This is a genomic window from Buttiauxella cochleicola, from assembly GCF_021283185.1.
Taxonomy (GTDB): domain Bacteria; phylum Pseudomonadota; class Gammaproteobacteria; order Enterobacterales; family Enterobacteriaceae; genus Buttiauxella; species Buttiauxella massiliensis.
Window position 1 is genome coordinate 229,035 of record NZ_JAJSOS010000005.1, and the last position, 57,671, is coordinate 286,705.

Consider the following 57,671-nt stretch of genomic DNA (forward strand, 5'->3'; position numbering starts at 1 on the left):
ATTTTTCAAGCAAGACAGGTACGGTTTGAGCGGACAAAAAATTAAAGTCTGGAAGTTCCGTACTATGCGCGTGATGGAAAATTCTGATACGGTGGTACAAGCAACAAAAGATGATCCACGAGTCACTCGGTTTGGTGCATTTTTACGTCGCACCTCGCTCGATGAACTGCCGCAGTTTTTTAATGTATTGCAGGGCAGTATGTCAATTGTTGGCCCCAGACCGCATGCAGTCACACATAATGAGCAATATCGCAAGCAAGTCGAAAACTACATGATTCGCCATAAAGTTAAGCCTGGGATCACAGGATTAGCACAAATTAACGGTTATCGCGGCGAAATTGATGCACTTTATAAAATGGAAAAGCGTGTTGAGTACGATATCGAATACATCCAGAACTGGTCGCTATGGCTAGATATTAAAATTATTATAAAAACTATTTTCAAAGGATTTGTCGGTAAAAATGCATATTAAATATTTTATTATTGCCGCAATGGTTTTATCGCCGCCGGCCATGGCAGACCTAACACCGAAATCACATATCGGCATTGCGGGTATAGATTTTCAGAGCAACGTTGGTGTGAATTATGGTTATGAAGATAATGTGACTTATCAGCCACATAAAAGTGATGCTATTGGTTCAAACTTTATCAGTGCTACACCTGAGTTAAGTTTAACTGGCCAACGGTATCAGGATAAATATTTATTAATGTACTCAGGTGATTATCGCAATTATAACAATGATTCAACTGATAATTACAACGACCATTTCTTTCGTTTCAATGGCGCGTGGCGCTATGGGTTAATGCATGGCCTCATGTTAAATATTGAAGATGCTCTTGGACATGAAGACCGTGGTCGTGGCATAACGGAAGGTTTTATACCCAAGCAATTTCAAGAATTTGGCGTTAATTCTCCATTAAGCACTAACTTATTAAACAGTGAACTACGTTATAGTTACGGTGCTCCTGAAGGGCGTGGCAAAGCAGAAGTTGCGTTGATTTATAAAAAACTTCGTTTCGGTAATACGCAGGATGTGCAGAATACTGATAATGATTTTTACAACTATATTCAGCAGCAGGAATGGCATCAAAACAGCCTCGTTGCTGAAATTTTCGACCAGTACACACCGCAAACGCGTTTCCGTTATAGCTTTATTACCAACCAGATCCATTATGATCATGCTTCTGAAAAAGACAGTGACGAATATTATTTGCTTTATGGAATAAAATCACAGGTTACCGGTAAAACTAACATCGATATGAACCTGGCATGGTTGTATAAAACATTTGAGAACAATCCCAACTCGCAGGATTTTAATGGGCTAAACTGGGATATTAAGGGTGAGTGGAAACCGCTTAAACAATCTATTTTTACAGCACATACCTCACAACGCATTAAAGACCCTTCAGAAGTGGGGGGATATATTTTGGTTTCACAGTACGGCATTTCGTATCAACACTTTTGGTTCGATGACCGTTTCTCCACTTTGTTAGATTACTCATACACCACGGAAGACTATAAGAAGCAAGATAAGGACAGAAATGACAAAGATGGTGTGTTCACCTTCACCATGAGCTATGACTTTAGGCCCTCTATTAATTTTGAGTTGAAATATCAGATAGATACATTGCACTCCAATAAAGAGACCGATTCGTTTTATATCGGACCTGACGACGACAGAGAAGTCTTGAGAACGTTAGGTTATGACAATTCGCTGATTATGTTTACAGCTAAGGTGCAGATTTAAAATGAAAATAATGAAACTGTGGGTATTTTTATTTTTCAGTGTGCTTCTGGCAGGATGTTCTGCATCTAAGCCGCCACTAATGGATAATCCTGATTCTGAATCAAAAGGCTATCTGCTTGATGCAGGTGATGCCGTTAGTATTAATGTGTACGGCGAACCTGATCTAACAATGAAATTTATACTCGATAAAAGCGGAACTATTACTTTCCCTTATATTGGGCAACTCACCCTAAAAGGCAAAACTCCAGAACAGGTAAGTGCAGAGTTAACTAATCGTCTGCGAGGAGATTACCTGCAAAATCCAATGGTGACGGTGAATATTGCTGAGTTCCGTAAATACTATGTTTCAGGGGAGGTAAAAAATCCGAATGGATTTTCCTATGAACCTGGACTCACAGTTGAAAAATCGATTGCGCAGGCCGGTGGCTTTACAGATAGAGCCGATCGCAAAGATATCAATATTCGCTTAGCAGGCACAAACCAATTGCTTGAGAACGTGGACGTAAGACATTCCGTTCACCCTGGTGATATCGTGATTATTGGCATGGGCTTCTTCTGACTATGAAACTATCAATAGTTGAAAATGGCAAGAAACGAGAAAGCTCTATCGATTTCTCCCGGTTTGCTAAGGAAATTAAAAGAAACAGTTGGAAAATCCTCCTCGGCGGTGTGATTGCAGGGGCGATTGCCTGGCCACTTATCAACATGATGACATCGAAATATGTCTCAACGGCAACAGTGCTGGTCAAGGCACAGCCTGATAATGTCTCACCGTTCCCGCAAGTCGATGGCTATGACTCGACACGTAACGGCTACTACGAAACACAGTACGCGTTGATGCAGTCACGTATTGTGCTTACACAGGCCGTTCGAAATCTGAAACTGGATGAAAATCCAGATTTCAATGGTGTTAAATCAGACAGCAAAGATGCTAACACCCCGGAAAATCAGCAGCAACGTATTGATAATGCTCTTAAAACCATGCTGAAGAATCTTTCTATTACCAGTATTCGCACGACGCATCTGGCATCTATTTCCTATGAGTCACCTTCCCCAGAAATGGCAGCAGAGGTGGCTAACGGTGTTGCGCAGGCGTTTATTAACTACACGGCTGAGCAAAAGCGTATCAATACGCAGAAAGCTCGAGAAAGCAATCTGCAGAAAATGGACGAGTTGCAGAAACAAATTGCCGTACAAAAGCAGGCAATTGATGAGTACCTTAATAAAGAAGGGTTGTTGACCTTCCGTGGTGTAGATGGTTTTGAAACAGAGCAGTTAGGTATTGTGACTAACCGTCTGGCTGATGCGACCCAGCGCCGGGTTGCTGCTGAATCGCTGTATAACGAAGTTCGTAAAGGGGCAGGGAAATCCCTCGAAGATGTCATTTCTCTTCCGGTAATTTCGGATCACGCACAAATTCAGGACTTACGTATTGCCTTGATCCAGGCGAAACGTTCGCTTTATGAATTACGTAAGTCCTATGGGCCTAAGCATGCCAAAATCCAGGAAGCTCAGGCTCAGGTTCAGGCGATCCAGGATCAAACCTATAGTGTGCTGGGTGAGCTTGAAACGGGATTGCGTCAGCAATATCAAGCAGCGCTGGCAGATGAAAATAGCTACCAGAAACAGTTAGATCAGCAAAAAGAGATATTCCAGAAACTGGCCACCAAGCGCGATGGTTATAACAGTTTGAAACTGGCGCTGGATAAAACAGAAGAGTCATATAAAACGCTGTACCAACGCACTCAAGAGCAGTCACTTTCGAGTAATTATACTGAGGCGGACGCTGTATTGTATGACCCGGCAGTACCGGCTGAACGCCCATCGAAGCCTAATAAATCGCTGCTGTTTATTATGGTGGTCTTGTTAGCGCTGGCATTTTGCATCATGTACTTCATTGTGAAAGCCGCCATGGACAGCACGATTAACAACTTGAGCCAGGTGAAGAAGCGTTTGAACCTCGAACCACTCGGTGAGATTCGCCGCTATAAGGGGCTCGGGAATCGTGCGCAAATCCGCGATATTATCTCCAATAATCCGCTCAACGCCGACATCATTCACAGTATCCGCACCCATATTATGCTGGATAATCGGCAGCTTCAGACGATTGCTGTGACATCAGCGGACCATGGTGATGGGCGTACACTGCTGGCAAATCTGTTGGCTAACTCATTTAGCTTCGATCAAAAAACTCTGCTTATCGACCTGGATTTTTACAATAAAGAGGGTTTGTCGAGCGAGCTTGCTAAGCCTTCCGCGCAAGGTGTTGCCGAGTTGCTTCGTGGTGAAGTCACCTCCGAAAATTTGATTGTTAAAGTGAATGAAAATCTTGATTTCCTGGCGCGTGGTAATGCGACGGTTTCATCATTGCTAATGCTGTCATCAGAAAATCTTGAGCACTTAATGCGTGAGCTCCGCAGCAAATATCAGCGCATTATTATCGATGCCTCAGCGGTGAATCAGAGCCAGGATAGCCAGTTAATTAGTCGGGTTACAGATGGCCTGATATTCGTACTAAAAGCAGGTTCGGCCCCGGCCGAGCACATTATCCAGGCCCTGGATAAACTCGAGACCAATCAGTCTGTTGTTATCGGCGTAGTCATCAATCAAGTTTTTGATAAAAATCTGGAAACCAAAGAGGGATTACGTTCACTCAACCTGCAAACTAACGAACTGATGAATGGCACAGGCCGGGTATGAGTTTACTGAAGAGCGCGTCTACAATTGCTGGTTCATCAGTCATTTCGCAATTGATTGGTGCGCTCTCTATTTGGTTGATTTCTCACAAATATGATCTGGCCGAGGTAGGGCTTTACGCACTTAATTACAGTATTGCGCTGATTGGTGCCCAGGTATGCACATTTGCTTCGCAACTTTTGATTCCGAAGCAACAAGATGATGAACTGGCCCAAAACGTCGTATTTTGTTTACTGCAAAGTCTGATTACTGCTCTGCCGTATGCTTTGCTAACTGCGTGGTTATTTGACCAGAATATCTTCTTCCTTTATTTGCTCACGCTTTCTAATACGTGGGTGTTGATATCGGAGAACTTATCGTTACGTACGGCTAATTTCGGCTTTTTAGTCTTTCAGAGAATATCTGTTTCCGTGGTGGTGGTGCTTTCTGTCATGCTCACCACACATGTCCAGGCGTTCTATTGGGCATGGGCAGGTTTGATGATGCTGCTGACGATTGGCTGCATTCTTTGCGCGTTTGATATGCGCTCGTTGACATTGCAGCATTTAAGTCCGAGAAATAATCTGGCGTTCTTTAATAAACACGTTCATCACATTACTAAAGTAGGTAGTGCTGAAGTACTGGCAATGGCAAACGGCAACTTACCTATTATGCTAATTAACTTTTGGTTCTCAGCATTGACTGCAGGCTATTTTTCTATTGTCAGCCGCTTCTGTCTTGCTCCGGTGGTGATCGTTGGAAATGCCGTTCGCAACGCTATTTTTTCAAAATGGTCTATCGATTTTAGACATAACACCTTCAATTATGACGAGTACAAAAAAGTACGCTTGCTGTTGCTGGTACTGGGGGTGATTTGTACCTTGGGTGTATTTATCTTCTATCCAATAGTTATGCACCTTGGTTTTAGTGAAGATTGGATTAACTCAATTCCTACCTCGCGATATATGTTGCCTTATTTGTTCCCGGCTTTGGCTATCTGCCCACTGACAGTGATTGAGCTTATTTTTGGCTCTCACCGTTACTTTTTGCGCATTCAGTTTGAACAATTGGCTATCGTGTTGATTTCGTTTGTTGTTGTACCCTATTTTTATAATGACTATGCCACATCAATCATTCTGTTCTCAGTACTAACATTCATCCGCTATGCGTTTATTTATCTGAAGGTCAATAAACGCGCCAACCTTTTAAAAGATAGACCGGTTGTATTATGAATATTAATACAGGGCACTATTTACAGACCTACTCTTTAATTACCCTGGTGTTTTGTGGGGTGGTTCAATATTTCACCGGTGTATTGTCGGTGCTGTGGATCCCCTTTTTTCTGACATTGCTGATGTTTAGCCTATTGGTCATGCAAACTCGCTACGAAGCACTACAGCTGGATAAGCAAGAAATAATCGTGCTCACGCTTTATCTCATCTTCCTGGTCATGGCGGGCGTCTCGACAATTTTACAGGAAGGGATAACGGATGCGATTGTCGGATTTAAAAATGAAATTGCACTATCTCTAATTATGCTCTGTCTGTTACTGGGATTCTGCCGTGAATCGCAGGTCTACCGTGTAACCAAAACTTTATACTGGGTATTTTACGCACAATTCCCGTTGGTCCTTTACCAATTGTTGTTTGTGGTTCCCCAGCGTGTGGCCGCGTATGGTGAGGAAGATAAATGGGATTCAGTGGTTGGAACCTTCGGCGGTGACCCGATGGGCGGCGGTAATACTGCGGCAATGGGGCTGTTTTGCCTGCTGATTATGCTGTTGAAAATCTCTGAATTTAAGCATGGGCTAACGACATTTAAATCAATGGCACTGCATATCATATTGGGTTTTGGCTTATGTATTGTTGGCGAGGTAAAGTTTGTTATCTTGTTATCGCCAATACTCATGTGCTGGGTTTGGCTAATGCCAAGCTACGTTAAAGGGATGAGTAAAGTAAATCTTAAAGCATTGCTGCTTATTTTTGCAGGCATGGCTCTATTGATTGTATTTGCGATAATTATCCTGGCTTCTGGTTATTCATCTGCATTTGGTAGTGACCCAACCGAGAGTTCATTAAGTGTCTTCCTGTCTTCGTTAGACTACATTTTTGATCCCAATTATATTCTGCCATCAGGGGAGGTTGGTCGCTTTACCACACTGACTTTCTGGCTTAAAAATAACGATCTTTGGGGGCTTTCTGGCACGTTATTTGGCTATGGTCTGAATGCGACAAACAGCGGCAGTATAGTCTCGCAGGGATTTTTAAACCTTACCTATAATTTGATTCTGGATTCGACCTCTTTGAGCATGTTGCTTTGGGAAGTTGGTGCAGTAGGAACACTTCTATTCATTGGCCTAATTATTTATACGCTAAAAATCGTGCAGCCTAAGCCCTTATTGGAACGCGATAATTTAGACCAGCAAGACCTCCAGTTACTGAGTTTTTCACCTGCTTTTAGTGTTTTTGCGATTAGCTGTTTATTGAGCCTACCCTATAGCCAAATACTCACAATCACCCCAATGCTGCAATTTATTTTTTATTTATCGCTGGGTTCGAGTCTGGTGATTCGTCGATCCGTTTATCGTTATGCGGAGCAATAGTATGGCTAATAAACCGTTTATTACAGTGAGTATTAAAACCTTTAACGAAGCTGAATGCATCGAGAAAACCATCGATAGTATCCAACAGCAGATTGCTGAATATCCGCATAAAATCATCGTAGCTGATAGCTTATCGACCGATAACACTCAACAATTAGCAAGCGCTAAAGGTGTGACCGTGGTGTCTTTAACGCAGCCTGCGGATCGTTGCTGCGGGGTTGGGCATCAACTAGGTTATCTGTATAGCGAGGGTGAATATCTGCTGTTAATGGATGGCGATATGGAACTGGAAAAAGGGTTTATTGATAGTGCAGTTACATTTCTTGAGGCACATCCAGATTATGCGGGCGTTGCGGGTACCGTTGAAATGGATGATGCGGCAAATTATGAGTTTAAGTCACGCAAGCAACGACTACATGAAATATATCCGATAGGTGATTGCGATCATTTAGGGGGCGGAGGATTATATCGTCGCGTGGCAATTGAAAAAATTGGTTATCTTACCAACCGTAATCTGCATGCCTTTGAAGAGGCAGAGCTCGGGATGCGTTTATTACATGCCGGTTATAAACTACATCGCCTTAATGTTCCTTATTTCAGCCACACCTCTCATAACATGTCGACATTTAAATTATTAATGTACCGTTGGCGCAGTGGCTATAACCAGGCAACAGGTGAGTTATTACGCAGTGCATGGGGAAGACCCTATCTGAGTCATGTTTTCAGAATGGTCAAAAACGAGATTATTTTTTCCATTTATATGTTTTTGCTGTTGGTTTCGATATTGACATTCAATGTTGAAATTGTAGGTGTAGCTCTACTGCCATTACTTGCATTTATTATCCTGAAAGCGATCAAAAATCGCTCATTAACTAACGGGTTGTATAGTGTAATAAATTTAGCCGTACTCTCTGCTGGGTTAGTCAAAGGGCTGACTCACTCAGTACGAGATCCTATGGTTCCACCCGACAGCAAAGTTATTCATGAATAGGCGGCCATGATGAAAATATTACTAGTAAATAAATTTTTCTACATCAAAGGTGGCGCGGAAACAGTTTATTTTCAAGAGCGCGATATGCTGAAGCGGGCCGGTATCGAAGTTATTGATTTTTCAATGCACCATGAGAAAAACTTCCCGTCAGATTATGCAGAATATTTTGTCAGTAATGTTGACTATCATAAAAGCGGTAACTTGTTGGGCGGGGTTAAAACAGCTGTAAATTTTATTCATAACGCTGAAGCATGCAAGAAAATGAAAGCGTTACTGGAGAAAGAACGCCCGGATATTGTTCATTTTCATAATATCTATCATCAGCTAACACCTGCAATTATAAAAGTTGCCCGTGATTTTGGTTGTAAAACGGTGTTAACTGCTCACGACTACAAAATTGCTTGTCCTTCATATGCGATGTTGCGCGATGGCAAAGTGTGTGATGCTTGTATCAACGGTGCCGTCTATAACGCATTCAAATATCGTTGCTATGAAGGCTCGGCATTTAAGAGTTTATTACTTTCTTTAGAAGCAACCTGGCAATATATTGCAAAAAACTATCAGGCCATTGACGTTATTATCTCTCCTAGTGAATTTTTGCGGGGGGTGATAAAGCACACATTACCCAATTCGCGCATTGACGTTATTGTTAATGGCATTGATGACAGCCAACCATTTGATAATATTGAAGATAGAGGCTATTTGCTTTTTGTTGGTCGTATCAGCCCTGAAAAAGGGATTGAAACCTTAGCGCAAGCGCATCAGATGATGCGTAATAAAATACCACTAAAAATTGTCGGCCATGGTCCTATCTACAATGAATTGATTGAGAAGTATCCCGATGCTGAGTTTCTTGGTTTTGTACATCAGGGTGAAGAATTAGACAATCTGATAAAGCACGCGCGTGCGATTATTGTGCCTTCGGAATGTAATGAAAATTGCTCAATGTCAGTACTTGAAGCCATGTCTTTTGCGCGGCCAATTGTTGGGTCACGCATTGGCGGAATACCTGAACAAATCCGGGATGGTGTTGATGGGGCCTTATTCGAACCAGGAAATTCGCAACAGCTTGCCGATATACTTGATGACTTGGCCATTAATCCAGAAAAAGCCCAACGCATGGGGCTAAATGCCCATGATCGCCTTTGCGGTAAATATGCAATGCGCGATCATATTCAGGCATTACTAAATCTGTATCAAGAACTGTTAAGTAAGCCATAACATGACCAGGAAAATTACGGTTCTGGGCACTCGTGGAATTCCTGATGTACTAGGTGGGGTAGAGACGCATTGCCAAAATCTCTATCCCGCGATCAAACAACAATTTGATGTCGATATCTGTGTTATCGCTCGTGCTCCTTATGTCGATTACCGTCATTCTCGGTACAAAAATATCGAAACTCGCGCACTCTGGGCACCGAAAAAACGCTCTTTAGAAGCCATTGCCCATTCAGTTTTAGCAGCATTTAGCACCGTGTTTGATAAATCATCAATTGTTCATGTTCATGCCATTGGCCCAGGGCTTGTCGTGCCGTTACTGCGTTTGCTGGGCAAGAAAGTGGTATTTACTCATCATGGCCCTGATTATGAGCGCCAGAAGTGGGGATACATTGCAAAACAGACTTTACTGATTGGCGAAAAGCTTGCCGTTAATTATGCCAATGAAGTCATTGTTATTTCCGAGGTTATTAATCAGCTGATCCAAAAAAAACACAGGCGTATGGATGCACATTTAATCTACAACGGCGTTAATATTCCGGAACCGCTGGCAGTAGAAACCATCAGTAAAACACTGGATCGCTACGCATTAAAACCTAAGAACTATCTTGTAGCGGTAGGGCGTTTTGTGGAAGAAAAAGGGTTACATGATTTAATTGTTGCCTACCAAAAATCTGGTGTCTCAGAGACATTAGTATTGGTTGGTGATGCGGACCATCCTTCTGACTACAGTATGCAGCTGAAGCAATTAGCGATAAAAACACCGAATGTTATTTTGACCGGTTTCTTAAAAGGTGATGCACTGAAGGCGGTATTTTCCCAGGCTAAGCTGTTTATAATGCCTTCGTATCACGAAGGATTGCCGATAGCTTTGCTTGAAGCAATGTCGTATTCACTGCCTGCTGTGGTCAGTGATATTCCGGCGAATTTGGAAGTAGGGTTGCCAGCTGAAGCCTATTTTAAAGTTGGCAATGTAGCTGAGTTAGCCGAAAAAATTAAGACAAGAGTTGTACTCAACAGTACCGATTACAGTGACTTCCTGCGAAATTATAACTGGCTTGAAATTGCCAGAAAAACAGTCAATGTGTACCACTCAATAAACAAATCAATAGGTTAAAATTGAGCAATTCAACCAGACGCCCACTCATACTTGATCATTTTTATGAAGTGCTTGATGAGCAAACCCAGGCACAACTGACTGCTGAACAAAAGCAGGACATAGAAGATGCGATAGTTTCAGTCACGTTGTCGTCACGTCACCGCATCGATATCCGCAAGAGCTTCCCATTTTTTGGCACGCGCTATTATCTGGTCTTTTTGCTAGGGCGAGATTTCCGCAAGCGACTACGTAAAGAATCAACACTGGTGCGCATCGTCGTGACGATTTTGATCCTTTCTGGCTTGCTGTTCGCAACGCTCTGCGTGTTACTTACGCTATATATGATCAAGTCTGCAGTAGGCATTGATCTCATTCATGATTTCCATGTTGGGATTTGGGACTGGTGGCTCAGTCTGAGGAACAAGTAGCTTTTGGGTCAATAACCCACCACGGATAACGGAGTCTCATGAATATTAAAACTTTTATAGCGTTGATGTGCATGGTCGTACCGGGAACCGTACTGGCTGAGTCGATGACAGTCGTTACACCGATGGCGCTATCTGGTCCGCTCACCAACCCCGGCATGGGCATTGCCAGTTTTCACCAGGGTTATGGAGAGCAGCACACTGAGGCAGACTACCCGAATCCTGGCATTGAATACGAGCGCTTCTACTGGAGCGAGCTTGAACCGGTTGAAGGGCAATTTAACTACGCGCTGGTTGACGACGCTTTTAAATTCGCGGCGATGCACACGCCTGCGATGAACGTTGGGCTGCGCTTTATGGCGCTCGATGGCCCGGAAAGCGATTCAAAAATCCCTGACTGGTTAATTAAAAAAGTTAAGGGCGTCTGGACTTCAGACGGAAAAACCTTCGCTCCCAATCTGGATGACCCCGTATTTCTCCAATATAGCCAGCGTTTGCTCAATGCTTTCGGCAAGCGCTACGACGGAAATGAAAACCTGGCATACCTTGATATTGGCATGGTGGGGTCGTGGGGAGAGTGGCACAACAGCAATTTCCCCTCACTGAAACCGCTCGATAAACGCTACACACCAGCGCAATTAGAACAGTACGTCAGAATGCATTTTGCCGCGTTTCCAAAAACACCGAAAATTATGTTGATTGCCGGTGGCGACAATCTGGTCAGCGCCGTGAAGCAGGGCGCAGGCTGGCGGGCTGACTGTCTGGGCGACTGGCGTAACTTTTCGTCGACCTGGAATCTGATGGAAGATGATTATCCGCAGCGCTTAGAGGCGGCTCAAGCTGCGTATTCCGGTTTTAATGATGCCTGGAAACGAGCGCCTGTGAGTTTTGAAATCTGCGGGTACATGCCGGAATGGAAAACCGAGCAACATTACACTCTTGCCGAAGTACAACGGACATTTGACTGGGCCATCGCACAACACGCCAGTACGATTAATTTGAAGTCACGGGCGGTGCCAAAAGAGTATCGCAGCATTGTCGACCGGGCGCTGACCAAACTGGGTTATCGCTTTCGTTTAGTATCATTGAGCCATAATTCTGCTGTCGCAAAAGGCGGTATCCTGACGCTAAATAGCCAGTGGACTAATGACGGGATCGCACCCATTTACTTGAAATATGACGTGACATGGCGTGTGGTCAACGAGTCGAACAAAGTCATTGCTCAGGGGAAAACCAGTGATGATATTCGCACCTGGTTACCTGGAAAGCGACCAACCATTTATCAACTGCCAATACCTTCGACGGTGGCTAACGGGCAGTATTATATCGAAGTGGCAATGCTGGATGGGACGGGGAAATCGAGAATTAATCTGGCTAACGAAGGGAAGCGAGGTGATAGCTGGTATCGGATTTCTAAGTTAAATGTCAGTAATTAATTGGCTCTGAGTCTGGAAAGACAGACTCAGAGTGTAAATACCCGTCATACTTCGAGCTGCATATGCGTTGGTAATACTTGGCCCATTCATGGGTCCCGCCATACTAAGAACTGTAACCATTCGGATTATTTTTCTGCCAGTTCCAGGTGTCACGCATCATCTCATCAATCGTTCGCGTGGCCTGCCATCCCAATGATTGTTTTGCTAAAGATGAATCTGACCAGCATTCCGCAATATCACCGGCCCTGCGTTCCACAAACTTATAGTTAATCTTTGTCTGAGATGCTTTTTCAAATGCCTCAATAAGGTCAATGACGGAATAACCCACACCAGTACCCAGATTAATCGCTTTAAAAGATGAATCCTTGTTTTGATGATCCAATGCCGCCAGATGACCACTTGCTAAGTCCAGCACATGGATATAATCGCGAACGCCTGTGCCGTCAGGTGTAGGGTAATCATTGCCATATACCGACAGATATTCGAGTTTGCCGATTGCCACTTGCGAAATATAGGGAACCAGATTATTTGGAATACCGTTAGGATCTTCGCCAATTCGCCCCGATTGATGAGCACCAACCGGATTGAAATAGCGCAAACAGGTAATGCGAAACTCCGGTTGTGCGAGGGAGAAATCACGCAGAATCTGCTCAACCATCAGTTTGGATGTGCCGTAAGGGTTTGTGGTTCCACCGGTCCGGCAATCTTCACTCAAAGGAACTTTTTCGGGATTCCCATAGACGGTGGCAGATGAACTGAAAATGAGGCTATTAACACCGGCATTTAGCATCTCACTAAGTAACACTATTGTCCCAGAAACATTATTCTCATAATATTCCAGTGGTTTTTTAATTGACTCGCCAACAGATTTTAAACCAGCAAAATGAATCACATCAGTAATCGCATGTTTTAAAAAAATAGCTCTCAAAACATTCTTATCTAAAATATTAGCAACATAGAGAGTTGTTTTTTTTTCCTGTTAACTCTGCAACCCGGTCTAAAGATTCTTGAGATGAGTTAGAGAGATTATCGATAACGATGACGTCATCACCCCTTTCAAGTAAAGCCAATACAGTATGTGAGCCTATATATCCAGCACCACCGGTTACAAGAATTGCCATAATATCTCCAGATAAATATTACAAAACTAGTGTGGTATTAGGTGCTTAATTTACTGTCAACTATTGAAAGCGTAGCACCGGTCGACGGGTTGTTCTTATGTTTATTCAGGCAAACGATTTTTACGGTATTTAACCCAAGCCTTAAATAGAACCTTTTTTAAAGGAGATAAAAGGCTGAATACCCAATTTTTGGTGTCATAAACAAGATGGTTATTCGAAAAGTTTAACGTGTGAATACCTGCGCTTTGGTTGATTTCAGGTGTAACGTGCGCCACCAATTTTTCTTCAAAAATCAGTGGGTTGAGGTTTGTTAATTCTTTGATGAAAATGGATTTTCCGTAAGAGTCAGCCGTACATTCTTGAGTGAGGATATATTTCTTATCATTGATAAAATAAGAAGCACCGGCCCCACGGTGATGGTGGTTGCACAGTGTTAAAGATGGGTTTATTTTTTTCCACTCACCGAGGATTTGATCTGCTGTATGAATAACCATCTCATTTTTCAGCGTAGTAGAAATGAGGTAACAGGTATTATCTAGAGTGAAGAATATATTATCGGTAAATTCAGCGTCAGAAATTAGCACCTTTACCTTTTCCCAGTGAGTGGGAAACTCAGTGGATTGGAAGAGTATCACTTCTTTTCGCTCTGAAGACTCAGGAATCATAAACAGATTATCGTTAAGATAAAAAAGATATGGGAAGGATAAATGGCACTTTAACTCATCAAACCCTTCTAGTTTGATATCCTGAATCTCATTAAGATTATCGTCAAGAACCCGACATCTGAGAATGCCTTTAGAATTTAGAAAGCTAAGTGCTTCATAGAAAAGGTAGAGTTTATTATCTTTTTCTATAATAAAAGGATCTGCCTGGAAGGTATATTTTTTCTTAAGTAATTTTGCTTGTGAATTATTTAGAATATCCAGGGTGTTTTCAGGGAAAGAATGAGAGTTATTTTTGATGATCATAATATCCCATGATTCATGGAAAAATAGCTTTCTAATTAATTTGTTGTTTTTGCTTAACATTTTATCATATTGTCCATATTAGTTATTGCAAATAACAGGAAAAACATGACGCTTATTATTATAAATATTGCTTAACAATCTATGTGTGGAACAGCTCATTGCACCCAGCAAGTAGCCATAGAAAAACTGCCATAAGAAGGTGCTGATTTGGAGTATAGACGCTTAACTGATATCCGCCACAGTGTAAGGTTTTCAGCAGAAAAGTGATTGTCAGGGATTACAGAAGGGAAAGGGAGAGTTTTAGTTAAGGAGAACCGGCAAGTGCAAAATATACTTGCCGGAAATATTTTATTAAGCTTGAGTATCGAGGGTAGAAAGCTCTTTATCTACGAAATACAGACCTTCACCGCTTTTTCCAACCAGACTTAATTTATCCAGTACGGACTTGAACAGCTTCTCTTCTTCATGCTGTTCAGAAACATACCATTGCAGGAAGTTAAAAGTTGGATAGTCCTGAGATGTCATCGCAGCATGAGCCAATTCATTAATCTTGCGCGTAATTAACTGCTCATGTTCGTAAGTGGCGTTAAACAGGTTATCTAAAGATGAGTAATCATGGTCTGGTGCCGGGACCGCATTAATGCGTGGCAAGCTTCCAGTGTCAGTCAGGTAAGCAAACAGACGCTGCATATGCTCCATCTCTTCCTGAGCATGGCGACGCAGGAAAGCGGCAGCCCCTTCAAAGCTATGGTAGCTGCACCAGGCACTCATTTGTTGATAAAGCAGGGAGGAATAAAGCTCAAGATTCATTTGTTCGTTAAGTTTTTCGATCATTTCAGCTTTTAGCATGGTGCGCTCCACAAGAATGTATATTTAACAATGTCGCTACTTTAATTTTATTATTTCTATAATGCAAAGGAATTGTTAATTATATTATTGTAATGAGAATGGTTGTTAATATTATTTCTTTTTTATAATTAATTCGTTCTGAAAATAAGAATTATTACTGTTTGTTTGCGGGCCAGAAGATAAATCTTAACCAACCCTAATGTTAATGCCGTAAAGATAATTGTTCTATTATTGAACGACACTCTCATCTTTCAGATACCGCTCCATTCCCACACCGCGACACTGGTACTCAAGCGTCACTTTTTGGCTCAGGCAGACGGAGCCGCTGGTCAGGGTACAGGTTTTGATTGGCTCTCCGTAAGGGTATGCGGCGATGTAACCCCACTGCTGGCACTGGTGGCTGGCTGCTGATTGCGAAACATAAGTATCCACTTTTGCCGTTTGTAATGGCGCGAGGTCAAATCCCAAACGAACCACGCCCACCACTTCACTACTTTTTACGGGCACAGGCGTTTTATTCACCGTACATCCAGCTAATAACGCCGTGGCTAAAATTAAATAAACAGTTTTCATTATGCTGATGCTCGAATGACTTTTTAATGATTTTAGCACGCACAAAAATGAAAAATGACCAACAGCATAATGCTGTTTAATTTTAATTAGGGCGAGGTAAATGGATTTTCCTAACATAAATTTTAGTGCTTTGTAATATTGAAAATGGGCATCACCAATATTTATAGGGTGATTAAATTTTGATCACAGCAGCCATCAAGTTTGGCTGAATCGTGCCGACAATACTGGTAATGCACGGTCTACTCTCAGTATTGGTATACAAAAACCGAATAAACGGAGCTGAGGTGACTACAGCTGGTGCAGGAAATACTTTTTATTATTTCACCAGGAAAATACAACACATGAAGTTTATTCGTAATATCAAAATCCGCGTCATGGTGGTGCTGATACTGATCTTCTCATCGGTGGCGTGGCTGGGTGTATCCGGGATAGCGCTGTGGTTTTTGCATGATTTGCAGCAAAACCTGGTACTGAATGCGCAACAAGAAAAGTGGATTGGTATCGTTCGTTTCTTGCTCGGGGCTTCGGTGTTAGCAAGCATTGCTATTACGTTGATAACTGAACGCTATCTTTATTTCTGCCTGGTGAAACCGGTCGAGAATATTCGCGCACATATGCATATTCTTGCGCGTGGTGAACTCGAAACTCAATTACCTGATTTAGGCAGTAACTGCATTGGTCTGATGGTTTCACCGATCCAAAAAATGCAGTCGAATTGGGAAAAAGCCGTTTCTAATATTCGTTCCAGTGCCCACACCATTCGCGGAAATGCCACGGAAGTGGCTGGGGTGAACAACGAATTGTCTTCTCGTTCTGAGCAACTCGCCGCAGCGTTAGAAGAAACGACTGCCAGCATGGAGCAATTGAGCAGCACGGTTACGCTGAATGCGGAAAATGCCAGCCATGCGAGCGTACTGGCAAAAAATGCGACTAAGACGGCAGTTAACGGCGGGGAGTCGGTGAAAAAAGTGATGACCACGATGGAGACAATAACCAGTAGCTCTCACAAAATTGTCGATATCACGACCGTGATTAACAGCATCTCCTTCCAGACCAATATCCTGGCGTTAAATGCTGCCGTTGAAGCAGCACGGGCCGGTGAGCAAGGGCGAGGTTTTGCCGTTGTAGCGAGTGAAGTGCGTAATCTCGCGCAACGTAGTGCAGTGGCGGCGAAAGAGATAGAAACCTTGCTCAAAGAGTCCGTAGATAACATTCATACTGGTTCTGAACAGGTGAAGAAGGCGGGGGAAGCGATGGGGGAGATTCTGAATGCGGTCACTCAAGTGAACAATATTATGGGCGATATTGCCAATGCTTCGGGTGAGCAGAGTCAGGGTATTGGGCAGGTGGGGGTTGCAGTAAGACAGATGGATGCGGTCACTCAGCAAAACGTCAATCTGGTTCATCAATCTGCACTGTCGTCAGTGGAGCTGGAAAAACAAGCGCACCAGCTTAACGATATTGTGGCGATGTTCCGCATCGCTAAACCCGCCTGAAAATGTGGGAATGCTCTCAGTCGAATGCAGAAGTGTGAGCGCACCTTAATTTTTTAAAACAAAATTTCATTAAATTTGAAAGTGTGTTTGTGAGCTAGTATCGTTAGTGCATACCAAAGCTATTCACCGCGGGAAATCCCGTGACCCAATCAGGAGACGGAAATGAAAATAGCACTGATGATGGAAAACAGTCAGGCTGGCAAAAATGCAATCATTCTTAATGAGTTGCAAGCGGTTGCTGCTGAGAAAGAGTACCCGGTTTACAACGTAGGTATGAGCGATGAGCAGGATCACCACCTGACCTACATCCACCTCGGTATTATGGCCAGTATCCTGTTGAACTCTAAAGCTGTAGATTTCGTTGTGACCGGTTGCGGCACAGGTCAGGGCGCAATGATGTCTCTGAACATCCACCCAGGTGTGGTTTGTGGCTACTGCCTGGATCCTGCTGATGCTTTCCTGTTCTCACAAATCAACAACGGTAACGCGTTGTCATTGGCATTCGCTAAAGGTTTCGGCTGGGGTGCTGAGCTCAACGTTCGCTACATGTTTGAAAAAGCATTTACTGGCCGTAAAGGCGAAGGCTACCCGATTGAGCGTAAAGAACCACAGGTTCGTAACGCCGGTATCCTGAACCAGGTTAAAGCTGCAGTTGTTAAAGAAAACTACCTGGATACCCTGCGTTCTATCGACCGTGAATTGGTGAAAACTGCGGTGACCGGCGAGCGCTTCCAGAAATGTTTCTTCGAAAACTGCCAGAACAAAGAGATTGAAGCGTTCGTACGCGAAATCCTTGCTTAATCTCTTTTAGTCATGCTTACGGCCAGCCTTTGCTGGCCGTATTTTTTGTGCCAACACCGCTTTAACTCGTGGCGCTTTTAGCGCCATCCTTCGATTCGCCCGCTAAAATGTGGAACTGGCTCTTGTGGCCATCTTTGATGTTCGGCAGCCATATGCTGCTCATCCCAATGTTTACTGTTTATTCCTTGCTCCGGCATCAGCTCCGGCCAGTCTCGCTGCACAGCACTGGTTTTTGGATAAGGGTTATGCAAAGAAGGGTTGTTAAGAGGTTGGATCTCAACAGCAAAAGCTTGAGACCCTATCAGTGACAACATCATAAGTAAGTATATCGATAAGCGTTTCATAGTGGCCTCACACACCTGACCTATCGTTAAGTGTAATTGAGGCCAGCGACCGGGTTAGTGTTTTTTCGACACACTGCTGCCCGCATTGTGTGGTAAACGCAGCAGGTCAAACAAACCTGCCAGGCAAATGAGCGTAATCATCACAAACGAAATCTTAATAGAAATGCCAGGAATTGCGGTTAAATCGAGCCACTGACTGACTTTCTCCCCCAGACGAATCCCTATCGCACCAAGCGTAATCCCAAGCCCTACAGAAAGCTGCGTTGCGGTACTAAATAGCGTGTTGGCGTAGCTCATTTGCGTGGATGGCACATCTGAAAAGGCGAGGGTGCTTATGCCTGTAAACTGCATCGAACGGAACATCCCGCCAAAGAAGAGTATCGCTATGGTCACCCATATTGCGGTGTGCGGGGTAAGAAACGCACAAGCCAGCAGAGAAGCGACGTTCAGAAGGCCGTTAATAATGAGTAATTTCTTGAACCCTAATGCGCGAATTAATGATGTCGTTGCAGGTTTCATCGCGAGATTTCCGGCGAAGACTGCCAGCACCAGTAAACCCGATTGAAAAGCATCCATTCCGAAACCGACCTGGAATAGTAACGGCAATAAAAATGGCACTGCGCTGATGGATGTACGAAATAAAGAGCCTCCATACATTGTCACACCAAAGGTCTGCACCTTTAAAGCATCAAGGCGAATCATCGGGTGCTTAGCGTGTTTAAAGTGCCACAGTGAGAACCACAGCGCCGCTGCACCTAATACCAGCAAGCTCACAGTTGGCAGCACATTAATTTGCGATTGCCCAAGCATTTCCAGGCCGTACACCAGGCTAATCATTGCCACTGCAGTGCCGGTAAAACCAATGCCGTCAAATGGACGACGGTCGTCGTCATGAATATCGGGAATCAATCGCCACGCCAGCGCCATGGCAATTAACCCAAGTGGCAAGTTGATATAGAAAATCCAACGCCATGAGGCGTAGCTGGTGATAAATCCGCCCAATGGCGGGCCAATAATGGGGGCAACCAGGGCGGGCCAGGTGAGAGTGGCAATCGCGGTGATCAGTAAATGTTTAGGGGTTGTACGCAGCACAGCCAACCGCCCGACAGGCACCATTAGCGCTCCACCGACTCCCTGTAAAATGCGCATCGCGACAAACTGCTCAATCGTATTGGCAATGCCGCACAGTACCGAGGCGAAAGTGAAGATCCCGAGTGCGAGGGTGAAAACTTTACGTGCGCCAAATCGGTCCGCAATCCAGCCGCTGGCGGGTATTAATACCGCCAGAGTCAACAAGTAGGCACTCATACCGATATTCAGATCAACGGCATCAACACCAAAAGTTCGGGCCATTTCCGGCAGCGCGGTGGCAATGACCGTCCCGTCGAGAAATTCCATAAAAAAAGCGCCAGCGACCAGGAGTGCCATTCCTGAAATGCCACGTTTTGCGGCTGGAGAAGGGGAGTTAGTCATGAGTGAAATTCAAAATTAAAATAATGTTTTAAAAAATTATTGAGCCAATTAACCAGTTAAGTCGTGGATATGCAAGCCATTTTGTGTGAAGAAGATGTAAAATCCACAAGAAAAATGTGTGATGCGCATCACAAAACTATTGATTTGTGTGACGGATGTCATATTATTAGCCGCATAACGAGCAACACCTGCAAAACAAAAAACCGGAGCACACAATGAAAATGCGCAAAATTCTGAAAAGTATGTTCGAGCAATACTGCAAGACTTTTAAAGATGTACCGCCGGCTGGCATGTTTTAATCTGCCCGCTTGAAAAAAAACCTGCTGCGGCAGGTTTTTTTATGTCTGAAATTTGCCTTTTTAACCACGATATTAATCTTTATATCCACAATTTCTTCTTTAGCACTTTTTCGCATAACGTTATGCGTTTTACACTTATTTACATTGTGGGTATGGCTGGTGCACTATGCGGTCTCTAATTGAGATGGAGTCCGTGAATAAATGCGTAAACCCCTGTTGTTATCTGCGCTGTTTGCCTCTTTGGCCCTGGCCCTTTCTGGCTGTGATAATGCAAAAACTGAAACTGCGACTGCTCCTGCGCCGGCTAAACAAGCAGCCCTGGATGGCGGCAATTTAATTGTTGGCGTGACCACTGGCGATCCGTTAGCGATGAATCCGCTGTATGCCAGTGACCGTACTACGCTGACTATCATGCAGACGCTATACGCACCGCTTTATAGCTTCAATGGCGATAAAATTGAATGGGCTCTGGCTGAGAGTCTTACGCCTTCAGAAGATAACCTCTCATACATCTTAAAACTCAAACCGAATCTGAAATGGCAAGATGGCAAGCCTATTACCGCAGGCGACGTGGTATTCACTTTCAACAAGTTGCTTGATGAGAAACAGCACAGCTTCTTCCGCAGCATGTTTGTGTACGGCGACAAGCCAATTCAGGTCAGCAAAGTTGATGACCTGACAGTGAAATTTACTCTGCCACAGGTGAGTGCTGCGTTTGTAGGTACGCTGGTACAGATTTACCCAATCCCAGAACATGTGTTTGCTAATGACAGTGGCGATCTGGAAAAGAGCACCAAAAACGATACTCCAGTCGGTTCAGGCCCGTTCAAATTCAAAGAATATCGCGCCGGGCAATATTACTCGCTGACACGCTTTGATGATTACTGGAACGGCAAGCCAAAGCTTGACACAGTAACTTACCGTTTCGCTAAAGACAGCAACTCTGCCAATCTTGCGCTGCAAAACGGCGAAATCAATATGAAGATGATTGACCCTCAGGATGTCAATCGTTTGAAAAGTAGCGGTAAATTTGACTTCGTTATCTACCCGGAAGGGCGTCTGGCATATATGACGTTTAACCAGAATATCGACAGCATGAAGAACAAGGCGCTGCGTCAGGCCATTGCTTATGCCATCAATAAAGATGAACTGGTTCAGGCTGCATTCTCTTCGCTGGAATATGCGCAACCTGCCGCATCTATTCTGACGCCAGACACGCTGTATCAGACCAACGATGTTGAAACCTACAAGTACGATGTTGAAAAAGCGAAAGCATTGTTGAAAGAAGCGGGCGCCCCTGCGGATCTGAAACTGCGCCTCGCCTACATCAATAGCAATAAAACGCAGGAAAGCATGGGGCTGTATATTCAACAGCAGCTGAAAAACGTGGGTATTGCGGTTGAGCTGATGCCACTGGATGCTAACGCCATGTCCCAACGCAGCCTGGATATGAAAAATACCTCTTATGAGCTGAGTCTGGGTGGCTACATCATGGGTATGGAACCTGATGGCTATAAGTCTTTGTACCTGAGCAACGAAGCTTATAACTATGCTCACTACAAAAACCCAGCGTTCGATGCTTTGTGGAACCAGGGCGCAACTGAAACTGATAAAACCAAACGTGCTGAAATTTATAAGCAAATCCAGCAGACGGTTGCAAACGACATGGCATGGTACCCAATTGCCTACACCAATGCGGTTGTTGCGGTAGATAAACGTTTTGCCGGAACCAAAGAGGCTGAACCTAAGCCTGTATATATGTTCCAGGATTGGTCGAAGATCTATCAACAATAATTAGCACACTGCCATGAGGTAGTCGTAGGGTGGGTAACGTAAGCTACCCGCCCTACAGTTTTCCCCCTTCCGGGGGCTTATTTTTTGGAAAGCAGTATGAACAATGTGTTAGTACGACGCCTGGCCCAACTGGTGCCGATGCTGTTCTTCATCTCGCTGGTGTCGTTTCTGCTGGTCAAACTGGCACCCGGCGACCCGGTGCAGGCTTATATTACTCCGCGTATGAGCCCGGAGGATATCGAGCGTATCCGCCATAGCATGGGGCTCGATAAGCCCATGTTTATGCAATACCTGTTGTGGCTAAAAAACGTGCTGCAAGGGGATTTGGGTTACTCACTAATTTACCATCGCCCGGTGTTAACTATGATTGCCGAGCGCATTCCCGCAACTCTTGGCCTGATGGGTGCATCACTGATTCTGGCTATGGTGTTGGCTATCCCGCTGGGCTTAGTGGCGGGCGCTTACAAACACCGCTGGCTTGATCACTTCCTGAATATGTTTGCCTATATCGGTATTTCGGTGCCTATCTTCTGGTTTGGTATTTTGCTGATAACCGTGTTTTCGGTGCAGCTAAACTGGTTGCCGAGTATGGGCATGCGAACAATTGGTATGGAAGACTCGTGGCTTGATGTGGTTCGTCACGGTATTTTGCCGTGCATTGCACTGAGTTTTTATAACCTTTCCAATTACGTGCGTTATATCCGCTCCAACACTATTACGCAGTTGTCGGCTGATTATGTGCAAACGCAACTGGCGTACGGTGCGACACGTCGTTCAATCCTTTTCCGTCATGTCCTTAAAAACGTACTGCTGCCAGTTATTACACTCTTTGGTATCTCTTTTGGCGAGCTGGTGGTGGGGGCGTACGTGACTGAAAGCGTCTTCTCATGGCCAGGCATGGGGCTGTTGGGGATCCAGTCGATAACCTCCCTGGATTACCCGTTAATCATGGCGATGATCATGCTCTCTTCAGCGATGCTTATCGTCGGCAATTTATTGGCTGACATGTTATATCGCGTGGCAGACCCGCGCATTAAGGCGTTGAGGTAAGACGATGAGTAGACGTTGGCAACAAGTTAAACATGGCCTGAAACGTAATCGTCCAGCTCAATTATCACTTCTGGTTCTGGTCATTTTCAGCATTGCCGCATTACTGGCAACATTCAGTCCCTGGGACCCAAACCAGATGTCACTGACCGCAAGGCTCACACCGCCGGATGCGCAACACTGGTTCGGAACTGATGACTACGGACGTGACTATTTCACTCGCGCTTTATACGGCGGCCAGATTTCGTTAATGGTTGGTTTTTTGGCAATGATATTTTCAACGTTGATTGGCACGCTGGTAGGCACTGTTAGCGGCTATTTTGGCGGACGAATCGATAACCTGATGATGCGGGTAGTCGATATTTTAATGTCGATCCCGGCATTCTTCCTGTTGTTGGTATTGAACGCATATCTGAAGCCCGGTATCGCCAATATCATCCTGATTATCAGCGCCTTGACCTGGATGAGTATGTCGCGCCTGGTGCGTGCTGAAACCTTGTCTGTGAAAGAGCGTGAGTATGTGGTGTACGCTCGTGCGTGTGGTGAGCATCCGTTAATCATTATTGCGCGCCATATCATCCCGAATATTTTGCCGACCATTATGGTTGCGGCGACGCTGAATATCGCCTCAGCAATCCTGATGGAGTCGACGCTGAGCTTCCTCGGACTTGGTGTGCAGCAGCCAAATGCTTCATGGGGAAGCATGCTTAACAATGCGCAATCCTTTATTGGTGAAGCAACATGGCTTGCGATGTTCCCAGGGGTCCTTATTTTGCTGACGGTGCTGAGTTTTAACGTATTGGGCGATGTTTTACGTACTGCCTTTGAGCCCGGAGCTAACCGCGATGAATAACTTACTGGAACTCGATAACCTGCAAACGTCCTTCTTCACCCGTGAAGGGGAAGTTAAGGCGGTGCGCGGTGTAAGCTTTGCAGTCAAACGCGGTGAAGTGGTAGGGATTGTGGGTGAATCAGGTTGCGGCAAGAGTGTTACCTGTAAATCAGTGCTCAAACTGTTGGGTAGCAACGGTAAAGTCGTCGGCGGCCATGTCCATTTTAAGGGCGAAGATTTAGCTCGTAAAACACCCGAGCAAATGCGCCATATTCGTGGCAACGATATTGCGATGATCTTCCAGGATCCCATGACGGCACTTAACCCGGTGTTGACCATTGGTAAGCAGATGAGCGAAATCCTGATTCGCAATCAGAACCTCAGCAAAAAAGCGGCCAAAGAAAAGTCGATTGCCATGCTGCAACAGGTGGGGATTGGTAATGCGGAGCAGCGTTACAACCAGTATCCGCACGAGTTCAGTGGCGGTATGCGCCAGCGCGTGATGATTGCTATCGCACTCTCATGCCACCCGGCGTTACTGATTGCTGATGAGCCAACAACCGCACTGGATGTCACCATTCAGGCGCAGATTTTACGCCTGCTAAAACAACTACAACAGCAAACCGACACCGCAATTATGCTCATCACACACGATCTTGGGGTTGTAGCCCAGGTTTGTTCACGTGTGGTAGTGATGTACGGTGGGCTTGTGATGGAGCAGGGGAGCGTGGAGGATATTTTCTACCGTCCAGCACACCCTTATACTCGCGGGCTTTTGGCATCGTTGCCGCGGCCAGGCGAGGCAAGCGCTCGTTTGTCACCTATCGAAGGCTCGCCACCAGGGCTACTCAACCCACCACCTGGTTGCCCATTTGCAGATCGTTGCCCGCAGCGCATGGAGCGTTGTAGCACCCTGCCTCCGATGTACCAAACCGGAGAGGGTCATCAGGCAATGTGCTGGTTATGGGATTCGGAGGTGAATAATGCAGGACGTTAAGCCATTAGTCCGTGTAAAGGGCTTACGCAAATATTTCCATAGCCAACAGGGATGGTTTAATAAAACGCCACCGGTGAAAGCTGTTGATGGCGTGAGTTTCGATATCTATCCAGGTGAAACCTACGGGCTGGTTGGCGAGTCTGGGTGTGGGAAATCAACACTTGGGCGCAGCGTACTTCGCCTGTTTGATATTACCGATGGCGAAATTGAGTTTGCAGGCCAGGACATTGCAAAGATGAGCGATAAGCAACTTAAACCGTTGCGCCGCCGCATGCAGGCAATTTTTCAGGACCCATACTCATCGCTTAACCCGGGCATGACTGTCGCGCAGTTAATTGCCGAGCCGATGAAAATCCACGGTTATGGTAAACAACAGCGCGCAACCCGCACACTCGAACTGCTCGAAAAAGTAGGGTTAAAAGCGGAACACTTAAACCGCTTCCCGCATGAGTTTAGCGGTGGCCAGCGGCAGCGTATAAGTATTGCCCGAGCTCTGTCAGTAAATCCTGAGTTTGTACTTTGCGACGAACCACTGTCGGCACTGGATGTATCCGTGCAGGCGCAGGTGGTCAATATCTTGCAGGACTTGCAGCAGGCATTGGGGCTGACATATCTGTTTATTGCACACGACCTGTCCATGGTGCGCCATATTTCAGACCGAATTGGTGTGATGTATCTTGGCACTCTGGTTGAGGAAGCACCGGCTGAAACTCTATATACAGAGCCGGCGCATCCCTATACCAGGGCACTGCTTGCCTCAATCCCGGTGGCCGATCCGCATGTGCAAATGCTTGACCAAGGTGGCATTAAAGGCGAATTACCAGGTGCTATGAGCGACTGGCCAGGCTGCAAATTCTGCAATCGCTGCCCAAGGGCGATGGATAAATGCCAAAGCCAAATCCCGGTGATGCAAGAGATTTCACCCGGCCATCGCGTGGCTTGCTGGTTATTTGAAGAGAAGTGATTAATCGCGGGGGCTTATTCAAGCTCCCGCACTACTTTGCATGGTTGCCCCATTGCCAGCACACCCGCAGGGATATCTTTGCTGACAATGCTTCCCGCGCCAATGGTGGTGTTATCACCAATTGTCACACCGGGTAAAATAACCACATTGCCGCCAATCCAGACATTGCTGCCAACAACAATCGGTTTGGCGCTGGTCAGGAATGGATAATCGGGATTTCCGGTCAGGCGCTCTTTCGCCGACAGTGGATGTACAGGGGTGTAGAACTGAACATTTGGCCCCACCAACGTGTTATCGCCAATTGTCACGGTATTGCAGTCAAGAAACACCACATTGGTATTAATAAAACAATTACGGCCAATGGTGACGTGCTTTCCGTAGTCACACCAGAACGGTAATTCAATCCAACTTTCATCACCAAAACCACCCAGCATTTCCCGCAGCAGCGTAAGTTTGGTTTCAAAATCATGAGAATCCAGCTGTGCCAATTGCTTGGTTATCGCCCGTGCGTTGTGATACATCCCGAGCAATTCAGGATCCCGGGTGTTGTATTGCAAACCCGCCAGCAATTTTTCATGTTCTGTCATTGTTCTGCCCTTATGTCTATTGGCAGCATTCTAATCGTGTGACCATAAAAATACTGTTGTAAAAACCACAAAATTCTCTTCGCGAATAAAGTAATGAATGTCGATTACCGATACCGTTTCAGCGTGCAGAAATGTACTATGTCGCCCATTGCGAAACAGGAGAGAAATGATGTCTGAACAATTATCTGCCGACCAGGAACTGGTTTCCGATGTGGTGGCATGCCAGCTGGTGATTAAGCAAATTCTGGATGTAATTGATGTGATTGCACCGGTAGAAGTGCGCGAAAAAATGGCTAATCAATTAAAGACCATTGATTTCGCCACTCATCCGGCAGCGGCAGATCCGGTGACCCGCCGCGCAATTCAGAAAGCGATTAGCTTGATTGAGTTGAAGTTTACGCCCCAGAACGAAGCGCACTAATTCCATCCGTTAAATCGCCCATTTATAATGGGTGATTTACGCTTAAAAGAACGTCATCACCAGCAAATAACTCGCCGCGCACGCGCAGCTTACGCCAATCAACCCAGGTAAAATGAAGCTATGGTTGATGATGAATTTGCCAATCTTTGTGGTGCCAGAACGGTCAAAGCCGATACACGCCAAATCGCTAGGGTAAGTCGGTAATACGAAGTAGCCGTAAGACGCCGGGAAGAAGGCAATCAGCATTTTCGGCTCAACACCCAGCATCAATCCCATTGGGGCCACAGCGGTTAATGCAGCAGCCTGGCTATTGACCAGTTTAGAAACCAAGAACAGTACGATGGCATAAGTCCACGGATGGCTTTTCACCACCCCTTCCAGCGCCATTTTCAGCTCTTCAAGGTGCGCCTGGAAGAAAGTGTCGCTCATCCATGCCACGCCGAATACCGAGAAAATCGCCACCATCCCGGCTTTAAATACCGCGCCATTAGAGATAGCGGATGCATTTACTTTGCAGACTATCAACATTACGGCACCCGCAATCAACATCATCATCTGGATAACCAGATTCATTGATAGCGGCTTTAGCGCACCTTTAATTTCAAAAGCTGGCCGCAGTGTCGGAATAGCGCCCAATAAGACCACCACCAGGATCCCAGCAAAGAAAATCCACGTAGACCAGTAGGCTTGTTTTGGGAACACCTGGTCCATCAGCGTTTCGCTACTGCCGTAAATAAATTCACGCTGTTTAGGGTCTTTGAGCTTCTCCTGAAACTCTTTATCGTCTTGCAAATCTTTACCGCGACGCAAACTCCATAGCGCAGCAATTAACACGCCAAATAAAGATGCCGGCACAGAAACGCAGAGAATATCGAGAATGCCCCACGCCTGACCCACGCCATGATTAGCCCCAATAATGGAAATCAGCGAAACCACCGCCACCGAAACCGGAGAGGCCGTAATCGCCATCTGCGAAGCAATCGATGCCACCGCCATTGGGCGCTCCGGGCGAATCCCTTTTTTAAGCGCAATATCGGCGATAATCGGGAACATGGTGTAGACCACATGCCCGGTTCCACACAGGAACGTCAGCATCCAGGTAGTGAAAGGAGCAAGTAGTGTGATGTGTTGCGGGTGTTTACGCAGCAGGCGTTCGGCAAACTGCATCATGACATTCAGGCCGCCCGCGGTTTGCAATGTAGCTGCACAACCGATTACGGCAAGAATGGTGAGCATTACATCAACGGGCGGCTTTCCTGGTTCGAGACCAAAAATGAAAGTCAGGATAAATAACCCAATTCCACTGATTAAACCAAGCCCCATCCCGCCAAAGCGAGTCCCGACCAGCAGGCATAAAATAATGACAATAAATTCAATAGTAATCATGACAATCCCTTTTAAAATTCTATCGCATAAAGCATTACAGATTGTAAGGATTACCATTGAGACGCAGATCGGATTTGTTAAAACTCAATGAAAACAATTGATTATAACAAAAAATTAACAATTTAATGGACGATGTTTATGCCGACTGAGCAAATTAAGCGATTAATTGAGTTGGGCGGAGAACCATCCGCCCAAAGATTTAAAAGGGAATGTGCGAGGTTTTAAGTTGCGGGAGTACTGCATATTCTTCGCAAAGATCAATTAGTAATGTTCTTTCTCCACGTCTGAGTTGGATAGTCATGCCGTTAGAATCCGGTGTGACGTGCATATCGGTTATCGGTTGTTGATGGTCAAAATCCCAGACGCAAACGAACTGAGAGGTTTGTTCTTTGCTACGCAGAACCAGATAGCTCAGATCTTGAACCGCCGGGTTATCCGGAGCATTTCCTTGCCATAACTCACCATGACCGTACAGCCATAACGCTTGCCCATTATCAGTGGTGGTAAAGTGACGTGGCTGGCTATTGGTTAACTGTACGCAACGGGCATCCTTCATCATCACCAGCGGGCCTTGAGAGCTAAATTGCGCACATTCTCCCTCGCTATCCAGCGCTTTTCCCTGAAGATGCAACGTCCAGTCGATTTGTTGGCTATGCGGGTTTTGCACATTGCTGATATCAATAATCGCGTTATCCAGCCACAGTAAACGACGGCGAAAACGCACATCGCGCCAGGCTTCACTATCCCACTGCACACGCGTGTGGCTATCGAGATCCGGGGGAATTTGCCGCCAGTCTACTCCGGTATCCAGCCAGCAAAATGCATCACTTTCGTAATAATGATGCACCACAGGGACAGCAGGCGGTTGGTTGGTTTGATTTACCGTGATCGTATTGTGGGTGGCGCTATTTTTGTAATACGCGTAATGCATGGGCGCGCCGTAACCAGTGGTCCCCAGATCGGGGAGGATCTCTTTACCACCATTAAAAAGCAGAATATTCAGGCGGTCATAGTGGTCATGTTCACCGCCGAATGGCGTGTGTTTTATCAGCAATGCGCGTTTTTTTTGCGAGTTACGCCAGATAGTCAGGCCACAATTTGGGGCGTGTAGGTGACCGATAGGGATCAGTTCTGGCAGTTTTTCTGGCAGTGGTGAGTCGTAAACAAAGGTATCAAAATGGGGTACTGGATACTGCTGGCGAATAGCCTTAAGCGCCGCGGCGTAAAGCTCATCCTGGTAGTAATACCAGGCAAACTCATACAGATGGCTATGATCGAGCTTTTCCTGGCCATAGATACAATCATTGATACGTGGAAAGGTGCCATCAGGCATCAGCAGCGCAAGAGGGAAGCTGAGCATTTTTTTATAGTAAGACTCATCAAGCAAGCTCCAGTGCGAACCAATTGCCAACTTTTCGAATGCCAGGAATCCTTGCAGTGCATAGAAGTGGTAATGAATGGACCCTTCAAACCACAATCCCTCTTCAAACAGACCATTTTCAAGTTGATAGCGCAGCCCGTACGGTTCATTTACCGCAAATTCCAGCAAGGCCTCATCTTCGAGAATAAAGCCGAGAACCCCTATGGCACAGCCGATTTTTACCTCATGGTTATGCAATTGGGCAGTGCGATGGGCCATTAGAAATTGCGCACCTTCGCGTAATAAACGAGTAGTAATGTATTCGCGCTGCTGGGCGGACAAAGCTTCAGCGATGCAATCATAGCCGAGGGTGAAATCCAGCATACAATTGGCTTCGCACAGCGTCTGTGCGTTCATTTTTCCAGGCCCGTTGTAAGGGATACCGCCGTGAATGTCGTAGTCTGGATAATACTCGGCATAGCGCATTAACAGTTCGCGGACCTTATCCAGATAACTTTGTTGACCTGTGAGTTGCCACAACAAGCCAAGCTGGTGGCAGGCTTTGGCATTCAGCCCATTTAGCTCGCGCCACCAGGCTCCGTCGTAGGGTTCTCCGCTAAACGACTGCCCATCAACCGGGCAGCAATGGGAGGTTGGGGTGTGACGCTCCCACTTTAGTCTGACTCCGTGATCCGGGCAGAAATAGTAAAGATTCCAGGTTGCCCGTGCAGTTTCCGGTACTTTGACCGGGTTGTTAAGCACCACGGTATTTTCGGCAATCAACTGCTCCACTATTTCAGGCTTCTGGGTCATGCGTTGGCGAAGGAGAATAAGTTGTTGCGTGGTGAACTGCTTCATCGCTCGATCCTTACTCTCTTTCAGTGTTGTTTTAATGGGGTAATAAGATGAGAGATATCATCAGGATATTTTGCCATTAGCCATTTTGCTTTTTCGGCAAAGGCGCTGTCATCTGGCCATGCACGAGCCGCACTGACTATGTTCACTAGCGCTTTCTTATCATCCATTTTGTCGATATCTTTCCACGGCCATGACTTATCGCTGTGAACATAATTGGCGACATAGGCGTAACCTTTACGCAGGCTTCGGTCATCAAGGGTGAAGTTCCAGACATCCACCTGCGCAATTTCTCCAAGGCGGCCAAGTTTGTTATAGGCTTCCAGATGGAAATTGCTGTAATGCCAGGGACGAGTACGCTCAATTTCTGCCATCTGGCGGCCATCTCTATCGAAATGAGCGGGAATTCGACGCAGTTGGGTGATTTGCAGACGCTTTTTAGCCGCAGCGAGATCGCCACTAAACAGTGCAAAAGACGCTGCCTGCAAATCAAAGTAAGTGCCGTGGTTGTTGTGCCAATTATCTTCTTCAAAACCATTTTGGCTGGTCGTCATCCAGTGGTAGAAATCGCCATACCACTGTTTAATTTTTTGATACTCATCATCACTAATCACGTTAGCCGGACGGAGTAACTCCACGGCATCGATGACTTCCACCAATGCGCGGCTATCGATGAGGCCAATTCCACGTCCGTCATTAATCCCAGGGATTGCCTGAGCGTGTTGTAGGTTAGGATTCATGCGAGTGTCAGGATTAATGAACCAGTTCAGTAACTGGTCACGCGCTTTTTCGGCATAGGCTGGCTTTTGGGTAAATTGCCATGCAAGCGACAGTGTCCAAACATCATTACTCATATTCACCAGGCGCTTTTTGTCCGTGGCGTCGCTGTTGGCATCCGGGTTGGTTTGGCCATCCTTACGAATATAAGGCAGACCATCTTTTTTATTCGGATCGGGCCACCAGTATGGAGGGAAGCTATAGTAATCGTGTTTGTCACCACTTGCGGCAGTCAGGGTCTTATCCATAACTGAGTAGAGTGGTTTTCCCAGCGCTTTATCAGCCTCGGCAATAAGCTTTTCATACGCGCCAAGAAACGCAGGGTTTCTCGCCGCAAGCTGTTGTTGGCTGTAACGTAAATCATCAAGCTTAATTTGCAATGGATGTGCATCGGCGGCGTACAGTGGCGATGCGGTTAATACGCTAGCAACCGCTAACGAAAGTAATGACATGCAAGACAACAAAATAGGTTTCATCGGGCGCATATTTTCTCCGTCCACCAATGGAATAATATCAGGTTATTTATACCTATAGAGGTACTGCTAATTTCGTAAAATATAAGAGTGGAAATAATATTTATAATGCTGAGTGCGCAGTGTAAGAGACGGAATGAATTTTTATGTGACTCATATCAAATTAACGCTTTCAAGGGTAAATAGCCTCTGAAAGTGAGGTGGGAGTCACGTAAATCAATGGTTTTAAAATATTTTTTAAATGTTATTCGTATTTTTTATTTACGTAAATAATTGAATTTAATGGTTATATTTTTAAGTTGAGTTTTTGACACACTTTGCTGCGTGACTTGAAGCACACTTCTGCATTATGAAACGCTATTTCTGTTTTGCCCCGTTGTTTTTACCTCATGCATTCTATTTAATTACTCCGCAGCCTTTTTTCATTCTCGAAATAATCTGCTTCACTCCATTTTCTCAATAATCAAATCTCTTAAAATAAGGACGTGAATATAAATGTTTTCCACAAAATTAAAATCCGTATTACTGATCTCTGCCCTTGGTTTTAGTGCTTCGCAAACATTTGCAGCTGAAACACTAAATGTCTGGATCCGTGCCAGCAATGACTCTAAAAATATTTACAAGCAAGAGGCTGAAACTTTTGAGAAGAAGACCGGCATTAAAATTGAGTATTTTAATGCTACGACAGACTTTGAACAGCGCCTTGCACGTGCCGCTGCGGGCAACGCATTGCCCGATCTGATCTTCAACGATGCGGTAGCCATTGGCCAGTTCATCCAACTCGGAATAGCTGATGAAATAGACCCGAAATCCATTGCAGGGGGCGAAAATATTTATCCTACAGCCTGGGAAAGTACTCGCTACACCGACGGGAAATTCTATGGGGTGCCTACTTCTGCCCAAACCTTTGCGCTGTTTGTCCGCAAAGACTGGCGTGAAAAACTGGGTATGCCTGAGCCCAAAACCTGGAGCGATGTGGCAAAGCTGGCAAAAGCCTTTACCACACAAGACCCGGACGGCAATGGTAAAAACGATACCTACGGCTTTTTGTTGCCGGGTTCCACCACGCGTGGTTATGCCAGCTGGTTTATGAGCGCATTTTTATGGCAGGCAGGGGGTGATTTCATTCGCGAATCAGGCAAGGGTAAATTCAAAGCTTCGCTTGATGAGCCTGCTGCCGCTGAAACCCTGGCATTTATGCGAGGAATGCTGTGCGACAAAGTTGTTCAGCCAGGTGCTATCAATGCGACAACCGCAGACATTATCCCGTCCTTCCGTTCAAGCCAGACTGGTATGTTTTTCACCGGCCCGTATCACATTGCGCTGTTTGATAAAGATCCCGGCAAAGACAAGTTTGAAGTCGTGACCCTTGAAGGGCCGAAAAGTAGTGCGACTCTTGCCGAAGGCACCACCGTCTTCATGATGAAAAGTAGCAAGAATAAAGAAGCCGCGCGGAAGTTCATCGAATTTATGATCTCCCAGGAAGGCCAGGAAATCGGTATGGGCAAAGGCACGAAACACATACCGGTAGTGCGCTTACCTGTGAATAAACAGGTTGATATCCAGGCTGTATACGACGATGCGCGTTGGGCAACCTTCGCCAAACTTTACGCTGAACACGGCCGTTACGTGCCCCAAGTGCCTAACTGGACGCCAATTCGTCAGATAACCGCCGATGGCTTCAACCGTATTCTGGCTGACTGTAATGGTGATATTGCAGCCGAACTGAAAGTGACCAATGAGAAGGTCAATGCCGAGCTTGATAAACAGCAGGTGCTGGCGAAATAAGTTTGGTGACAAACGGTGGATGACGCTGCGCTTATCCACCCTACAAAACCAGGCGTAGGGCGGATAAATGCAGTGTCATCCGCCACTTAACTGCAAAAGAGCGAAAATTACGATGTTAACTTCCCGCCAGAAACGGAATCTGGTGCCGTGGATATTTCTTGCCCCGGCACTGGTCATCTTCACCTGGTTTAAATTTATTCCCATGCTGCAAGGCCTGGTGATGAGTTTCTACAAGGTGAACTTCAATCAACCAGATGAATGGGTTGGGTTTGCCAACTTTGCCCGTGCGTTTGCCGATATCGAACTGCATTCGGCGGTGTTCAATACCTTCCTTTATGTCGTGGTGACAATGGTGGTTGGAGCGGTACTGGCATTTTTCCTCGCCATGTTACTTGAAGGGCCCGCTCGCCATCTGCGTTTTATCCGCACCGCCATTTTCCTGCCCGCGGTAACCAGTGCGGCTATCGTCGCCGAAATGTGGCGAATCTTGTTTAACCCAACTCCTAACGGTGTGATGAACCATATCCTGAGCTGGTTTGGTATTGCCGACCAGGGATTCCTCGCAAGTTCAGACCAGGCTCTGTGGGTCATCATGTTGCTGCATATCTGGAAAGCGGTGCCGTACAACATGGTTATCTTTATTGCAGGACTGGCAGGCATTAGTCGCGATTTATATGACGCCTCAAACGTTGATGGCGCGAACTGGTGGAACCGTCTGCGTTACGTCACGCTGCCTGGGATGATCCCGGCGATTTCAGTGGTGTTGATGCTCTCCTTTATTCGTGGGTTCCGCGTGTTTGCAGAAGTGTATGCCACAACCGGCGGTGGGCCATCAAACTCCACAGAAATGATCATGACCCATATCTACAAACTCGGGTTTGAGCAATTTGACTACGGCTATGCTTCGGCGGTGTCGTTCCTGTTATTCGCCTTCACTGTGCTGTTGACGATTTGTCACCTTACGTTGAAAAAGCGCATTGCCCGCTATTAAGGAGCCACCGATGTTAGGTAAACGTTGGGATACCGCAGGCCGCTGGATGATTTATGGCTTGTTGCTGATTGTATTCGTTGGGCCATTCTGGGGCATTGTTGCTACGGCATTTAGCGGGGCACCGGTCAAACCGGGCGAGTTGTTGGCATGGCCTAATGAGTTTTCGTTGGAGAATTTTATCTTCGCCTGGAACGACATTGGCGTGTGGCAATATCTGCTTAACTCGATGATTGTCGTTTTTGTCGGCACCATTTTGCAGGTGTCGGTGAGTGCGCTTGCAGCTTATGCCCTGGCGCGTAAAAAGTTCATCGGTGTTTCGCTGGTGAGCCTTGTGATCCTCTCCACCATGATGTTACCGGAAGAAGTAATCGCTATTCCGCTGTACATGATAATCAACTGGAAGCTGCCGCTGATTGATGCGTCGCTCTATAACACCTATCTCGGGATGATCATGCCGGTAGTAGGTTGGGCATTTTCCATCTTCGTGCTGAGTGAATTTATGGCCGCCATTCCCAAAGAGCTGGAAGAGGCCGCGCGCATCGATGGGGCGAACGAATGGCAAATCTTCTTCCACGTCATTTTGCCGTTGGTGAAACCTGCTCTTGGCACGGTGGTAACGTTTGGCTTCATCATGATTTGGGACCAGTACCTGCTGCCGCTAATAGTCGTCAATCACGACAGCCTGAATACTATTCCAGTGATTCTCGGCAGCTTGCGCACTGATGAAAGTATCACCCCAAACATCTTTATAGCCATTACGCTTCTGGCGATGTTGCCAAGCATCATCGTTTATCTCGGTCTGCAAAAACATTTCAACCGCGGGATTATGTCCGGCGCGGTCAAAGGATAAGGAGAATTTCATGGGTTCCGTTGTACTGAAGAATGTCTGTAAATCTTATGGCGATGCACATGTCATTAAAGATGTTTCTCTCACTATCCCTGACGGCGAGTTCTGTGTGCTGGTGGGTCCAAGCGGCTGCGGTAAATCAACGTTATTACGCATGATTGCCGGACTTGAAGAGATAACGGGCGGTGAGGTGGCCATCAACGAAAAAGATGTGACCGACGTTGAGCCGAAACTGCGTGATATTGCGATGGTATTCCAGAGCTACGCACTTTATCCGCAGATGACCGTGCGCGAAAATATGGGCTTCGCGTTAAAAATGGCAAAGCTGCCAAAAGTAGAAATCAGCCGTAAAGTTGAGGCCGCAGCCGATCTTCTGGGGTTAGGTGTCTTACTCGACCGTTTGCCAAAAGATCTTTCGGGTGGCCAGCGCCAGCGTGTAGCAATGGGGCGTGCGATTGTACGCAATCCACAGGTGTTTTTGTTCGACGAACCACTCTCAAACCTCGACGCAAAACTCCGCACCCAGGTGCGTGGGGAAATCCGCGAATTGCACCGCCGCCTGAAAACGACATCGGTGTATGTGACTCACGATCAAATTGAAGCCATGACGATGGGACAGATGATTGTGGTGTTGCGTGAAGGGCGTATTGAGCAGGTTGGTAGCCCGCTGGAGTTGTATGACCGTCCGGCAAATCTATTCGTGGCAGGATTCATCGGTTCTCCTGAAATCAATCAGTTAAAAGGTGAAGTCACGCTACAAAATGGTGAAATGATGCTGCGCCTCGCCGATGGCTCCCTGCTAAGCTTGCCGCCGGGAATGCAGGTAAAACCGCAACAGACAGTGGTTTATGCTATTCGCCCGGAACAGGTCAATGTTGTGGAAGAAGGCGAGGGTAATGGGGCACTAAAAGCGACCATTACCGCCATCGAAAACACCGGTTCTGATATGCAATTGTTCTGCAACACTGGAGGCGGTTCATTTACCTCGGTGTTTAAGCAACGCTTAAATGTTCAGGAAGGTGAAACGGTATGGCTACAACCCAAACTGACCGGTATTCATATATTTGATGCCGAAAGCGGGCAACGAGTAGCTTGCCATTAAGGAGCGATAGATGAAGTTGTACACCCTGGATGAGACGTGTCTTGAGAATGCCCGCCGTGGCCTGGAGCAGCCTTTTTCTCCTTTGCAGTTGGCGCTGGGCCGTCTGGTTAGCGAAGCGGATAAACTTCGCGGGCAGCCACCGGAAAGTGTAGTGCATAAGAAATTACGCCCGGTGAGCGGTGATCCTCATGATTATTACAGTCTGGGGACGTATTGGTGGCCTAATCCGCGCAGGCCAAATGGCCTACCATATATTCGCCGTGACGGACATACTAATCCGCAATGCCAGAATAATGACACGGACACCACGCGCATCATCCGCATGTGCGAACGCTGTTTGACGCTTGGGCTGGCCTGGTATTTTAGCGGGCAGCGTAAATATGCCCAGGCTGCAGCAGAGCAAATCAAGTGCTGGTTCCTTGACGAACAAACGCGTATGAACCCGCATCTGAACTATGGCCAGGCGATCCCCGGTATTGTTTCCGGGCGCGGTACCGGGCTAATCGATACACGCCTGTTATGGATGGTAATTGATACTATTGGTTTGATTAGCCCTGCGGGGGTACTGGATACCGATGACATTATTGGTTTGCACCAATGGTTCCGGGACTTCAACCATTGGATGTTTTACAGCGATGTGGGTCATTCTGAATACGTGTGGCATAACAACCACGGCACCTGGTATGATGCGCAACGTGTCGCTAATGCACTGTTTTATGGCGACAAAGGGCTGGTGGCACGCATTATTCAGCAGGGCATTACCCAACGAATGGCGGCGCAAATCGATCAGGAAGGTAAACAGACGATGGAGCTGGAACGTCCGGTGCCATTCCATTACTCCTTATTTAACCTTGAAGCCCATCTGCTGCTTAATCGTTATGCGGAACATGTCGAATTTGACCGCTGGAATGCCGTACAAGATGGCAGGAGCGTGAAGCTTGGTATCGATTATCTGATGCCATTTATCGCAGACCCCGATTTGTGGCCATATAGTGATTTGCAGGGCATCGTCTGGGACAGCGCGTTGCGGCTGTTACTGCAATCCATGCGGGGATATCCAAAAGAGACGGAACGTTATAAAGTCGTGCTGGCTAGTTTCCCGGAAGACACGCTCAGTTTACGTGAACAGTTGATGTGGTGTGCATGACTAAGGCGGAATAGCGCCAGCAACATTTATTGTCGCTCGGGTAATAAACGCTGTATTACCCGACACAATGAGACTCAGTGTTGTTGATGATTCACTAAATTTGTCAGGTGCTCATCTGTTTGGCTCATACACAATCCGGCTTTATGAGCACTACGTACTTCTTCAAGAATAGTGTTGAGCAACAGGCCTTCGTCTTGTTGTTCCTGATCCATAGTTTTCAGGAACGTGAGGGTTGAATAATCTTTCAATGCTGTTGCTTCAACGGTCAATTTAGTCAGTGTGGCGCAGCGCTGCTGATAATCTTCAACTGTTTTTTCAAATAGTGTTTCTAAAGAGTCACATTCGCTTTGTGGCGCTTCAATCGCCCTTACAATGGGAGTGCCGCCCGCTTGTTTCATAAAATTAAATATACGCATCATCTGCGTAACATTACATTGAGCCTGGTTTCTTAAAAAATTAGCCGTGCCCGTTAAACTCTTTTCTGAGCACCAGTGGCTCAACTGTAAATACAGATTTGAGGAATAAAAATCACGATTTATCTGTAAGTTGAGACTTTGAACCATGCCGGAAGTTGCCATGATAATTTCCTTATTTAGCCGGAACATCGGGTTAGGATTAGAATTTTGTATTGCATGAAATATGACGGGTATAGAGATAAAACAATAAAATTGTATCCATGTCATGTCCTGTGAATCCGCGTCCTGACTGCGTTGTAAAAAATAATACCCCTTTAGGGTTATCAATAAAACAGTTGATTCTGGCGTTTCATTCTTATTTACAAAGTTATTCAACAGGAAATATTAAAAAAGACTAATTAAATAATTACCTCCTGATTTGTCTATTTTAAATAATTTAAATGAAATGACAAAAACTGTGATTCAACACTGAATAATTAATCCACTATGAGGTGGTTTATTGTGTCAGATCATATTTTGAGCCCTTCAGTTGAATGAGCCCGTGACCGTTTACGATACTGCAATGGTGTCTGGGACATCATTTTTTTAAAACAGGTGATGAAGTAGGTAACTTCTATAAACCCTACCTCCAGGGCGATAGCTTCAATGCTTAATGGTGAAGTGCGCAATAGATCACAACTTTTCTTTATGCGCCGCGTCAGCAAATACTCATGAATACTGCCGCCTGTTTGTTGACGAAAAATCCTGGAGGTATAGCTGCGTGATAAACCAATGGATTGCGCCAACTCATCCAGAGAAAACTTCTCACTATAGTTACTCTCAACCCACTGCATGATACGGGATGCAACAGTCTGTTGTTGCGGGATCAATAGCTGCGGTTGAGCGGGCAGGAAGGCCATAATTTGCATCACCATAAACGCAACATCGCTGGCGGTGGAGTGCTCCGTGGGGTCGAGTTTGTCGAACTGCTCGAGAATCACTTCCATGTAGCTGGCCTGCTCACTTAAATCGTAAATTTGTGCCGGGACGTTGCTGGCGGCGAGGGCTGAAAATTGAGCCTGCTGGCGTGGAAAACCATGCAATGTACTGATAACAGAAGAGTGTTCAATGTGCATGGTTGTGCGGTGATACTGGTTTTTGTCATTGGCATCGACATGAACCTTATGCAAACGGAAGGGCGGGAAGATAAATAAGCGCCCAGGCCGTGCGGTGTAATGCTGATTATCGACCACCACAATGCCATATCCTTTTGAAATATATAAAAACTCGACACACTGATGCCAGTGATAATATTGCGCGCTGGAGGCTCGCAGACGATGAAATGAGATAACCTGGCTATCAAGCGTAATCCGCTCCATAAATTGCTGTTCGCTCATTTCCCCTCCAGGACAATAATTTTAAGTTTTTACGCCATGATTTGTAATTTATTGCCCTTCGATTTAGAAAAATCCAGTGAAAGTGAAATAACGGTTTAGTTTTGTGATGCGGCTCACTCTGAGCCAGGAATAAAAGCGACTACTCTTTGCATCAACGCGCTGAACTAGCGTGCACAAATTATGAATAACAATAACTTAGATTATTCTCGTGTCTAGCGGGAGGACATTGTGCAACCTGAACATATTACCCTGAACAACCCTCTAAAATGCAGGGATGATCTGCATAAACTGGTGAATGAATTATTGAATGCCGTTTCGCCATTCTTTAAAAAAGAGGCCAGTGGTGTCGACCTGGCAAATTTCACTGCCCATTACGGGCAAAAAATTGCCAATATGGAAACTTTCTCGCGCTTGTTATGGGGCGTGACGCCACTTTTGGCGGGAGGGTACGAGCCGGAGCAACTCTCTTTTTATATCCAGGCAATAAAAAACGGTACTAATCCTGACCACGCAGAATATTGGGGCGAAGTGGCTCCTTACGATCAGCGCATTGTGGAAATGGCGGCCTACGGATTAATGCTGGCTGTAGCGCATAAACCGCTGCTGGCGCACTTTAACGAGCAGGAGAAATACCATCTCTGGCAATGGCTGAAGCAGAGCGAAAACCACGATATCCCGGACAACAACTGGCATTTCTTCCCGATTCTGGTGCAGGTCGGTTTCCACCACTGCGGGATGCCAAACAATGCCGACACGTTGGAAAAGCATTTTGCCGCCATGGAACATTATTACCTCGGCGACGGCTGGTATTCAGATGGCCCAGGCCGCCCGCGTGATTACTACATTTCGATGGGCTTTCATTTTTACGGGCTGATCTACGCCAAATTAATGGCCGACGTTGATCCGCAGCGCTGCCAAAAATTGCTCCAGCGCGCTACGGAATTTGCCGTCGATTTTATCCATTTCTTCGCGGATGACGGTGCGGCCATTCCGTTCGGTCGCAGCCTCACTTATCGCTTTGCGCAAGCCGCATTCTGGAGTGCCGCTGCTTTTGCCGGGCTTGAGGTTTACGAACCGGGCGTGGTGAAAGGCATCGTTCTGCGCCATTTACGCTGGTGGTTGCAACAGCCGCTGTTTGACCGCGATGGCGTGCTGAGCGTGGGCTACAGCTATCCCAACCTGATTATGGCGGAAGATTACAACGCGCCGGGTTCGCCGTATTGGGGGCTGAAAACCATGCTGGTGCTGGCGTTAGGTGAAAACGATGCCTTCTGGCAGGGGCAAGAATTACCGCTACCCGCCCGTGAAGCAGAACACAGCATTCCCCACGCTGCGCAAATTCTGGTTCATCAGGATAACCACTTATGGATGCTGACATCCGGGCAGCTTGAGCTAAATAACTTCGTTAATACCGAAGCTAAATACTGCAAATTTGCCTATTCCACACGTTACGGTTTCACCATTGAACGCGGGCGCTACGGGCTGAACCATGCGGCACCTGACTCGATGTTGCTGTTATCCGAGAAAGATAACTATTGGCGTGGACGTCGCGAATGCCAGCACGTCACCACCGCCGACGGCATGATTTATAGCCGCTGGCTGCCGTGGAATGACGTCATTATCGACACCTGGCTGGTGCCGCTTGGCGACTGGCAGGTACGGATGCATCACATCAAAACCTCCCGTGATTTGGACTGTGCCGAAGGCGGTTTTAGTTTGCCCAATCGCCCGCTGCCGCACGCCGATCTGACGCTTGCAAACAGCGTTCTCAAAACGGCTACCGATACCAGCGCTATCACCTGTTTAAGCCCGCAACCGCGGAACGGGGAGCAGGTTTTAACTCCACCAAACAGCAACTTATTGTTCGCCGAACGCGCTGCCATTCCGCTGCTGCGCGGTGAATTAAACGCAGGAACGCATCTCTTAATCAGCGCCGTTTGGGCAGGGGATTGTGACGGCTTTGATGAACACGCTTGCCCGCAAGCCATTATCAGCGAGGGCGCTGTACGCCTGGTGATGGGCCACCACCAAAAACACGTCTTGTTTCTGGAGAACCATGAATGAATAGTTCAACACCAACGCGTACCGCTCAAATAAAAATGAGCACGTTTATCTTTCTCTACTTTTTCACCTGGTCCTCAAGCTTCGGGTTATATGCTCTGTGGTTGAGCCAAAAAGTGGGATTAGACAGCATTACCATCGGCAGCGTTTTTGCGATTAACGGCGTGTTCGCCGTGGTGATGAAGCCGGTCTACGGCTATATCATGGACAAAATCGGCATGAGCAAATGGCTGCTCTATTTTGTCTGCGCCATCTCGGCGTTAATGGCCCCGTTCTTTGTCACGGTTTATCAGCCGCTGCTGCTTTCGCACACCACGATTGGCATTGTGATTGGCGCGTTTTATTTGAGCCTCGGCTGGTACGCAGGCGTTGCGGCTTCCGAGTCGTACGCCGACCGCTTTAGCCGATTGTATGGTCTGGAATTTGGGCGCATTCGCATGTGGGGATCGCTCGGTTGGGCAATGGCGGCGTCGGTTTCCGGCCTGCTGTTCAACTACACGCCGCTGGCAAACTTCCTTGTCAGCAGCACGACCTCCGTATTGATGTTGCTGGTGCTGATCAGCCTGAAAATTGGCGATGAACAACTGCGCAATAACAATGTGATTTCAGCGAATAAAATCGTCTTTTCCGATGTTCTGATGTTGCTGAAAAACCGTAAGTTCTGGATGTTCAGCCTGTATGTCGCAGGCGTGGCATGGATGATGTTTGTTGCTGAACAGCAATTCCCACGCTACTTCGTCTCTTTCTTCGATACCAAAGAGCAGGGCAACGCCTGGTACGGCTACCTCAGCACGCTGCAGTCCGGCATGGAATTCGTGATGATGATGTTCATCCCGGTGCTGGTAAACCATTACGGTGCCAAAAAAGGGTTGTTGCTCTGCGGCTGCGTCGTCGGTTTGCGCCTGATAGCGTCCGGCCTGACCACCGATCCGCTGGTGATTTCCATTATCAAACCGTTCTACGGCGTCGAAATTGCCCTGCTGCTGATCTCCGTGTTCAAGTACATCGCCGAGCATTTCCACCAGAAGGTCAACGCCACCATGTATCTGCTGGGTTATCAGGCGATGATTTATGTCGGCTCGGTAGTAGTGGCACCGCCTGCAGGCTATCTGTACGACAAAATCGGCTTCGCACACACCTACTTAATGATGGGCTGCTGCGCGCTGGTCTTCACCCTGATTTCCGCTTTCACACTCTCGCGTTGCCAGTCAAAACGCGCTGAATCTCAGACATTCTCACCCGCTTTAGACACTTCACCGGTCGAACCGGTAAAACATTAATTAAGGAGACGTTATGACCCGTTCTGTAGTCACTGAAAAAGTTGTGACCGAGCCACTGCGCCCTATTGAATTGCATCAAGTAGACCGCCTGGCCCTGAAACGCAAGCTGGATGCGGCTTTGCAAAGTGTCACTACAAAGCTGGATAAGACCATTGTTGCCGTAGGAGACAAATTCCCTAACGAAGCCTGCGAAGGCGGCAAATGGAAACCTTCGGAGAATAATGAGTGGACCACCAGTTTCTGGCCAGGGCAACTGTGGCTGGCATGGGAGATGACCGGCGATGAAAAATATCGCCAGGCGGCAGAGCGTTATCTGCCTTCTTTTAAACAGCGTTTAGACAAGCGCATCGAAACCGCTACCCACGATTTGGGCTTCCTTTACACGTTGTCGTGCGTTAACGCCTGGCGTTTAACCGGCAATGAAACCGCCCGCCAGACCGCGCTGCAAGCGGCGGATATTCTGATGGAGCGTTTTAACCCGGTGGCAAAAATCATTCAGGCGTGGGGCGATTTGAATGATCCAGAACAACAGGGAAGGATGATTATTGACTGTAATATGAACCTTCCGCTGCTTTATTGGGCAAGCCAGCAAACGGGCGACGAACGCTACGCGCAGGCCGCTACGGCACACGCGGATCAGGCGGCGAAGTACATTGTTCGCCCGGACGCTTCGACATTCCATACTTACTATATGGATGTAAAAACCGGCGAGCCGCGGTTTGGCAATACGCATCAGGGTTACAGCGACAGCTCATGCTGGTCGCGCGGGCAGGCGTGGGGCATCTACGGTTTCTTGCTCACGTATTTGTATACCGGCGACAAGAGCATGGTGGATCTCACCCGCAGCCTGGCGCATTACTTTATCAACCGCCTCCCGGAAGATGACGTGTGCCACTGGGATCTGGCATTGCTTGGCACCGATGCGGTGCGCGACAGTTCAGCTGCCGCGATTACTGCCTGTGGCCTGCTGGAGTTAGTGAAAGTACTGCCGGTGCTGGACGAACATCGCGCCCACTACGAAGAGATGGCGCTGCGTATTATCCAGTCGCTCACCGATAACTATCTGGCGCGTGACGATGAGCCATGTGAAGGTCTGCTGAAACACTCGGTCTACCACATGGCGAGCGGCAAAGGGGTGGATGAATGTTGCAGTTGGGGAGACTATTTCTACCTGGAAGCGCTGGCACGTGTGCGCCAGGTGTGGAGTCTCTACTGGTAAGTTTATCGCCCCCGTCATATTGCGGGGGCAACATGGAGAGTGATGATGAAAACCGTTGCAGTTTTGCTGGCACCCGGTTTTGAAGAAGCCGAAGCCATTGTTACTATTGATATTCTGCGTCGCCTTAAAATAGAGGTGTGCACACTTTCTTGCGTCGATACCCGTGCGGTGGTGAGTTACCACGATATTCCGATGGTGGCAGACGCTACGCTGAGTGAATGTTTTGATGAAACATTCGATGCCGTTGTGCTGCCTGGCGGCCCAGACGGCAGTGTCTTTCTGGCCCAAAGCGCTAACGTGATTGCTTTCGTGCGTCGTCATGACGATCTTGGCAAATTAATCTGCCCGATTTGCTCTGCTGCGGCACGCGTCCTGGGTGGTAACGGTTTGCTTAAAGGTCGCCGCTACGTCTGTTCTGGGGATTTGTGGCAGCAGGTGACGGATGGTGAATATGTTGATGCTGACGTAGTCGAAGATGGCAATTTGATAAGCGGCAGAGGGCTGGGAAAAGTATTCGATTTTGCCCTGACCATTGCCGCGCGCCTTGAAGGCGACGAAGCCTCTGCGCGCGATCACGCGGAACATATCTATTATCAATGGTAATGATCAGAAATACCGGCGGGTGAGCGCAATACTGACCCGTCTTCCTCAATCTTTATTTAGATAAATCAGCTTATCCACCTTAGCGCTGAATTTATGGATAAACCTGCTAACGCATATTTCATTTGTCCGACATAAACCCCTATTTTTATGTCTTTTATTGCTGAATACATGCACGGTCTTACTGTATTTCTGCCATGTGATTGCGCTCTCTTATGGACTATTAATTTCCCGCTACAACTATCTCCAGCCCGGAAGCAAAAAGCTCATACGGCTAATGGCTTGTTTTAACTAAACCTTACCCTACAGAAAATAAAATCGAGCTGGAGAATACCATGCACAAATTTACTAAAGCGCTGGCGGCAATTGGCATTGCTGCAATTATGTCACAATCCGCTATCGCAGAAACAATGAAGCTGGGTTTCCTGGTGAAGCAACCGGAAGAACCATGGTTCCAGACCGAATGGAAATTTGCTGATAAAGCCGGGAAAGATCTTGGCTTTGAAGTGATTAAAATTGCCGTTCCTGACGGTGAAAAAACCCTTAATGCTATCGATAGCCTGGCCGCCAGCGGCGCGAAAGGCTTTGTGATTTGTACTCCCGATCCAAAACTGGGTTCGGCAATTGTGGCGAAAGCCAAAAGCTACGACATGAAAGTCATTGCCGTTGATGACCAGTTCGTCAACGCGAAAGGCAAGCCAATGGATACCGTGCCATTAGTGATGATGGCGGCGACCAAAATCGGTGAACGCCAGGGGCAAGAGCTGTACAAAGAGATGCAAAAACGCGGTTGGGACGTGAAAGAATCCGCGGTAATGGCGATTACGTCTGACGAGCTCGATACTGCCCGTCGCCGTACTTCTGGTTCAATGGAAGCTCTGAAAGCAGCTGGTTTCCCAGAAAAACAAATCTACAAAGTACCGACCAAATCTAACGACATCCCTGGGGCTTTCGATGCCGCTAACTCCATGTTGGTTCAACACCCTGAAGTGAAACACTGGCTAATTGTTGGCATGAACGACAACACCGTGCTGGGTGGCGTGCGTGCCACTGAAGGGCAGGGCTTTAAAGCGCCGGATGTTATTGGTGTAGGTATTAATGGTGTGGATGCCGTAAGTGAACTGTCGAAAGCTAATGCCACTGGTTTCTACGGATCTTTGCTCCCAAGCCCGGATGTACACGGCTATAAAAGTAGCGAAATGCTCTACAACTGGGTCACCAAAGGTGCAGAGCCACCGAAGTTCACTGAAGTTACCGACGTGGTACTGATCACTCGCGACAACTTTAAAGAAGAGCTGGCTAAAAAAGGCCTCGGCGGTAAGTAATCTCTTTGGCGGATGAGGTTTATGCCCATCCGCCCTTCAACATTGGGGTATGTCATGCAACATGAGACACCGTATCTCTCTTTTCGTGGTATAGGCAAAACTTTCCCCGGCGTGAAAGCCTTACAGGACATCAGTTTCGACTGTTATGCCGGGCAAGTTCACGCACTAATGGGGGAGAATGGCGCAGGGAAATCAACGCTGCTGAAAATTTTGAGTGGCAATTATGCTCCAACTCAAGGCTGTATTGCCCTGCGCGGTGAGGAAGTGGCTTTTGCCGACACTCCCGCAGCGCTTAATGCCGGAGTCGCGATTATTTATCAGGAGCTTCATCTGGTGCCGGAAATGTCGGTCGCAGAGAATATTTACCTCGGACAGCTACCTCATAAAGCGGGGTTTGTGAACCGCTCTTTACTGAATTACGAAGCAAAGTTACAGCTTGAGCATCTCGGGCTGGATATTGACCCAAGCACTCCGCTCAAATATTTATCCATCGGCCAATGGCAGATGGTCGAAATAGCTAAGGCGCTGGCGCGTAATGCGAAAGTGATCGCCTTTGATGAACCGACCAGTTCTCTCTCCCGTCGTGAAATCGACAACCTGTTTCGCGTCATCCGTGAGTTACGCGCCGAAGGCCGCGTGATCCTCTACGTCTCGCATCGTATGGAGGAAATCTTTGCTCTCAGTGATGCCATCACCGTGTTTAAAGACGGGCGCTACGTGCGCACCTTTGATGATATGAAGCAGGTCAGTCATGACTCGCTGGTGCAGGCGATGGTTGGGCGCGATCTTGGTGATGTCTATGGCTGGAAACCTCGTGAACATGGGGCTGAGCGTTTACGCCTTGATGGTGTAAAAGCCCCTGGGGTACGGACACCTATTTCGCTTTCAGTGCGTAGTGGTGAAATTGTCGGTCTGTTTGGTCTGGTCGGTGCCGGTCGGAGTGAACTGATGAAAGGCATGTTTGGCGGTACGCGTATCACCGATGGCAAAGTATTAATTGATGGCGAGGTTATCAATATTAATAAGCCCGCTGATGCGATTCGTGCCGGCATGATGCTGTGCCCGGAAGACCGCAAAGCTGACGGCATTATTCCGGTGCATTCGGTGCGTGACAATATCAATATTAGTGCGCGGCGTAAGCATATTAGCGCCGGTTGTCTGATAAACAACCGCTGGGAAACAGACAATGCCGCCTCGCATATCCGTTCGCTGAACATTAAAACTCCTTCAGCTGAGCAGCTGATCATGAACCTCTCCGGTGGCAACCAGCAAAAAGCGATTTTAGGACGCTGGCTGTCGGAGGAGATGAAAGTGATTTTACTTGATGAGCCAACGCGCGGCATTGATGTTGGGGCAAAACACGAAATCTATAACGTGATTTATGCCCTTGCTGCACAAGGTGTAGCTGTGCTGTTTGCATCAAGCGATCTGCCCGAAGTGCTTGGCCTTGCGGACCGCATTATCGTGATGCGCGAAGGGGAAATAGCCGGTGAATTGCTGCATGGCGAAACCAATGAGCAACAAGCATTAAGTCTGGCAATGCCAAAAACCAGTGCGTCTGCCGCATGAGTAAGGAGATAAAAATGTCTGCATTAACTACATCAGGTGACAGCAATAAGAAGTCGGCCCTGAGTCTTGGGCGTATCTGGGATAACTACGGCATGCTGGTGGTGTTCGCCGTTCTGTTTATTGCCTGCGCTATTTTCGTACCGAATTTCTCTTCTTTCGTGAATATGAAGGGATTAGGGCTTGCCATCTCAATGTCGGGAATGGTGGCTTGTGGCATGTTGTTCTGCCTGGCATCTGGTGATTTCGATTTGTCCGTTGCGTCGGTGATTGCATGTGCCGGGGTCACCACGGCGGTAGTCATCAACATGACAGAAAGCCTGTGGATTGGTGTGGCGGCAGGGCTGTTGCTCGGTGTGTTATGCGGCCTGGTGAACGGTTTTGTTATTGCAAAACTAAAAATCAACGCACTTATCACCACGCTTGCCACCATGCAAATTGTACGCGGCCTCGCATACATCATTTCTGATGGTAAAGCGGTGGGCATCGAGGATGAACGCTTCTTTGCACTGGGTTATGCCAACTGGTTAGGGCTGCCTGCACCCATCTGGCTGACCGTTGCGTGTCTGATAATCTTTGGTTTCCTGCTCAACAAAACGACCTTTGGCCGTAACACATTGGCGATTGGTGGCAACGAAGAAGCGGCACGTCTGGCGGGTGTGCCAGTGGTGCGCACTAAAATCATCATCTTTATTCTCTCGGGATTAGTGTCGGCAGCAGCAGGGATTATCCTTGCTTCGCGTATGACCAGTGGCCAGCCAATGACGTCTATTGGTTACGAGTTGATTGTAATTTCAGCCTGCGTGTTGGGTGGGGTATCACTCAAAGGTGGGATTGGTAAAATTTCCTACGTGATTGCCGGGATTTTGATTCTTGGCACCGTGGAAAATGCCATGAACCTGCTGAACATTTCGCCTTTCTCGCAATATGTGGTGCGCGGCTTGATTCTGCTTGCTGCTGTCATCTTCGACCGCTACAAACAGAAAGCAAAACGCACGGTTTAACGGCTTGGTTCTGCTGCGCTGATTTCGGGTAGTGGGAATACATTGTAGCGGTAAAGGGTGTGAGTTCTTTTTTGGGGGTGGATTAGCGAAAGCGACATCCACCATTTTTTTTGTCATCAACATTGTTTAATTTTTATGCAAATAAGATATCCAGTGTTTAAATGTGATATTGATTAGATTGTTAGTATTTCCCGCCATAAACTAATTCAAACCAGGATATGAATCACTGTAACAATCACGCGGCTAAAGTAGAGTTGGCAGCCTGAATTCGGCCTCAAGGAGATGAGCCAATGAGCAGTGATGTTAATTACACCAGTAGTAAAGTGCATGTTCCCGGGAATCGTAAGTTTGATACTACCTGGGTTCTTAGCCTTTTTGGTACGGCGGTCGGGGCAGGGGTGTTATTTCTCCCGATCAACGCAGGGATGGGCGGATTCTGGCCGTTAGTGGCGCTGGCGGTTATCGTTGGGCCAATGACCTGGCTTGCTCACCGGGGGCTTGCTCGTTTTGTCTTATCATCACGTAACCCTGGCAGCGATATCACCGAAGTGGTGGAAGAACATTTCGGAGCTAAAGCGGGCATCTTAATTACTCTGCTGTACTTCTTCGCAATCTACCCAATTCTGTTGATTTACGGCGTTGGTATCACCAACACCATTGATTCGCTAATGGTCAACCAACTGGGAATGGCTTCACCACCGCGTGTGATTTTGTCAATTGTGCTGATTGTCGCGCTGATGGCGGTGATGCTGACGAGTGAACGTGTGATGCTGAAAATTACCGAGCTGATGGTTTACCCGTTAGTCGGCATCCTGCTGTTCCTCTCTTTATATTTGATTCCACACTGGAACACGGCCGCTCTTTCCCAAGTACCTACTGCGCTAGATTTCACTACAACTATGTGGCTGACTATTCCGGTGTTGGTCTTTGCTTTTAACCACTCACCGGCTATCTCCTCATTTGCGTTGTCTCAGCGTCGTGAATATGGCAACCAGGCAGATGAAAAAGCCAGCCAGACGCTGCGCAAAACATCCACCATTCTGCTGGCGTTTGTTATGTTGTTTGTCTTCAGCTGCGTGCTAAGTGTAACGCCGGCAGATTTGATGGCAGCAAAACAGCAAAATATTTCAATGCTGAGCTTCCTTGCTAACAAATTCGATAATCCGCTGATCTCCATCTTTGGCCCACTGGTAGCAATTCTGGCAATTTCCAGCTCCTTCTTCGGTCACTACCTGGGAGCACGCGAAGGTCTGCACGGACTGGTGAAAAAAATTGCCCGCCACAACGGCAAGCGTTTTGATGACCGCAAACTGAATAAAGCTATCGCTCTGTTCTTCCTGCTGAGCCTGTGGTTGGTGGCAACACTTAATCCAAGCATCCTTGGCATGATTGAATCGCTGGGCGGCCCAATCATCGCGATGATCCTGTTTATCATGCCGATGTATGCTATCCACAAAATTCCTGCGCTGGCGAAATTCCGTGGCAAAGTGAGCAATATCTTCGTTACGGTTATGGGTCTTGTGGCTATTTCAGGACTTATCGCAAGCTTCTTCTGACACCTGCCATACCGAAACGCCAGGCCATATGCGGCCTGGCGATTTATCCTGGAAAATTGCGACACCCGTCACCCTGTCTATACTTACATGGCTAATCATAATCTACCGTTACGGTAGTAATACTAACTATGTAAGGAGGAGCCGCTGGTGGCTGAAGTTGCATCTGTACCGCCTCTACTTTCAGGAAACCTTGCCTTTTTCTTCGACCTCGATGGCACGCTTGCAGAAATCAAACCGCACCCGGACCAGGTTTATATTCCCGCTGCGGTGCGCACATTGCTGCAAAAAATGTCTGTCATGAGTGGTGGGGCGTTGGCATTGATTTCAGGGCGCTCAATGACTGAGCTAGATAAGCTCGCCACTCCCTTTCACTTCCCACTCGCGGGTGTGCATGGGGCAGAACGCCGTGATATCAATGATAAAACCCATGTAGTGACGCTCCCTGAACCGGTAGTAACCGCATTACATCAGCATTTAAGCAATGCGCTTTTACAGCTTCCAGGTACTGAACTTGAAGCTAAAGGGATGGCTTTTGCGCTGCATTACCGCCAGGCGCCCGAAGCAGAAGAGGCTATTTTTGAATTGGCACAGCAAATGACACTGCACTTTCCTGAACTGGCGTTGCAACCGGGGAAATGTGTCGTGGAGTTGAAACCTTTGGGCATCGATAAAGGTGCTGCTATTCGCGCATTTATGCAGGAAGCACCCTTTGCGGGCCGCACACCGATTTTTATTGGTGATGATTTAACAGATGAAGCAGGGTTCAAACAGGTTAACGCCCTTGGAGGGGTGACCATTAAAGTGGGAAATGGCGACACGATTGCTAACTTCCGACTGGCAAACGTGCGCATGGTTTATCACTGGCTTGGCAAATTAACGCAACACATAGAACAACAAAAGTCAGATATTTTACGGGGAGAAGATTATGAGTCGCTTAGTGGTAGTCTCTAATCGCATTGCGCCACCGGACGATAAGAAAGGCGGTGCAGGTGGCTTGGCTGTGGGGATTTTGGGGGCTTTAAAGACGGCCGGAGGGCTGTGGTTTGGCTGGAGTGGAGAGGTCGGTGACCCCGATGCTGCATTACAAAAGACTAAACGGGGCAACATCACCTGGGCTTCTTTCAATCTCAGCAAAGAAGACTACGAAAGCTATTATCTGCAATTTTCCAACGCTGTCCTTTGGCCGGCGTTTCACTATCGTCTGGACCTGGTCGATTATCAGCGTGAAGCCTGGGAAGGCTATCAACGGGTTAATACCATGCTTGCGAGCAAGCTTAAGCCATTGTTGGAAAAAGACGATGTCTTATGGGTACATGACTACCATCTGCTGCCCTTCGCTGCAGATTGTCGCAAACAAGGGCTAAATCACCGCATCGGTTTTTTCTTACATATTCCATTCCCAACGTCAGAAGTATTTAACGCGCTCCCGCCGCATGAGGAGTTACTTGAAGCGTTGTGTGAGTACGATTTACTGGGTTTTCAGACGGAAAACGATCGCCAGGCATTCCTGGATTGTGTGGCAAGCCAGACGCGGCTTGATAGCCTGGATAAAAACCAGCATCAGGCGTATGGCAATACGTTTCGCACGGAAGTATATCCGATAGGTATCGAACCAGAAGAAATCAAAAAGAGCGCTCAGGGTCCGCTGCCGCCGAAGTTGGCGCAGCTTAAAGCGGAATTGGGGAGTATCAAAAACATCTTTTCGGTTGAGCGACTGGATTATTCCAAAGGATTGCCTGAACGGTTTCTCGCTTTTGAAGCGCTACTGGAAAATTATCCCCAGCACCACGGGAAAATCCGTTACACGCAAATTGCACCCACTTCGCGTGGCGATGTGCAGGCGTATCAGGATATTCGTCATCAGTTGGAAACTGAAGCGGGGCGCATCAATGGTAAGTACGGTCAGCTGGGCTGGACACCGCTGTACTATTTGAATCAACATTTTGACCGCAAGCTGGTAATGAAAGTATTCCGCCATGCGGATGTTGGCTTAGTAACTCCACTGCGTGATGGGATGAATCTGGTGGCAAAAGAGTATGTCGCGGCTCAGGACCCTGCTAATCCGGGTGTGCTGGTGTTGTCGAAATTCGCCGGTGCCGCAAACGAATTATCCTCCGCACTCATTGTTAATCCTTACGACCGTGACGACGTTGCCGCAGCCCTGGATCGCGCGTTAACTATGCCTTTAGCCGAACGGATATCACGCCATAGCGAAATGATGTCGGTGATTGAGAAAAATGATATTCACCACTGGCAGAAGCGGTTTATAGAGGACTTGAAGCAGGTTGCTCCACGGAATGAGGAGTTTGAGATGGGAAAGAAGGTGGCGACATTTCCTAAGTTGGCATGACGCTATTCCACCGCCTATGGCCGGACGGTGATTATTCCGTTCGCATAGATGATTTACCTGCATTGCAAACCCGCTAACGGTGAACGTGTCAGGGGGAAATCTTCCCCCTGACAACCCTCGCCAGATCATTAAATTGCCATTTCACCGTAAGGCTTGGCTATTTAAATCCGGAGCCAGGTCAAAATCGAATAAGCTTTTGAATTTTTGTTTTGAAGTTAGCTTTGAGTGACATCAATTTTAAGATCAATACCCCTCTTACTTCTGATGATATAAGCCAAATTTAACTTAAATACTGCTTATCTCAGCGGAACGAGCAAAACATCAACCTGACTGGATGCTACCACTGCTTTCGCGGAGCAAATTATCTTGCTAAAAAAGGATTGATTGTGGTTACCACAAATCACTAAATCCACAGATCCCTTATTACATATTGCCAGAATGTGCTCACTTAATTCGCCGGTAGCAATAACCGTTTCTATAATAGGGTAATTTGCCTTTTTAACCAGTTCATCAATAAAAAGTTGAGTCTCTTCAAGCATTAATTCACGCAGGTTTTCCATCATTGGTGCGGCAAATTGATTATAAAGTTCGGGGTCGGATGCGAGTGTAATCAGCGAAATTTTCCCATTCACCGGCCGGGCGATTGAAACCGCCTTTTCAACCAGGATTTGGCTTTCTGGACTGATGGCGACAGCAACCAATATATGTTGGTAACTCATAACAATCTCCCGCTTGTTGATAACAAATTACTTGCATTTTCCTTACTACAACTCACATTCTTACGCAAGAATAGTACCCATGGAAAATGTGAGTCTGCTCATGGAAAATGATTAATAACTCTAATGTAAACAACTTGTGAAGCAGCCTGGGTGCCTGGATAGCTCATTTTTCCATCAAACTTTAGTATTAATTTATATTGATACTGCGGTTGTCATCCTGGTGTAAGAATTTATCGCCATTCTTACACGAAATAGAAAACTTCAAGGCGTAATGTGCTAAAAACAAGCGTTATCACAGCGTATTAAATTGCTTGGTAAAAAATGCGATATAAATCACATAGCTAACCAGGTCTTAAGACACGTTATTGATGGTAAGTCATCAGATTGTTAGGCAAACGAAACGGTTTTACCAGATTAACGTAACGGTTATTTCGAGTTTGATTGTTTAATGAGCAAATGAAAAGTCTTGCTGATGTTTTAAGGTGAGTCATAAAGTAAATATATGTGATCTGTGTCACATATAATTCAAAATTTGCAGGCATCCGCATTGTATGTCTAAAGGGCTACGAGTAGAGTTTGCCCGGAATTAGGAAAAATCTTAATTTAATGTCAGAAATTTAAGCTCGGATAAGAACGTACCCACAAGGAAGTCTCCACTGCATTTTCGTGTCGGTGGATTCAGTGCGTGTTATCAGTCAAATGAATTTGTCTTTTTTGGTTGTTTTAATTTTAACCGGGATTTCTCGGCGACTCACGGGGTGCGGTAATACCGCATGTATAAAAGTAAGTTTTTCAGGATGAACAAAATGCATACATCCGAGTTGTTGAAACATATCTACGATATTAATTTATCGTATTTGTTGCTTGCGCAGCGCCTTATTAGTAGCGACAAAGCCTCAGCAATGTTTCGTTTGGGAGTGACCGAGGATATGGCCAATTCCCTGAGTGAATTAACATTGCCGCAAATGGTGAAATTGGCGGAAACTAACCAGCTGATTTGCCAATTCCGCTTTAACGATAACCAAACCATTACCCGCCTGACACAAGACTCTCGTGTGGATGATTTACAGCAAATTCATACTGGCATTTTGTTATCTACCCGCTTATTAAATGAGGTCTCCGCAATAGACGAGGCACCTCGCAAAAAAAGGGCGTAACAAAATGAGCGAAAAAAGTATTGTTCAGGAAGCCCGTGATATACAACTGGCGATGGAGTTAATCACGCTCGGCGCAAGATTGCAGATGCTGGAGAGCGAAACGCAATTAAGCCGTGGCCGACTGATCAAACTATATAAAGAGCTCCGTGGTAGCCCACCACCGAAAGGAATGCTGCCTTTTTCTACCGACTGGTTTATGACGTGGGAGCAGAATATTCATGCTTCTATGTTTTGCAACGCCTGGCAGTTCTTGCTGCGCACCGGATTATGTACTGGTGTCGATGCAGTCATTAAGGCATACCGCTTGTATCTGGAGCAATGCCCGGCACAAGAAAGCGGGCCGCTGTTGGCGCTGACTCGCGCCTGGACACTGGTGCGTTTTGTTGAAAGTAACATGCTTGAATTGAACTGTTGCAACTGCTGCGGCGGTAACTTTATTACTCACGCACATCAGCCCGCAGGTAGCTTTGCTTGCAGTTTATGCCAGCCGCCGTCGAGAGCGGTAAAAAGACGTAAACTTTCTACGAATACTGCCGATATTATTCCACAACTGCTGGATGAACAGGTCAAACAGGCCGTTTAACAGTTCGGTGTGGTAAACACTCCAGCAGCGATAAGCCATTATCGCTGCTTTTTTTTTGCCCCGCATCCGACTGTTTGCCCCTCTGATTTGTGATTCCTCGTCACATTTAACAGCAGAAGGATGTACTCGTGCTGATTGTAATAGGTTATCTGGTCGTAATTGCGACAGTATTCGGCGGCTATATGATGACCGGCGGTCATCTTGGCGCACTCTATCAGCCAGCTGAATTTGTCATCATTGGCGGAGCGGGGATCGGGGCCTTTATCGTCGGTAATAACGGTAAGGCAATAAAGGCGACGGTAAAAGCGTTGCCATTACTGTTTCGCCGCTCGAAATACACCAAAAGCATGTATATGGATCTCATGGCGCTGCTTTATCGCCTGATGGCGAAGTCGCGCCAACAGGGGATGTTTTCGCTCGAACGTGATATCGAAAATCCAAAAGAAAGTGAAATCTTCGCCAGTTACCCGCGTATTCTTGCCGACACTCTGATGCTGGAGTTCATTATTGATTACCTGCGCCTGATTATTAGCGGGAATATGAACTCATTTGAAATTGAAGCGCTGATGGATGAGGAAATTGAAACCCATGAAAGTGAGGCTGAAATACCAGCCAATAGCCTTGCCATCATGGGGGATTCACTCCCGGCTTTCGGTATTGTTGCCGCAGTTATGGGCGTGGTTCACGCGCTGGCATCAGCCGACAGACCCGCAGCAGAACTCGGTTCTTTAATTGCCCACGCAATGGTCGGCACCTTCCTCGGTATTTTGTTGGCCTACGGATTTATTTCACCGCTGGCGACCGTTTTACGCCAAAAAAGCGCTGAAACGACCAAAATGATGCAGTGCGTAAAAGTCACATTGCTCTCAAGCCTGAATGGTTATGCGCCGCCGATTGCTGTCGAATTTGGCCGTAAAACCCTTTACTCCAGCGAGCGCCCATCCTTTGTTGAGCTGGAAGAACATGTTCGTGCAGTTCGCTCTCCGAACGCGCAATCGCGTGCCACGGAAGAAGAAGTATGAAGCACAACGCGCGCCCGATTATTGTCGTAAAACGCCGTAAGCATAAAGGCCACGGCGGCGGCGCGCACGGTTCGTGGAAAATTGCCTACGCTGACTTCATGACCGCAATGATGGCTTTTTTTCTGGTGATGTGGCTGATTTCCATCTCCAGCCCTAAAGAACTGGCGCAAATTGCCGACTATTTCCGTACGCCACTATCTGCTGCCATTACCGGTGGGCAACGCATCGCCGACAGCCAAAGTCCGATTCCTGGTGGTGGCGATGATGTGACACAGCAACAAGGCGAAGTGAAAAGACAGCCGAATATCGAAGATCTCAGAAAACGGATGGAAGCCAACCGCCTCAAGCGGCTGGGAGACAAACTGGATCAACTGATTGAAGCTGACCCTAAGCTGCGCGCGCTGCGCCCACATCTGCAAATTGATCTGGTTCAGGAGGGACTGCGGATACAAATAATCGACAGTCAGAACCGTCCGATGTTTAAAAACGGCAGTGCAGAAGTTGAGCCTTACATGCGCGATATTCTGCGCAGCATTGCGCCGTTACTGAATGATTTTCCAAATAAAATTAGTCTATCCGGCCACACTGATGACTTGCCTTATGCCATGGGCGAGCACGGTTATAGCAACTGGGAACTTTCCGCTGACCGGGCCAACGCCTCGCGGCGTGAATTAATGGCAGGCGGTTTAATCGACGGCAAAGTCCTGCGCGTAGTGGGGATGTCATCAACCATGCGCCTGACTAATCGTGGTCCAGGTGACGCTATTAACCGGCGCATTAGTTTGCTGGTGCTCAACAAACAAGCTGAGGATGCCATCGTGCATGAAAACGCAGAAAGCGATAACCAGCCAATAAGCATTCTCCAACAACCTGCTGCCGCGGAACCGGCGCAGAACACATTACCGCCACAACCCGGTACGAGGTGATAGCGTGAGTATGGATATCAGCGATTTTTACCAGACATTTTTTGACGAGGCCGACGAGCTACTGGCCGATATGGAACAGCACCTGCTGAATCTGCTTCCTGAAGCGCCAGATTCAGAACTGCTGAATGCCATATTTCGCGCAGCACACTCGATAAAAGGTGGCGCCGGGACTTTCGGTTTCACCGTTTTGCAGGAAACCACGCATTTAATGGAAAACCTGCTCGACGATGCCCGGCGCGGTGAGATGCACCTCAACACCGATATCATCAACCTGTTTTTGGAAACCAAAGATATTATGCAGGAACAGTTGGACGCTTATAAAAACTCACAGGTCCCAGATGCTGAGAGTTTCGATTATATCTGCAAAGCGCTGCGCCAACTGGCTCTGGAAGCCAAAGGCGAAATGCCTGCGCCGCCTGCAAAATTGACCGTCGTAGAAAAAGAGTCAGTCGAAGCGCTGCCAACAAACGATGGCAATTTGCGCATTGCGATTACCGGGCTTAAATCCACTGAACTAGATTTACTGCTCGAAGAACTGGGTAACCTCGGTACCTTAAGTGAAGTGGAAAAGGGTGAAAACTCTGTCACTGCAACTATTGAGACGACAGTCAGCGCTGATGATATTAGTGCGGTGCTCTGCTTTGTCATCGAGCCTGAACAAATCGAATTTCTTCCGTTAACGCTAAGTGCGCCAGCCGCTGCTGTTGAGCCAGAAGAAGTGCCGGTGGCACTTGCGGTTAACGCACCTCAGCCGTTGGTTGCCGCACCTGTAGCTTCTGTCGCGCCACGTACGGAAAGAGAGAGCAAACCTGCGCGTGTCAGCGAATCAAGCAGTATTCGCGTAGCGGTTGAGAAGGTTGATCAGTTGATCAACCTGGTTGGCGAACTGGTGATTACCCAGTCGATGCTGGCACAGCGATCCAATGAATTAGATCCGGTTGAACACGGCGAACTGATTACCAGCATGGGTCAGTTACAACGTAACGCCCGTGACTTGCAAGAGTCGGTGATGTCCATCCGTATG

General features: G+C 46.9%; 52 protein-coding genes and 1 pseudogene (2 of these 53 cut by a window edge). 40 read left to right on the plus strand and 13 right to left on the minus strand.

The genetic code is table 11. The features are described 5' to 3' along the window. The 11 genes in view from LVQ76_RS09860 to LVQ76_RS09910 are tightly spaced (at most 38 nt apart) and all read left to right on the plus strand, a layout consistent with a single transcriptional unit that may run on beyond the window. Positions 1–472: the final stretch of an undecaprenyl-phosphate glucose phosphotransferase gene (locus tag LVQ76_RS09860; protein ID WP_232921531.1), read on the plus strand. Its footprint begins 944 nt before the window's first position; 472 of the gene's 1,416 nt are visible here — the last part of the coding sequence; its start codon lies beyond the left edge, outside the window; its stop codon occupies positions 470–472. Further along, positions 462–1,748 carry an outer membrane beta-barrel protein gene (locus LVQ76_RS09865; protein ID WP_232864759.1) on the plus strand — a complete coding sequence of 429 codons (1,287 nt, stop codon included), beginning with the start codon at positions 462–464 and terminating at the stop codon, positions 1,746–1,748. Before LVQ76_RS09860 ends, LVQ76_RS09865 begins: the two co-directional genes overlap by 11 nt. 1 nt (position 1,749) lies before the next feature. After that, entirely contained in the window at positions 1,750–2,307 is a 558-nt protein-coding gene (locus tag LVQ76_RS09870; protein ID WP_064512018.1) for a polysaccharide biosynthesis/export family protein, read from the plus strand. Positions 2,308–2,309: 2 nt separating this feature from the next. Then, a complete protein-coding gene (locus LVQ76_RS09875) occupies positions 2,310–4,448 on the plus strand; it encodes a GumC family protein (RefSeq protein ID WP_232921532.1) in 2,139 nt (712 codons plus the stop codon). Beyond that, positions 4,445–5,656 carry a lipopolysaccharide biosynthesis protein gene (locus LVQ76_RS09880; protein WP_232921533.1) on the plus strand — a complete coding sequence of 404 codons (1,212 nt, stop codon included), beginning with the start codon at positions 4,445–4,447 and terminating at the stop codon, positions 5,654–5,656. The genes LVQ76_RS09875 and LVQ76_RS09880 overlap by 4 nt, the downstream gene beginning before the upstream one ends. Then, complete coding sequence (locus tag LVQ76_RS09885) at positions 5,653–7,026, plus strand: capsular biosynthesis protein (RefSeq protein ID WP_232921534.1); 1,374 nt, start codon at positions 5,653–5,655, stop codon at positions 7,024–7,026. The genes LVQ76_RS09880 and LVQ76_RS09885 overlap by 4 nt, the downstream gene beginning before the upstream one ends. A gap of 1 nt (position 7,027) precedes the next feature. Then, positions 7,028–8,017 carry a glycosyltransferase family 2 protein gene (locus LVQ76_RS09890; protein ID WP_232864763.1) on the plus strand — a complete coding sequence of 330 codons (990 nt, stop codon included), beginning with the start codon at positions 7,028–7,030 and terminating at the stop codon, positions 8,015–8,017. Between the two features lie 9 nt (positions 8,018–8,026). Next, the gene (locus LVQ76_RS09895) at positions 8,027–9,238 is read left to right on the plus strand and encodes a glycosyltransferase family 4 protein (protein ID WP_232864966.1); all 1,212 of its coding nucleotides are present in this window, start codon (positions 8,027–8,029) and stop codon (positions 9,236–9,238) included. 1 nt (position 9,239) lies between these two features. After that, a complete protein-coding gene (locus LVQ76_RS09900; protein ID WP_232864764.1) occupies positions 9,240–10,352 on the plus strand; it encodes a glycosyltransferase family 4 protein in 1,113 nt (370 codons plus the stop codon). Positions 10,353–10,354: 2 nt separating this feature from the next. After that, a complete protein-coding gene (locus LVQ76_RS09905; RefSeq protein ID WP_232864765.1) occupies positions 10,355–10,762 on the plus strand; it encodes a hypothetical protein in 408 nt (135 codons plus the stop codon). A 38-nt stretch (positions 10,763–10,800) separates the two neighbouring features. Next, on the plus strand, positions 10,801–12,195 hold the full coding sequence (locus LVQ76_RS09910) for a DUF4832 domain-containing protein (RefSeq protein WP_232921535.1): 1,395 nt from the start codon (positions 10,801–10,803) through the stop codon (positions 12,193–12,195). Between the two features lie 103 nt (positions 12,196–12,298). Here LVQ76_RS09910 and galE read toward each other — a convergent pair. The 4 genes and pseudogenes from galE to yecR all read right to left on the minus strand — a co-directional run bounded on the left by galE (position 12,299) and on the right by yecR (position 15,655). Beyond that, positions 12,299–13,316, minus strand: a pseudogene (gene galE / locus LVQ76_RS09915) (UDP-glucose 4-epimerase GalE). Positions 13,317–13,417: 101 nt separating this feature from the next. Further along, a complete protein-coding gene (locus tag LVQ76_RS09920; RefSeq protein ID WP_232921536.1) occupies positions 13,418–14,344 on the minus strand; it encodes a glucosamine inositolphosphorylceramide transferase family protein in 927 nt (308 codons plus the stop codon). A gap of 291 nt (positions 14,345–14,635) precedes the next feature. Beyond that, the gene (gene ftnA / locus LVQ76_RS09925) at positions 14,636–15,133 is read right to left on the minus strand and encodes a non-heme ferritin (protein WP_232864769.1); all 498 of its coding nucleotides are present in this window, start codon (positions 15,131–15,133) and stop codon (positions 14,636–14,638) included. Between the two features lie 228 nt (positions 15,134–15,361). After that, positions 15,362–15,655: a YecR family lipoprotein gene (gene yecR / locus LVQ76_RS09930; RefSeq protein WP_325063691.1), complete on the minus strand. Its 294-nt coding sequence runs from the start codon at positions 15,653–15,655 to the stop codon at positions 15,362–15,364. A gap of 392 nt (positions 15,656–16,047) precedes the next feature. Here yecR and LVQ76_RS09935 point away from each other — a divergent pair, with 392 nt between their 5' ends. Next, positions 16,048–17,202 carry a methyl-accepting chemotaxis protein gene (locus LVQ76_RS09935; protein ID WP_232921538.1) on the plus strand — a complete coding sequence of 385 codons (1,155 nt, stop codon included), beginning with the start codon at positions 16,048–16,050 and terminating at the stop codon, positions 17,200–17,202. A 162-nt stretch (positions 17,203–17,364) separates the two neighbouring features. Next, the gene (locus LVQ76_RS09940; RefSeq protein ID WP_034455054.1) at positions 17,365–18,003 is read left to right on the plus strand and encodes an RpiB/LacA/LacB family sugar-phosphate isomerase; all 639 of its coding nucleotides are present in this window, start codon (positions 17,365–17,367) and stop codon (positions 18,001–18,003) included. A 77-nt stretch (positions 18,004–18,080) separates the two neighbouring features. On the opposite strand, the gene LVQ76_RS09945 is transcribed toward LVQ76_RS09940, so the two are convergent. Further along, complete coding sequence (locus LVQ76_RS09945; protein WP_151994718.1) at positions 18,081–18,347, minus strand: hypothetical protein; 267 nt, start codon at positions 18,345–18,347, stop codon at positions 18,081–18,083. Between the two features lie 54 nt (positions 18,348–18,401). Next, positions 18,402–19,820, minus strand: coding sequence for an MFS transporter (locus LVQ76_RS09950; RefSeq protein ID WP_232921539.1), 1,419 nt, complete (start codon positions 19,818–19,820; stop codon positions 18,402–18,404). Positions 19,821–20,035: 215 nt separating this feature from the next. Here LVQ76_RS09950 and azuC point away from each other — a divergent pair, with 215 nt between their 5' ends. From azuC to LVQ76_RS09980, 6 genes are all read left to right on the plus strand, one after another. Beyond that, positions 20,036–20,119 (plus strand): stress response protein AzuC, encoded by an 84-nt coding sequence (gene azuC / locus LVQ76_RS09955; protein ID WP_115628089.1) that lies wholly within the window; start codon positions 20,036–20,038, stop codon positions 20,117–20,119. Positions 20,120–20,320: 201 nt separating this feature from the next. Further along, complete coding sequence (locus LVQ76_RS09960) at positions 20,321–21,913, plus strand: ABC transporter substrate-binding protein (RefSeq protein ID WP_232921540.1); 1,593 nt, start codon at positions 20,321–20,323, stop codon at positions 21,911–21,913. A 96-nt stretch (positions 21,914–22,009) separates the two neighbouring features. Continuing rightward, positions 22,010–22,963 (plus strand): ABC transporter permease, encoded by a 954-nt coding sequence (locus LVQ76_RS09965; protein WP_232921541.1) that lies wholly within the window; start codon positions 22,010–22,012, stop codon positions 22,961–22,963. Between the two features lie 4 nt (positions 22,964–22,967). After that, positions 22,968–23,813 (plus strand): ABC transporter permease, encoded by an 846-nt coding sequence (locus tag LVQ76_RS09970; protein ID WP_154148580.1) that lies wholly within the window; start codon positions 22,968–22,970, stop codon positions 23,811–23,813. Next, positions 23,806–24,789 carry an ABC transporter ATP-binding protein gene (locus LVQ76_RS09975; protein ID WP_232921542.1) on the plus strand — a complete coding sequence of 328 codons (984 nt, stop codon included), beginning with the start codon at positions 23,806–23,808 and terminating at the stop codon, positions 24,787–24,789. The genes LVQ76_RS09970 and LVQ76_RS09975 overlap by 8 nt, the downstream gene beginning before the upstream one ends. Continuing rightward, on the plus strand, positions 24,776–25,753 hold the full coding sequence (locus LVQ76_RS09980; protein ID WP_232864777.1) for an ABC transporter ATP-binding protein: 978 nt from the start codon (positions 24,776–24,778) through the stop codon (positions 25,751–25,753). The genes LVQ76_RS09975 and LVQ76_RS09980 overlap by 14 nt, the downstream gene beginning before the upstream one ends. A gap of 14 nt (positions 25,754–25,767) precedes the next feature. Here LVQ76_RS09980 and LVQ76_RS09985 read toward each other — a convergent pair whose 3' ends face one another. Beyond that, positions 25,768–26,340, minus strand: coding sequence for a sugar O-acetyltransferase (locus LVQ76_RS09985; RefSeq protein WP_232921543.1), 573 nt, complete (start codon positions 26,338–26,340; stop codon positions 25,768–25,770). Between the two features lie 169 nt (positions 26,341–26,509). On the opposite strand from LVQ76_RS09985, the gene LVQ76_RS09990 reads away from it, so the two are divergent. After that, the gene (locus LVQ76_RS09990) at positions 26,510–26,761 is read left to right on the plus strand and encodes a DUF2766 family protein (RefSeq protein WP_034496127.1); all 252 of its coding nucleotides are present in this window, start codon (positions 26,510–26,512) and stop codon (positions 26,759–26,761) included. Positions 26,762–26,803: 42 nt separating this feature from the next. On the opposite strand, the gene LVQ76_RS09995 is transcribed toward LVQ76_RS09990, so the two are convergent. The 3 genes from LVQ76_RS09995 to LVQ76_RS10005 all read right to left on the minus strand — a co-directional run bounded on the left by LVQ76_RS09995 (position 26,804) and on the right by LVQ76_RS10005 (position 31,615). Next, positions 26,804–28,147, minus strand: a complete 1,344-nt coding sequence (locus LVQ76_RS09995; RefSeq protein ID WP_154148588.1) for an anaerobic C4-dicarboxylate transporter — start codon at positions 28,145–28,147, stop codon at positions 26,804–26,806. Between the two features lie 199 nt (positions 28,148–28,346). Then, on the minus strand, positions 28,347–30,365 hold the full coding sequence (locus LVQ76_RS10000) for a heparinase II/III domain-containing protein (RefSeq protein ID WP_232921544.1): 2,019 nt from the start codon (positions 30,363–30,365) through the stop codon (positions 28,347–28,349). 20 nt (positions 30,366–30,385) lie between these two features. Continuing rightward, positions 30,386–31,615 carry an alginate lyase family protein gene (locus LVQ76_RS10005; protein WP_232921576.1) on the minus strand — a complete coding sequence of 410 codons (1,230 nt, stop codon included), beginning with the start codon at positions 31,613–31,615 and terminating at the stop codon, positions 30,386–30,388. A gap of 492 nt (positions 31,616–32,107) precedes the next feature. Here LVQ76_RS10005 and LVQ76_RS10010 point away from each other — a divergent pair, with 492 nt between their 5' ends. The 5 genes from LVQ76_RS10010 to LVQ76_RS10030 all read left to right on the plus strand — a co-directional run bounded on the left by LVQ76_RS10010 (position 32,108) and on the right by LVQ76_RS10030 (position 37,487). Further along, a complete protein-coding gene (locus tag LVQ76_RS10010) occupies positions 32,108–33,400 on the plus strand; it encodes an ABC transporter substrate-binding protein (RefSeq protein ID WP_232864780.1) in 1,293 nt (430 codons plus the stop codon). Between the two features lie 106 nt (positions 33,401–33,506). After that, complete coding sequence (locus LVQ76_RS10015) at positions 33,507–34,391, plus strand: carbohydrate ABC transporter permease (protein WP_232864968.1); 885 nt, start codon at positions 33,507–33,509, stop codon at positions 34,389–34,391. A gap of 10 nt (positions 34,392–34,401) precedes the next feature. Further along, positions 34,402–35,241 carry a carbohydrate ABC transporter permease gene (locus LVQ76_RS10020; RefSeq protein ID WP_034455067.1) on the plus strand — a complete coding sequence of 280 codons (840 nt, stop codon included), beginning with the start codon at positions 34,402–34,404 and terminating at the stop codon, positions 35,239–35,241. Between the two features lie 10 nt (positions 35,242–35,251). Beyond that, on the plus strand, positions 35,252–36,340 hold the full coding sequence (locus tag LVQ76_RS10025) for an ABC transporter ATP-binding protein (RefSeq protein ID WP_232921545.1): 1,089 nt from the start codon (positions 35,252–35,254) through the stop codon (positions 36,338–36,340). A gap of 10 nt (positions 36,341–36,350) precedes the next feature. Beyond that, positions 36,351–37,487: an alginate lyase family protein gene (locus LVQ76_RS10030; protein ID WP_232921546.1), complete on the plus strand. Its 1,137-nt coding sequence runs from the start codon at positions 36,351–36,353 to the stop codon at positions 37,485–37,487. A gap of 74 nt (positions 37,488–37,561) precedes the next feature. Here LVQ76_RS10030 and LVQ76_RS10035 read toward each other — a convergent pair whose 3' ends face one another. Both LVQ76_RS10035 and LVQ76_RS10040 read right to left on the minus strand, forming a co-directional pair. After that, on the minus strand, positions 37,562–38,065 hold the full coding sequence (locus LVQ76_RS10035; protein ID WP_232921547.1) for a non-heme ferritin-like protein: 504 nt from the start codon (positions 38,063–38,065) through the stop codon (positions 37,562–37,564). A 347-nt stretch (positions 38,066–38,412) separates the two neighbouring features. Continuing rightward, positions 38,413–39,279 (minus strand): AraC family transcriptional regulator, encoded by an 867-nt coding sequence (locus LVQ76_RS10040; protein ID WP_232864784.1) that lies wholly within the window; start codon positions 39,277–39,279, stop codon positions 38,413–38,415. Positions 39,280–39,507: 228 nt separating this feature from the next. On the opposite strand from LVQ76_RS10040, the gene LVQ76_RS10045 reads away from it, so the two are divergent. The 10 genes from LVQ76_RS10045 to otsA all read left to right on the plus strand — a co-directional run bounded on the left by LVQ76_RS10045 (position 39,508) and on the right by otsA (position 52,240). After that, positions 39,508–41,343, plus strand: coding sequence for a DUF2264 domain-containing protein (locus LVQ76_RS10045; protein WP_232921548.1), 1,836 nt, complete (start codon positions 39,508–39,510; stop codon positions 41,341–41,343). Beyond that, positions 41,340–42,620 carry an oligosaccharide MFS transporter gene (locus LVQ76_RS10050; RefSeq protein ID WP_151994704.1) on the plus strand — a complete coding sequence of 427 codons (1,281 nt, stop codon included), beginning with the start codon at positions 41,340–41,342 and terminating at the stop codon, positions 42,618–42,620. The genes LVQ76_RS10045 and LVQ76_RS10050 overlap by 4 nt, the downstream gene beginning before the upstream one ends. A gap of 13 nt (positions 42,621–42,633) precedes the next feature. Then, positions 42,634–43,839: a glycoside hydrolase family 88 protein gene (locus tag LVQ76_RS10055; RefSeq protein ID WP_232864787.1), complete on the plus strand. Its 1,206-nt coding sequence runs from the start codon at positions 42,634–42,636 to the stop codon at positions 43,837–43,839. A 45-nt stretch (positions 43,840–43,884) separates the two neighbouring features. Beyond that, positions 43,885–44,442 (plus strand): DJ-1 family glyoxalase III, encoded by a 558-nt coding sequence (locus LVQ76_RS10060; RefSeq protein WP_232921577.1) that lies wholly within the window; start codon positions 43,885–43,887, stop codon positions 44,440–44,442. Positions 44,443–44,774: 332 nt separating this feature from the next. Beyond that, the gene (locus LVQ76_RS10065; RefSeq protein WP_232864788.1) at positions 44,775–45,764 is read left to right on the plus strand and encodes an arabinose ABC transporter substrate-binding protein; all 990 of its coding nucleotides are present in this window, start codon (positions 44,775–44,777) and stop codon (positions 45,762–45,764) included. 54 nt (positions 45,765–45,818) lie between these two features. Further along, positions 45,819–47,333, plus strand: coding sequence for an L-arabinose ABC transporter ATP-binding protein AraG (araG, locus tag LVQ76_RS10070; RefSeq protein WP_232921549.1), 1,515 nt, complete (start codon positions 45,819–45,821; stop codon positions 47,331–47,333). A 14-nt stretch (positions 47,334–47,347) separates the two neighbouring features. Continuing rightward, positions 47,348–48,334 (plus strand): L-arabinose ABC transporter permease AraH, encoded by a 987-nt coding sequence (gene araH / locus LVQ76_RS10075; protein WP_232921550.1) that lies wholly within the window; start codon positions 47,348–47,350, stop codon positions 48,332–48,334. Positions 48,335–48,624: 290 nt separating this feature from the next. Then, complete coding sequence (locus LVQ76_RS10080; RefSeq protein WP_232864790.1) at positions 48,625–49,890, plus strand: HAAAP family serine/threonine permease; 1,266 nt, start codon at positions 48,625–48,627, stop codon at positions 49,888–49,890. Positions 49,891–50,037: 147 nt separating this feature from the next. Next, positions 50,038–50,841, plus strand: a complete 804-nt coding sequence (gene otsB / locus LVQ76_RS10085) for a trehalose-phosphatase (RefSeq protein WP_232921551.1) — start codon at positions 50,038–50,040, stop codon at positions 50,839–50,841. Then, positions 50,816–52,240 (plus strand): alpha,alpha-trehalose-phosphate synthase, encoded by a 1,425-nt coding sequence (gene otsA, locus LVQ76_RS10090; protein WP_232921552.1) that lies wholly within the window; start codon positions 50,816–50,818, stop codon positions 52,238–52,240. The genes otsB and otsA overlap by 26 nt, the downstream gene beginning before the upstream one ends. Before the next feature lie 296 nt (positions 52,241–52,536). On the opposite strand, the gene uspC is transcribed toward otsA, so the two are convergent. Beyond that, positions 52,537–52,959 carry a universal stress protein UspC gene (gene uspC, locus LVQ76_RS10095; protein WP_232905276.1) on the minus strand — a complete coding sequence of 141 codons (423 nt, stop codon included), beginning with the start codon at positions 52,957–52,959 and terminating at the stop codon, positions 52,537–52,539. Between the two features lie 806 nt (positions 52,960–53,765). Here uspC and flhD point away from each other — a divergent pair. The 5 genes from flhD to cheA form a co-directional block, all read left to right on the plus strand. Beyond that, positions 53,766–54,116: a flagellar transcriptional regulator FlhD gene (gene flhD, locus LVQ76_RS10100; RefSeq protein WP_034455083.1), complete on the plus strand. Its 351-nt coding sequence runs from the start codon at positions 53,766–53,768 to the stop codon at positions 54,114–54,116. Between the two features lie 4 nt (positions 54,117–54,120). Beyond that, positions 54,121–54,699 (plus strand): flagellar transcriptional regulator FlhC, encoded by a 579-nt coding sequence (gene flhC / locus LVQ76_RS10105; protein ID WP_151994694.1) that lies wholly within the window; start codon positions 54,121–54,123, stop codon positions 54,697–54,699. Positions 54,700–54,827: 128 nt separating this feature from the next. Next, positions 54,828–55,721: a flagellar motor stator protein MotA gene (gene motA / locus LVQ76_RS10110; RefSeq protein WP_151994693.1), complete on the plus strand. Its 894-nt coding sequence runs from the start codon at positions 54,828–54,830 to the stop codon at positions 55,719–55,721. Next, on the plus strand, positions 55,718–56,647 hold the full coding sequence (gene motB, locus LVQ76_RS10115) for a flagellar motor protein MotB (protein ID WP_034455086.1): 930 nt from the start codon (positions 55,718–55,720) through the stop codon (positions 56,645–56,647). Before motA ends, motB begins: the two co-directional genes overlap by 4 nt. A 10-nt stretch (positions 56,648–56,657) precedes the next feature. Beyond that, on the plus strand, positions 56,658–57,671 hold the 5' portion of the coding sequence (cheA, locus tag LVQ76_RS10120; RefSeq protein ID WP_232921578.1) for a chemotaxis protein CheA. Its footprint extends 987 nt past the window's final position; only the first 1,014 of its 2,001 coding nucleotides appear in the window; the start codon lies at positions 56,658–56,660; its stop codon lies beyond the right edge, outside the window.

What these genes read in the sequence shown, in the direction of transcription:
- LVQ76_RS09865 (WP_232864759.1), top strand. Translation starts at nt 462, where the DNA reads ATGCATATTAAATATTTTATTATTGCCGCAATGGTTTTATCGCCGCCG.
- LVQ76_RS09870 (WP_064512018.1), top strand. Translation starts at nt 1,750, where the DNA reads ATGAAAATAATGAAACTGTGGGTATTTTTATTTTTCAGTGTGCTTCTG.
- LVQ76_RS09875 (WP_232921532.1), top strand. Translation starts at nt 2,310, where the DNA reads ATGAAACTATCAATAGTTGAAAATGGCAAGAAACGAGAAAGCTCTATC.
- LVQ76_RS09880 (WP_232921533.1), top strand. Translation starts at nt 4,445, where the DNA reads ATGAGTTTACTGAAGAGCGCGTCTACAATTGCTGGTTCATCAGTCATT.
- LVQ76_RS09885 (WP_232921534.1), top strand. Translation starts at nt 5,653, where the DNA reads ATGAATATTAATACAGGGCACTATTTACAGACCTACTCTTTAATTACC.
- LVQ76_RS09890 (WP_232864763.1), top strand. Translation starts at nt 7,028, where the DNA reads ATGGCTAATAAACCGTTTATTACAGTGAGTATTAAAACCTTTAACGAA.
- LVQ76_RS09895 (WP_232864966.1), top strand. Translation starts at nt 8,027, where the DNA reads ATGAAAATATTACTAGTAAATAAATTTTTCTACATCAAAGGTGGCGCG.
- LVQ76_RS09900 (WP_232864764.1), top strand. Translation starts at nt 9,240, where the DNA reads ATGACCAGGAAAATTACGGTTCTGGGCACTCGTGGAATTCCTGATGTA.
- LVQ76_RS09910 (WP_232921535.1), top strand. Translation starts at nt 10,801, where the DNA reads ATGAATATTAAAACTTTTATAGCGTTGATGTGCATGGTCGTACCGGGA.
- LVQ76_RS09920 (WP_232921536.1), bottom strand. Translation starts at nt 14,344, where the DNA reads ATGTTAAGCAAAAACAACAAATTAATTAGAAAGCTATTTTTCCATGAA.
- ftnA (WP_232864769.1), bottom strand. Translation starts at nt 15,133, where the DNA reads ATGCTAAAAGCTGAAATGATCGAAAAACTTAACGAACAAATGAATCTT.
- LVQ76_RS09935 (WP_232921538.1), top strand. Translation starts at nt 16,048, where the DNA reads ATGAAGTTTATTCGTAATATCAAAATCCGCGTCATGGTGGTGCTGATA.
- LVQ76_RS09940 (WP_034455054.1), top strand. Translation starts at nt 17,365, where the DNA reads ATGAAAATAGCACTGATGATGGAAAACAGTCAGGCTGGCAAAAATGCA.
- LVQ76_RS09945 (WP_151994718.1), bottom strand. Translation starts at nt 18,347, where the DNA reads ATGAAACGCTTATCGATATACTTACTTATGATGTTGTCACTGATAGGG.
- LVQ76_RS09950 (WP_232921539.1), bottom strand. Translation starts at nt 19,820, where the DNA reads ATGACTAACTCCCCTTCTCCAGCCGCAAAACGTGGCATTTCAGGAATG.
- azuC (WP_115628089.1), top strand. Translation starts at nt 20,036, where the DNA reads ATGAAAATGCGCAAAATTCTGAAAAGTATGTTCGAGCAATACTGCAAG.
- LVQ76_RS09960 (WP_232921540.1), top strand. Translation starts at nt 20,321, where the DNA reads ATGCGTAAACCCCTGTTGTTATCTGCGCTGTTTGCCTCTTTGGCCCTG.
- LVQ76_RS09965 (WP_232921541.1), top strand. Translation starts at nt 22,010, where the DNA reads ATGAACAATGTGTTAGTACGACGCCTGGCCCAACTGGTGCCGATGCTG.
- LVQ76_RS09970 (WP_154148580.1), top strand. Translation starts at nt 22,968, where the DNA reads ATGAGTAGACGTTGGCAACAAGTTAAACATGGCCTGAAACGTAATCGT.
- LVQ76_RS09975 (WP_232921542.1), top strand. Translation starts at nt 23,806, where the DNA reads ATGAATAACTTACTGGAACTCGATAACCTGCAAACGTCCTTCTTCACC.
- LVQ76_RS09980 (WP_232864777.1), top strand. Translation starts at nt 24,776, where the DNA reads ATGCAGGACGTTAAGCCATTAGTCCGTGTAAAGGGCTTACGCAAATAT.
- LVQ76_RS09985 (WP_232921543.1), bottom strand. Translation starts at nt 26,340, where the DNA reads ATGACAGAACATGAAAAATTGCTGGCGGGTTTGCAATACAACACCCGG.
- LVQ76_RS09990 (WP_034496127.1), top strand. Translation starts at nt 26,510, where the DNA reads ATGTCTGAACAATTATCTGCCGACCAGGAACTGGTTTCCGATGTGGTG.
- LVQ76_RS09995 (WP_154148588.1), bottom strand. Translation starts at nt 28,147, where the DNA reads ATGATTACTATTGAATTTATTGTCATTATTTTATGCCTGCTGGTCGGG.
- LVQ76_RS10000 (WP_232921544.1), bottom strand. Translation starts at nt 30,365, where the DNA reads ATGAAGCAGTTCACCACGCAACAACTTATTCTCCTTCGCCAACGCATG.
- LVQ76_RS10005 (WP_232921576.1), bottom strand. Translation starts at nt 31,615, where the DNA reads ATGAAACCTATTTTGTTGTCTTGCATGTCATTACTTTCGTTAGCGGTT.
- LVQ76_RS10010 (WP_232864780.1), top strand. Translation starts at nt 32,108, where the DNA reads ATGTTTTCCACAAAATTAAAATCCGTATTACTGATCTCTGCCCTTGGT.
- LVQ76_RS10020 (WP_034455067.1), top strand. Translation starts at nt 34,402, where the DNA reads ATGTTAGGTAAACGTTGGGATACCGCAGGCCGCTGGATGATTTATGGC.
- LVQ76_RS10025 (WP_232921545.1), top strand. Translation starts at nt 35,252, where the DNA reads ATGGGTTCCGTTGTACTGAAGAATGTCTGTAAATCTTATGGCGATGCA.
- LVQ76_RS10030 (WP_232921546.1), top strand. Translation starts at nt 36,351, where the DNA reads ATGAAGTTGTACACCCTGGATGAGACGTGTCTTGAGAATGCCCGCCGT.
- LVQ76_RS10035 (WP_232921547.1), bottom strand. Translation starts at nt 38,065, where the DNA reads ATGGCAACTTCCGGCATGGTTCAAAGTCTCAACTTACAGATAAATCGT.
- LVQ76_RS10040 (WP_232864784.1), bottom strand. Translation starts at nt 39,279, where the DNA reads ATGAGCGAACAGCAATTTATGGAGCGGATTACGCTTGATAGCCAGGTT.
- LVQ76_RS10050 (WP_151994704.1), top strand. Translation starts at nt 41,340, where the DNA reads ATGAATAGTTCAACACCAACGCGTACCGCTCAAATAAAAATGAGCACG.
- LVQ76_RS10055 (WP_232864787.1), top strand. Translation starts at nt 42,634, where the DNA reads ATGACCCGTTCTGTAGTCACTGAAAAAGTTGTGACCGAGCCACTGCGC.
- LVQ76_RS10060 (WP_232921577.1), top strand. Translation starts at nt 43,885, where the DNA reads ATGAAAACCGTTGCAGTTTTGCTGGCACCCGGTTTTGAAGAAGCCGAA.
- LVQ76_RS10065 (WP_232864788.1), top strand. Translation starts at nt 44,775, where the DNA reads ATGCACAAATTTACTAAAGCGCTGGCGGCAATTGGCATTGCTGCAATT.
- araG (WP_232921549.1), top strand. Translation starts at nt 45,819, where the DNA reads ATGCAACATGAGACACCGTATCTCTCTTTTCGTGGTATAGGCAAAACT.
- araH (WP_232921550.1), top strand. Translation starts at nt 47,348, where the DNA reads ATGTCTGCATTAACTACATCAGGTGACAGCAATAAGAAGTCGGCCCTG.
- LVQ76_RS10080 (WP_232864790.1), top strand. Translation starts at nt 48,625, where the DNA reads ATGAGCAGTGATGTTAATTACACCAGTAGTAAAGTGCATGTTCCCGGG.
- otsA (WP_232921552.1), top strand. Translation starts at nt 50,816, where the DNA reads ATGAGTCGCTTAGTGGTAGTCTCTAATCGCATTGCGCCACCGGACGAT.
- uspC (WP_232905276.1), bottom strand. Translation starts at nt 52,959, where the DNA reads ATGAGTTACCAACATATATTGGTTGCTGTCGCCATCAGTCCAGAAAGC.
- flhD (WP_034455083.1), top strand. Translation starts at nt 53,766, where the DNA reads ATGCATACATCCGAGTTGTTGAAACATATCTACGATATTAATTTATCG.
- flhC (WP_151994694.1), top strand. Translation starts at nt 54,121, where the DNA reads ATGAGCGAAAAAAGTATTGTTCAGGAAGCCCGTGATATACAACTGGCG.
- motB (WP_034455086.1), top strand. Translation starts at nt 55,718, where the DNA reads ATGAAGCACAACGCGCGCCCGATTATTGTCGTAAAACGCCGTAAGCAT.